At 67.1% G+C, this 57,671-nt stretch carries 46 protein-coding genes, 1 rRNA gene and 1 riboswitch; of the genes, 18 read left to right on the top strand and 29 right to left on the bottom strand.

All coding sequences use genetic code 11. The features are described from left to right. Positions 1-18: 18 nt before the first annotated feature. The 4 genes from cls to dnaQ all read right to left on the bottom strand — a co-directional run bounded on the left by cls (position 19) and on the right by dnaQ (position 2,806). The gene (cls, locus tag LC407_RS13110) at positions 19-1,437 is read right to left on the bottom strand and encodes a cardiolipin synthase (protein WP_223482969.1); all 1,419 of its coding nucleotides are present in this window, start codon (positions 1,435-1,437) and stop codon (positions 19-21) included. Positions 1,438-1,641: 204 nt separating this feature from the next. After that, complete coding sequence (rpmG, locus tag LC407_RS13105) at positions 1,642-1,809, bottom strand: 50S ribosomal protein L33 (protein ID WP_170272460.1); 168 nt, start codon at positions 1,807-1,809, stop codon at positions 1,642-1,644. A 10-nt stretch (positions 1,810-1,819) separates the two neighbouring features. Then, the gene (rpmB, locus tag LC407_RS13100) at positions 1,820-2,056 is read right to left on the bottom strand and encodes a 50S ribosomal protein L28 (protein ID WP_005411638.1); all 237 of its coding nucleotides are present in this window, start codon (positions 2,054-2,056) and stop codon (positions 1,820-1,822) included. A gap of 240 nt (positions 2,057-2,296) precedes the next feature. Then, positions 2,297-2,806: a DNA polymerase III subunit epsilon gene (gene dnaQ / locus LC407_RS13095; RefSeq protein WP_100437082.1), complete on the bottom strand. Its 510-nt coding sequence runs from the start codon at positions 2,804-2,806 to the stop codon at positions 2,297-2,299. A gap of 203 nt (positions 2,807-3,009) precedes the next feature. Here dnaQ and LC407_RS13090 point away from each other — a divergent pair, with 203 nt between their 5' ends. Beyond that, positions 3,010-4,242, top strand: a complete 1,233-nt coding sequence (locus LC407_RS13090) for a glycosyltransferase (protein WP_223482968.1) — start codon at positions 3,010-3,012, stop codon at positions 4,240-4,242. On the opposite strand, the gene LC407_RS13085 is transcribed toward LC407_RS13090, so the two are convergent. Next, positions 4,211-5,104 (bottom strand): LysR family transcriptional regulator, encoded by an 894-nt coding sequence (locus LC407_RS13085; protein ID WP_140228502.1) that lies wholly within the window; start codon positions 5,102-5,104, stop codon positions 4,211-4,213. The genes LC407_RS13090 and LC407_RS13085 overlap by 32 nt on opposite strands. Before the next feature lie 110 nt (positions 5,105-5,214). On the opposite strand from LC407_RS13085, the gene LC407_RS13080 reads away from it, so the two are divergent. The 5 genes from LC407_RS13080 (at position 5,215) to LC407_RS13060 (ending at position 11,925) form a co-directional block, all read left to right on the top strand. Further along, positions 5,215-5,613, top strand: a complete 399-nt coding sequence (locus LC407_RS13080) for a RidA family protein (RefSeq protein WP_032976782.1) — start codon at positions 5,215-5,217, stop codon at positions 5,611-5,613. Positions 5,614-5,855: 242 nt separating this feature from the next. Then, on the top strand, positions 5,856-6,200 hold the full coding sequence (locus tag LC407_RS13075; RefSeq protein ID WP_032976781.1) for a hypothetical protein: 345 nt from the start codon (positions 5,856-5,858) through the stop codon (positions 6,198-6,200). Positions 6,201-6,256: 56 nt separating this feature from the next. Then, positions 6,257-7,510: a TolC family protein gene (locus tag LC407_RS13070; protein ID WP_059065635.1), complete on the top strand. Its 1,254-nt coding sequence runs from the start codon at positions 6,257-6,259 to the stop codon at positions 7,508-7,510. After that, positions 7,507-8,706 carry an efflux RND transporter periplasmic adaptor subunit gene (locus LC407_RS13065; RefSeq protein ID WP_223482967.1) on the top strand — a complete coding sequence of 400 codons (1,200 nt, stop codon included), beginning with the start codon at positions 7,507-7,509 and terminating at the stop codon, positions 8,704-8,706. The genes LC407_RS13070 and LC407_RS13065 overlap by 4 nt, the downstream gene beginning before the upstream one ends. Positions 8,707-8,715: 9 nt before the next feature. Next, positions 8,716-11,925: a CusA/CzcA family heavy metal efflux RND transporter gene (locus LC407_RS13060; RefSeq protein WP_223482966.1), complete on the top strand. Its 3,210-nt coding sequence runs from the start codon at positions 8,716-8,718 to the stop codon at positions 11,923-11,925. 122 nt (positions 11,926-12,047) lie between these two features. Here the strand turns inward: LC407_RS13060 and LC407_RS13055 are convergent, their stop codons facing one another. From LC407_RS13055 to LC407_RS13015, 9 genes are all read right to left on the bottom strand, one after another. After that, positions 12,048-13,820, bottom strand: a complete 1,773-nt coding sequence (locus LC407_RS13055) for a DUF885 family protein (protein ID WP_223482965.1) — start codon at positions 13,818-13,820, stop codon at positions 12,048-12,050. A gap of 323 nt (positions 13,821-14,143) precedes the next feature. Continuing rightward, a complete protein-coding gene (locus tag LC407_RS13050) occupies positions 14,144-14,491 on the bottom strand; it encodes a lipid-A-disaccharide synthase N-terminal domain-containing protein (RefSeq protein ID WP_025878793.1) in 348 nt (115 codons plus the stop codon). Continuing rightward, positions 14,491-15,213 (bottom strand): glycosyltransferase family 2 protein, encoded by a 723-nt coding sequence (locus LC407_RS13045; protein ID WP_025878792.1) that lies wholly within the window; start codon positions 15,211-15,213, stop codon positions 14,491-14,493. Before LC407_RS13045 ends, LC407_RS13050 begins: the two co-directional genes overlap by 1 nt. A 91-nt stretch (positions 15,214-15,304) precedes the next feature. Beyond that, positions 15,305-16,270, bottom strand: coding sequence for an NAD-dependent epimerase/dehydratase family protein (locus LC407_RS13040; protein ID WP_025878791.1), 966 nt, complete (start codon positions 16,268-16,270; stop codon positions 15,305-15,307). Between the two features lie 64 nt (positions 16,271-16,334). Then, positions 16,335-17,060 carry a suppressor of fused domain protein gene (locus LC407_RS13035; protein ID WP_032976777.1) on the bottom strand — a complete coding sequence of 242 codons (726 nt, stop codon included), beginning with the start codon at positions 17,058-17,060 and terminating at the stop codon, positions 16,335-16,337. A 142-nt stretch (positions 17,061-17,202) separates the two neighbouring features. Then, positions 17,203-18,126 carry a ParB/RepB/Spo0J family partition protein gene (locus tag LC407_RS13030; RefSeq protein ID WP_223482964.1) on the bottom strand — a complete coding sequence of 308 codons (924 nt, stop codon included), beginning with the start codon at positions 18,124-18,126 and terminating at the stop codon, positions 17,203-17,205. Beyond that, the gene (locus LC407_RS13025; RefSeq protein WP_032976776.1) at positions 18,126-18,923 is read right to left on the bottom strand and encodes a ParA family protein; all 798 of its coding nucleotides are present in this window, start codon (positions 18,921-18,923) and stop codon (positions 18,126-18,128) included. Before LC407_RS13025 ends, LC407_RS13030 begins: the two co-directional genes overlap by 1 nt. Positions 18,924-19,035: 112 nt before the next feature. Next, on the bottom strand, positions 19,036-19,674 hold the full coding sequence (gene rsmG, locus LC407_RS13020) for a 16S rRNA (guanine(527)-N(7))-methyltransferase RsmG (protein WP_025878787.1): 639 nt from the start codon (positions 19,672-19,674) through the stop codon (positions 19,036-19,038). 39 nt (positions 19,675-19,713) lie between these two features. Continuing rightward, a complete protein-coding gene (locus tag LC407_RS13015; RefSeq protein ID WP_105164877.1) occupies positions 19,714-20,313 on the bottom strand; it encodes a 4'-phosphopantetheinyl transferase superfamily protein in 600 nt (199 codons plus the stop codon). Between the two features lie 84 nt (positions 20,314-20,397). Between LC407_RS13015 and LC407_RS13010 the strand changes: the two genes are divergently transcribed. Continuing rightward, positions 20,398-20,649 carry a GlsB/YeaQ/YmgE family stress response membrane protein gene (locus tag LC407_RS13010; RefSeq protein ID WP_025878785.1) on the top strand — a complete coding sequence of 84 codons (252 nt, stop codon included), beginning with the start codon at positions 20,398-20,400 and terminating at the stop codon, positions 20,647-20,649. Between the two features lie 72 nt (positions 20,650-20,721). On the opposite strand, the gene xth is transcribed toward LC407_RS13010, so the two are convergent. From xth to LC407_RS12990, 4 genes are all read right to left on the bottom strand, one after another. Then, positions 20,722-21,489, bottom strand: coding sequence for an exodeoxyribonuclease III (gene xth, locus LC407_RS13005; RefSeq protein WP_223482963.1), 768 nt, complete (start codon positions 21,487-21,489; stop codon positions 20,722-20,724). Between the two features lie 267 nt (positions 21,490-21,756). Further along, positions 21,757-23,166 (bottom strand): coniferyl aldehyde dehydrogenase, encoded by a 1,410-nt coding sequence (locus LC407_RS13000; RefSeq protein ID WP_223482962.1) that lies wholly within the window; start codon positions 23,164-23,166, stop codon positions 21,757-21,759. A gap of 199 nt (positions 23,167-23,365) precedes the next feature. Then, positions 23,366-25,021, bottom strand: coding sequence for an MFS transporter (locus LC407_RS12995; protein WP_025878778.1), 1,656 nt, complete (start codon positions 25,019-25,021; stop codon positions 23,366-23,368). A 111-nt stretch (positions 25,022-25,132) separates the two neighbouring features. Further along, positions 25,133-26,554 (bottom strand): DcaP family trimeric outer membrane transporter, encoded by a 1,422-nt coding sequence (locus LC407_RS12990; protein WP_025878777.1) that lies wholly within the window; start codon positions 26,552-26,554, stop codon positions 25,133-25,135. 245 nt (positions 26,555-26,799) lie between these two features. On the opposite strand from LC407_RS12990, the gene acs reads away from it, so the two are divergent. The 3 genes from acs to LC407_RS12975 all read left to right on the top strand — a co-directional run bounded on the left by acs (position 26,800) and on the right by LC407_RS12975 (position 30,533). Next, on the top strand, positions 26,800-28,743 hold the full coding sequence (gene acs / locus LC407_RS12985) for an acetate--CoA ligase (RefSeq protein WP_025878776.1): 1,944 nt from the start codon (positions 26,800-26,802) through the stop codon (positions 28,741-28,743). Between the two features lie 81 nt (positions 28,744-28,824). Further along, positions 28,825-29,490: a response regulator transcription factor gene (locus LC407_RS12980; RefSeq protein WP_006477308.1), complete on the top strand. Its 666-nt coding sequence runs from the start codon at positions 28,825-28,827 to the stop codon at positions 29,488-29,490. Between the two features lie 288 nt (positions 29,491-29,778). Further along, positions 29,779-29,946: riboswitch (yybP-ykoY riboswitch) on the top strand. An 11-nt stretch (positions 29,947-29,957) separates the two neighbouring features. Continuing rightward, complete coding sequence (locus LC407_RS12975; protein ID WP_032976929.1) at positions 29,958-30,533, top strand: manganese efflux pump MntP family protein; 576 nt, start codon at positions 29,958-29,960, stop codon at positions 30,531-30,533. A gap of 39 nt (positions 30,534-30,572) precedes the next feature. On the opposite strand, the gene LC407_RS12970 is transcribed toward LC407_RS12975, so the two are convergent. Together LC407_RS12970 and LC407_RS12965 are read right to left on the bottom strand one after the other, a co-directional pair. After that, a complete protein-coding gene (locus LC407_RS12970; protein WP_032976772.1) occupies positions 30,573-34,016 on the bottom strand; it encodes a PAS domain-containing hybrid sensor histidine kinase/response regulator in 3,444 nt (1,147 codons plus the stop codon). A 258-nt stretch (positions 34,017-34,274) separates the two neighbouring features. Beyond that, the gene (locus LC407_RS12965) at positions 34,275-36,422 is read right to left on the bottom strand and encodes a S46 family peptidase (RefSeq protein ID WP_223482961.1); all 2,148 of its coding nucleotides are present in this window, start codon (positions 36,420-36,422) and stop codon (positions 34,275-34,277) included. Between the two features lie 264 nt (positions 36,423-36,686). Here LC407_RS12965 and LC407_RS12960 point away from each other — a divergent pair, with 264 nt between their 5' ends. Then, entirely contained in the window at positions 36,687-37,442 is a 756-nt protein-coding gene (locus LC407_RS12960) for a hypothetical protein (RefSeq protein WP_223482960.1), read from the top strand. 245 nt (positions 37,443-37,687) lie between these two features. On the opposite strand, the gene LC407_RS12955 is transcribed toward LC407_RS12960, so the two are convergent. The 4 genes from LC407_RS12955 to glyQ form a co-directional block, all read right to left on the bottom strand. Next, the gene (locus LC407_RS12955; protein WP_223482959.1) at positions 37,688-41,554 is read right to left on the bottom strand and encodes a translocation/assembly module TamB domain-containing protein; all 3,867 of its coding nucleotides are present in this window, start codon (positions 41,552-41,554) and stop codon (positions 37,688-37,690) included. After that, positions 41,551-43,347 carry an autotransporter assembly complex family protein gene (locus LC407_RS12950; RefSeq protein ID WP_223483087.1) on the bottom strand — a complete coding sequence of 599 codons (1,797 nt, stop codon included), beginning with the start codon at positions 43,345-43,347 and terminating at the stop codon, positions 41,551-41,553. The genes LC407_RS12955 and LC407_RS12950 overlap by 4 nt, the downstream gene beginning before the upstream one ends. Positions 43,348-43,600: 253 nt before the next feature. Next, a complete protein-coding gene (gene glyS / locus LC407_RS12945; RefSeq protein WP_223482958.1) occupies positions 43,601-45,676 on the bottom strand; it encodes a glycine--tRNA ligase subunit beta in 2,076 nt (691 codons plus the stop codon). A gap of 88 nt (positions 45,677-45,764) precedes the next feature. Next, positions 45,765-46,676, bottom strand: a complete 912-nt coding sequence (glyQ, locus tag LC407_RS12940; protein WP_025878768.1) for a glycine--tRNA ligase subunit alpha — start codon at positions 46,674-46,676, stop codon at positions 45,765-45,767. Between the two features lie 83 nt (positions 46,677-46,759). Between glyQ and LC407_RS12935 the strand changes: the two genes are divergently transcribed. Genes LC407_RS12935 through LC407_RS12925 form a run of 3 tightly spaced genes read left to right on the top strand, consistent with a single transcriptional unit; the run spans position 46,760 to position 50,276 of the window. Further along, complete coding sequence (locus LC407_RS12935) at positions 46,760-48,595, top strand: GspE/PulE family protein (RefSeq protein WP_032976767.1); 1,836 nt, start codon at positions 46,760-46,762, stop codon at positions 48,593-48,595. Beyond that, on the top strand, positions 48,567-49,313 hold the full coding sequence (locus LC407_RS12930) for a glutamine amidotransferase (protein WP_025878766.1): 747 nt from the start codon (positions 48,567-48,569) through the stop codon (positions 49,311-49,313). Before LC407_RS12935 ends, LC407_RS12930 begins: the two co-directional genes overlap by 29 nt. A 51-nt stretch (positions 49,314-49,364) precedes the next feature. Beyond that, the gene (locus tag LC407_RS12925; protein WP_025878765.1) at positions 49,365-50,276 is read left to right on the top strand and encodes a BPSS1780 family membrane protein; all 912 of its coding nucleotides are present in this window, start codon (positions 49,365-49,367) and stop codon (positions 50,274-50,276) included. Between the two features lie 90 nt (positions 50,277-50,366). On the opposite strand, the gene tatC is transcribed toward LC407_RS12925, so the two are convergent. The 4 genes from tatC to LC407_RS12905 form a co-directional block, all read right to left on the bottom strand. After that, positions 50,367-51,116, bottom strand: coding sequence for a twin-arginine translocase subunit TatC (gene tatC, locus LC407_RS12920; RefSeq protein ID WP_025878764.1), 750 nt, complete (start codon positions 51,114-51,116; stop codon positions 50,367-50,369). After that, positions 51,113-51,586, bottom strand: coding sequence for a Sec-independent protein translocase protein TatB (tatB, locus tag LC407_RS12915; protein ID WP_223482957.1), 474 nt, complete (start codon positions 51,584-51,586; stop codon positions 51,113-51,115). The genes tatC and tatB overlap by 4 nt, the downstream gene beginning before the upstream one ends. Before the next feature lie 15 nt (positions 51,587-51,601). Next, positions 51,602-51,829 (bottom strand): Sec-independent protein translocase subunit TatA, encoded by a 228-nt coding sequence (tatA, locus tag LC407_RS12910; protein ID WP_025878762.1) that lies wholly within the window; start codon positions 51,827-51,829, stop codon positions 51,602-51,604. 74 nt (positions 51,830-51,903) lie between these two features. Beyond that, a complete protein-coding gene (locus LC407_RS12905) occupies positions 51,904-52,794 on the bottom strand; it encodes a YSC84-related protein (RefSeq protein WP_025878761.1) in 891 nt (296 codons plus the stop codon). A 166-nt stretch (positions 52,795-52,960) separates the two neighbouring features. Between LC407_RS12905 and hemH the strand changes: the two genes are divergently transcribed. From hemH to LC407_RS12885, 4 genes are all read left to right on the top strand, one after another. Next, positions 52,961-53,923 (top strand): ferrochelatase, encoded by a 963-nt coding sequence (gene hemH / locus LC407_RS12900; protein ID WP_080149541.1) that lies wholly within the window; start codon positions 52,961-52,963, stop codon positions 53,921-53,923. Continuing rightward, positions 53,920-54,777 carry an alpha/beta hydrolase gene (locus tag LC407_RS12895; protein WP_080149540.1) on the top strand — a complete coding sequence of 286 codons (858 nt, stop codon included), beginning with the start codon at positions 53,920-53,922 and terminating at the stop codon, positions 54,775-54,777. Before hemH ends, LC407_RS12895 begins: the two co-directional genes overlap by 4 nt. Positions 54,778-54,903: 126 nt before the next feature. After that, on the top strand, positions 54,904-55,053 hold the full coding sequence (locus LC407_RS12890; protein WP_154231535.1) for a hypothetical protein: 150 nt from the start codon (positions 54,904-54,906) through the stop codon (positions 55,051-55,053). 14 nt (positions 55,054-55,067) lie between these two features. Continuing rightward, positions 55,068-57,164 carry a methyl-accepting chemotaxis protein gene (locus LC407_RS12885; RefSeq protein WP_223482956.1) on the top strand — a complete coding sequence of 699 codons (2,097 nt, stop codon included), beginning with the start codon at positions 55,068-55,070 and terminating at the stop codon, positions 57,162-57,164. 389 nt (positions 57,165-57,553) lie between these two features. Here LC407_RS12885 and rrf read toward each other — a convergent pair. Continuing rightward, positions 57,554-57,668, bottom strand: a 5S ribosomal RNA gene (gene rrf, locus LC407_RS12880). Positions 57,669-57,671 lie beyond the last annotated feature (3 nt).

Raw genomic sequence — 57,671 nt, 5'->3', positions numbered from 1 at the left:
TGCCCGGCTGGCGCTGGCCTACATCAAGGCATCGGCCAGGCGCGCGATGCCCTCGCGGCTGCGCAGCCACGCGGGACGCTTGCGCCACTGCTCCAGGTCCAGCAGGCGCGACTGGCGCAGATAGTCGTCCTCGATGGCACACAACTGCGTGACCAGTTGGCGGTCGTAGCAGATCAGGCCGATTTCGGCATTCAGCGCGAACGAGCGGATATCCATGTTGATCGACCCGAGCACGGCGATGTCCTCATCCACGCTCATGTGCTTGGCATGCAGGAACTGCGGCTCGTACAGCGCGATCTGCACCCCGCAGCGCAGCAGCTCATCGTAGTAGGCCTCCTGCGCCCACGAGGTCAGCCGCTGGTTGTTGCTGGCCGACAGGATCAGCTGCACCTGCACGCCGGACAGCGCGGCGATGCGCAGTGCACTCAGCGTTGCTTCGTCGGGCACGAAGTAGGGCGTGACCATCACCAGCCGGCGCCGGGCAAGATGGATCAGCGCGGCCACCGCATCGCGCGCGTTGCTGTACGGGTAGGCCGGGCCACTGGGCAGCAGCTGGGTGGCGATGTCCTCGCTGCACACCGGCACGTCGGCGATGACCTCCAGGCGCTGCCCGCTTTCGATGTACCAGTCGCTGGCGAACACCGCTTCAAGGTGCGCCACCGCAGGCCCGCGCACGCGCGCCACCAGCTCGCGGTTGGGGTGGCCGGCAACGAATTCAGGGCGCGCCAGGTTCTGCGAACCGACATAGCCCACTTCGTTGTCGATCACTGCGATCTTGCGATGGTTGCGCAGGTCCATGCGCCCGCTGCGGCGCCAGCGCAGGCCGCCGGGCAGCATCGCGCGCACTTCGATGTCACGTGACCGCAGCCGCTTGCTGTATGCGCGCAGGCCCCGCTTCGCGCCCACTGCATCCAGCAGCACGCGGCACTGCACGCCGCGCGCTGCGGCACGCTGCAGGGCTTCGACGATGGCCTCGCCCACGGTGTCATCGAACATCAGGTAGTACAGCAGGTGCACCCGGTCCTGGGCCTGGTCGATGTCGGCGATCAGGTTGTGCAGTGATTCGTCATAGTCGGTCAGCAGGTCGATCGCGTTGCCGTGCACCGGCATGAAATCGCCTTGGCGCTGCACCAGCGGCACCACTTCGGCGCTGGCCGAATCGGGCTGCGGCGTCCAGCGCAGGCGGCGCTGCAGCGCCTGCTCCTCGCGGATCACCTGCGAGGCCTCGGCCTGCCGGCGGATGCGCTCGCGCGACAGCCACGGGTGCCCGAACAACAGGTACAGCGGCAGGCCCAGCAGCGGCACGAAGCCGACCAGCAGCAGCCAGCTGCGCGCCGCGCCCGGCGTGGTGCGGGTGGGGATCCAGCACAGCGCCACCAGCCGGATCAGCCAGTCGATCAACAGCAGGTACGAGCCCAGCAGCCACTCGAACAGCATCGCGTCGCCCGTTGGGAGGTGTGGGCCATTCTGCCCAGCGGGGTGGGTAGAGTCGAGCGGCGCTGGGCACAGCGTGCCAACCAACGGTCGGCACCCACGGGGTCGGAACGTGTCGACCAAGGTCGACACCTACCGGGGGCGGGGGCACAAAAAAACCCGCCACGAGGGCGGGTTTTTTCGGAAGCGACCCGCAATCCTTGCGGATTACTTGATCTTGCCTTCCTTGTACGGGACGTGCTTGCGCACGACCGGATCGTACTTGGAGAATTCCATCTTCCCCGGGGTGTTCTTCTTGTTCTTGTCGGTCGTGTAGAAGTGACCGGTACCAGCGGTCGAAATCATACGGACCTTATCGCGCTTGCCTGCCATGATCGTCTACTCCTCAGACCTTTTCGCCGCGCGCACGCAGCTCAGCCAGAACGGAATCGATACCGTTCTTGTCGATGGTGCGCAGTGCATGCGCGGAAACACGAAGCTTCACCCAGCGGTTCTCGCTGGCAACCCAGAAGCGGCGCTCGTGCAGATTCGGCAGGAAACGACGACGGGTCTTGTTGTTGGCGTGCGAGACGTTGTTACCCGTCTGCACTCGCTTGCCGGAAACCTGGCATACGCGGGACATGGCGCACCTCGATAGTAAGTTGTGTCTCCCCGTAGCCCGGGGGACGGCGGCCTCGGTGGTTGCCCACCACACGTCAAGAGAATCAAAGGGTTACGCTGACGTTGGGCGGCCGGGGACGTGCTCCCGGGGGCGCCGCCCGGCACGAAACCGGACACAGCGAGCCGCGCATTATGCACGCAATCAAGACCTTGCGCAACTTACCCACAGGCCACGCCTGAACGTGATGGCGGCGCCCTGCCCTCAGCGCAGGTGCGGCACCACCTGGGCCAGCAGGTGGGCATCCTTCAGTGCGCCATGCAGGCCGCGGGTGCCGGGAATACGCAGGCGCTGCAGCACATCGTCGAGCTTGTTGGGCATGCCCGGCCAACGGCTGCGGGCCAGCTTCAGGCTGCAGGTCACGCGGCAGTGCTGTGCCAGCCCTTCGGCGATGCCGGCCAGGCGCAGCTCGTTGTCGAGGAAGCCGACATCGAAGGTGGCGTTGTGCGCGACCATCTCGCTGCCACGCAGGAACTCCAGCAGTTCGGCGGCCTTGCTCGCAAACAGCGGCTTGCCCACCAGCATTGCATCGCTGATGCCGTGCACGCGCTGCGCGCCCCAGTCCACCTTCCGCTGCGGCTGCAGGTAGGTGTGGAACTGGCGGCCGCTGAGTTGTCCATCGACCAGTTCCACCGCCCCGATTTCAATCACCCGATGGCCCAGGCGATGCGAGATACCGGTGGTTTCGGTGTCCAGTGCGACGACGCGGCTCACGGCGCACGCCGGTATGCAGCGGCCGGCATGCGGCAGACAAGGGACGGTAGAGATGGCAGTGCGGTCATGCGGTGCTGGATCCTGTTGCGCGCGCCCCGTGCGGCGGGGGCAGATGAGGCGGGATTGTCCCACGCGGTGCGTCGGCAGGAGCGCGGACGAACACAGCGATGTCGGCATACTGGTGATTCACTGCGGAGGCTCCAATGCGACTGCTGGCCCTCACCTACGGCACCGAAGGCGATACGCGCCCGCTGGTCATGCTCTGCCATGGGCTGATCGCGGCCGGTCACGAGGTCATGCTGCTGGCCGACGGCGGCACCCTCGACAGCGCGAAGGCCTTGGGCGTCCCGCACGCCGCGCTGGAAGGCGACATCCACGACGAAGTGGTGGCGCTGGTCTCACGCGGCAATGGCGTTGCCGCCGCCAGCACCGGGCTGGCACGGATGGCGCTGCAACACGTCGCCGGTTGGATGCGCCAGGCCGATGCTGCAGCCGACGGCTGCGATGCGATCCTGACTGGTGGCCTGGCTGCGTTCGTCGGCATGAGCGTCGGCGAGCGTCGCGGCCTTCCGGTGATCGGCGCCGGCATGATCCCGCTGACGCCGACGCGCGCGTTCCGCTCGCCCTTCCTGCCGCCCGGACGCTCGCCGGGCTGGTTGAACCGGGCCAGCTATGGCCTGGTCAACGGCCTGATCTGGCGACAGTTCCGCGGCCCGATCAACACGGCCCGCCAGCACGCCGGGCAGCCGCCACGACGCTCGCTCTGGACCGGCTTGCCAATGCTGTACGGCATCTCGCCGCAGCTGCTGCCACCGCCTTCGGACTGGCCGGCCGACCACCTCGTGTGCGGCCAATGGTCGGCCCCTGCTGCGCCGTGGCATCCGTCGTGCGAACTGCAGGCTTTCCTCGATGCAGGACCGCCGCCGGTCTATCTGGGCTTCGGCAGCATGACCGGCTTCGAGCGCGAACGTGTGCTGCCGGCGCTGTTGTCGGCGCTGGCGCCGCGCCGCGTGCTGCTGTTTCCCGGTTGGGTCGGCGTGCCCGACATGACGCTGCCCGACTCGGTACGGGTGATCGGCCCGACCCCGCATGAAGCGTTGTTGCCGCGCTGCGCACTGGCGATCCACCACGGCGGCAGCGGCACCACGCATTCGGCATGCCGCGCCGGCATACCGTCGATGGTGATGCCGTTCGCCGCCGACCAGTTCTTCTGGGCCGATCGACTGCAGCACCTGGGCGTGGCACCGGCGCCACTGTCACCCAAGCGGTTGCAGCCGAACGTGTTGGCGGATGCACTGGCGTTCGCCGAGCATGCCGATACACGCGCACGGGCGGCCGCGCTGGGCGCTGCAATGGCGAACGAGGATGGAGTGGCATGCGGCGTGGCCGCACTCGAGCGGTGGCTCAGCCCAACGTCTCCACCACCCAATCAATGAACACCCGCAGCCGCTGGCTCATGTGCCGGTTCGGCGGGAACATCACGTGCATCGGCATCGGCGGCAGCTGCCAATCGTGCAGCACGGGCAGCAGCTCGCCGCGCGCCACATGCGGTTCGGCCATGTAGCTGGGCAGCGCGACCACGCCGAGGCCGGCCAGGCCAGCGGCCAGATAGGCGTTGCCATCGTCGAAGCCGATTGAATAGCGCCCCTGCACCTCGACGCGCTCGGCGCCACGCTGCGCGGTGAACACGCGGGCGCGGCCACTGCGTGGGCTGAGAAAACCGACCGTGTGGTGGTCCGGCCCTTCCAGCGCGCGCGGGTGTTCCGGCACACCGAACCGCTGCACATAGCCCGGGCTGGCATGGAAGCCGATCGGCAGGCGCGCCAGCGGTCGTGCCACCAGCGCGGGATCGGCAGGCGCGCCACCACGGATCACGCAATCGACGTTGTCGGCGATGACATCGACCTCGCGGTCGCTGACGCCGATGTCCAGCTGGATCTCCGGATAGCGCGCCTGGAAATCCGGCAATGCCGGCACCAGCCGCAGGCGCGCATACGGCCCCGGCACGTCGACGCGCAGGCGCCCGCGCGGTTGTGCGGCGGCCTCGCCCAGCCCCCCTTCGACCTCTTCCAGCTCGGCCAGCAGGCGAGCGATGCGCGGGTAATACGCCGCGCCATCGGCAGTGACGCTGACCCGGCGCGTGGTGCGGTTGAGCAGCCGCAACCGCAGATGCGCCTCCAGCTGCTGCACCAGCTGGGTGACCGTGGTGCGGCTGAGCTGCAGGGTGTGCGCGGCGCGGGTGAAGCTGCCGGTCTCCACCACCCGGGCGAACGCGCGCATCGCTTCGAAACGGTCCATGGCCGTGGCTGTGATTGTTTGGAATTTGCAATTAATCTAGACCGATCATCACGGTTTATCCAGACAGCGACAGCGGGGAGGATGGTCCGCTCCCGTCTGGAATCCGTCCCATGTCCCACCGTGATGTTGTCTTTCCCGCTGGCCGGCAGGCGCTGTACGAGCGAAACCGCTATTCACCGGCGATTCGATCGAATGGCTTCCTGTTCGTTTCCGGCCAGGTCGGCAGCCGCGAGGATGGCTCGCCCGAACCGGACTTCGAAGCGCAGGTACGCCGCGCTTTCGACAATCTCAACGCGGTGCTGGCCGCGGCCGGCTGCACGTTCGATGACGTGATCGACGTCACCGTGTTCCTGGTCGACCCGGAAACCAACTTCGAAAAGGCCTGGGCGATCGTGCCCGAGTACTGGGGCCAAGCGCCGCACCCGACCCTGACCGGCATCGGCGTGACCTGGCTGTATGGGTTCCAGTTCGAGATCAAGGTGATCGCCAAGCTGCCTGCGGACAGGTAGTGCCGGCCGCTGGCCGGCAACGGCGGGCGATTGCCTGCGCTCATGAGGTTGCCGGCCAGCGGCCGGCACTACCTGGGATCGCAGGCTGGGCGTCGAAAGGCATGCCGACCAAGCTCGGCACCTACCAGAGCGGAAGGCGGCATCCAGTGGCGTACCCCGCACCTGAACGGGAGGTTCCGACGAATTCCCGAGGTGGTCATTGATATTGTATCCACCGAAAACCGCTTGCTAGCCTCCCCTCCATGCGCCGGATCGCCCGCCACCTTCGTTCGACCCTGCTGATGCTGCTGATGGCGGCATTCGTGGTCGTGCCGGTGGCTGATGTGCTGGCGTGTGCGGTGGAACCGCACGACAGCACCGTGGTGCATGTGGAAGCCGGTGCCGAAGATGCCGACGGTGACACTGACAACGACGGCAAGCACGCCGCTGCCTGCAGCCACAACCACTGCCACCACTCCAACCTGAGCCTGCCGGCGAGCACCTTCGCCGCCTTTGGCACGCCGCAACCGGCGCGCTGGACGAATGCAGGCGATGCGGCGACCTATGCGGTCGCCCAGGACGAACTGGCACGTCCTCCCCGGGCGTGAGTTGAGCGCGTCCCGCAATCGCGGGCTCCCGTTTCACTCACAACCGGAATCCCCCTATGTCGATCCTGACACGTCGGTCGCCGCGCGCGGCCGGGCTGGTCGTCGCCGTGCTGCTGGGCCTGATCCCCGCCGCACAGGTCGCCGCACAAGCCGCACCTTCGTACGACACCCTGCTTGAACGCCTGGACCAGCTGCCCGGCGCCCGCGTCGGCGCGGCATTGGCCGAGGCGGCCGACGCCCGCGCCGACCAGGCCCGGGCGCTGCCCAATCCATCCCTTTCCTGGTCCGCCGAAAACGCTTGGGGCACAGGCTCCTACGGCGGCATGGGCCGGGCCGACACCGTGCTTACCCTGTCCCAGCCTCTGGAGGTCTGGGGCCAGCGCGGCGCGCGCGTCCGCGCCGCCCGCGCCGAGGCACAGGCCGCTGCCCTGCGGGGTTCGCAGAGCCGCAGCGATGTCGCCAGCCAGTTGGCGGCGATCTACGCACAGGCGGAAAGCGCCCTGCGTCGCTACACGCTGGCCGAAGAAGCGCTGAGCCTCACCCGCGACGATGCGGCGGCGGTCACCGCCATGGTCAAGCATGGCCGCGAGCCACAGTTGCGTGCCGTGCAGGCACAGAGTGAAGTGGCCAATGCCAGCGCCGCGCTGGATGAGGCGCAGGCCTTCCGCGACGCCGCGCTGGCCCGCCTGGCCGGTGCGGCCCTGCTGGATGCACCGGTGCAGACCATCGACAACAGTCTGCTCGATCGCGCACCGCCAGCACCGCGTGGCGCCACCGATGTGGCTCTGGCCGTGCGTGTGGCCGAAGCCGAAGTTGATGCGGCCGGTCGTCTGGTCGACGTCGAGCGCAAGCGCGCCCTGCCCGACCTCAGCGTTACCGCCGCGCAGACGCGTTTCCGCGAGGACCGCGAACAGGCCTACACGCTCGGCGTCAGTCTCTCGATCCCGTTGTTCGACCGCAATCGTGGTGGCATCCGCGCCGCCAGTGCCGAACAGCGCGCGGCCGAAGCGCGCTTGGACCAGCAGCGGCGCGACAGCGAAGCCGAACGCTTGTCGGCGGTGGCGGGCCTGAAGGCCGCCGGCAGCCGCACCCGCGCCGCCGACGAAAGTGTGGTCGCCGCCGAGGAAGCCTATCGGCTGGCGCGCATCGGCTTCGACGCCGGGCGCATCTCGCAGCTGGAACTGCGCAGCACCCGCAGTGCCCTCATCGCCGCCCGCGGCACCGCTGTGGACGCGCGCCTGTCGCGCGTTGGCGCGGAAATCGATCTCGCCCGCCTCGAAGGGCGCGCACCCTTTGTGGAGGCCCGATGAACCTGTCCCGTTCTTTCCCGCTGGTTGGCGGCTTGTTGCTGACTGCATTGCTGGCCGGTTGTTCTGGTAACACACAGGCCCCGGCAGTCTCGGAGCCCGCCGGCAAGGCAACGGCCGACGATGGCCATGGCCACGCCGCCGACAGCACCGACGCCAAGGCCGAAACCGGCAACGCAGCAGATGCCGATGAAGGCGTGGTGCAGCTGACGCCAGAGCAGATCGAGGCATCCGGCATCGACGTGGTGGCCGTCGGCCGCGGCGGCGGTGGTTCGACGCGGCTGTCCGGCCGGGTGGAACCGTCGATCGGTGCACGTGCCTCGGTCGCTTCCACCGTGACCGGTCGCGTGGAGCGCGTGCTGGTCGCACCGGGCACGGCAGTGAAGCAGAACCAGACGCTGGCGATCGTGGTCAGTGGCGAGGCGGCGGTGTTCCGCGCCAATGCGGTTGCCGCCGCCGCGGAGGCCGAGGCGGCGCGCTTGGCCCACGGCCGCGACAAGGCACTGGTCGAACAGGGCGTGGTCGCTCGCCAGGAACTGGAAACCTCACGCGCGCGCTCGCTGGCGGCGCAGGCGCAGGCCGCTGCCGCGCAGGCACAGGCCGCCGCCAGCGGTTCGCCCGACAGCAGCGGCCGCGTGCGCGTCACCAGCCCGGTGGCCGGCATCGTCGGCAACGTGCAGGTCACGCCCGGCGGCGTGGTGGCGGCCGGCAGCCCGGTGGCCGACGTCGCCGATCCGTCGATGAACGAGCTGGTGTTCACCGCGCCACCGGCGCTGGCCGCGCAGGTCACGCCGGGCATGACGCTGGAAGTGACCGTGCCGGGCGGCAGCTTCAGTGCCACCGTCACCGGTTCGGCCGCCGATGTGCGCCAGCAGGGTGGCGTGGCGGTGATCCGTGCCATGCCGGTGGATGCCGCATTGCCACCGGCCGGTTCGCCGGTGTCGGCGGTGGTGGTCACCGACGGCAAGGACGGCGCGTTGAGCGTGCCGGCTGATGCAGTACAGAACGTCGGCGGCAGCAGCGCGGTATTCGTCGCCGTCCAGGGCGGCTTCAAGGTGCAGCCGGTACTGGCCGGCCGACGTGCCGGTGACCGCATCGAGATTCTCGGCGGCTTGAACGGCGACGAACGCATCGTCGGCGCCAACGCGTTCCTGCTCAAGGCCGAACTGGCCAAGGGCGAAGCCGAGCACGGGCACTGAGGACCTTCCATGTTCAAGCTCATCATTGAAACCGCGGTACGCCACCGCTGGCTGGTCGTGGCCCTGGCTGCACTCGTTGCCGCCGTGGGCCTGTTCCAGCTCGGCAAGCTGCCGATCGATGCGGTACCGGACATCACCAACCGCCAGGTGCAGATCAATACGGTGGCACCGGCACTGACGCCCGAGCAGATCGAGCGGCAGGTGACCTATCCGCTGGAAACCGCGCTGGCCGGCATCCCCGGCCTGACCACCACCCGTTCGCTGTCGCGCAATGGCTTCTCGCAGGTCACCGCGATCTTCACCGATGCCACCGATATCTACTTCGCCCGCCAGCAGGTGGCCGAACGCATGCGCGAGGCCGCCGAAGCGCTGCCCGAGGGTGCCTCGCCGATTCTGTCGCCGGTCACCACCGGCCTCGGCGAGGTGTTGATGTGGACGGTGGACTTCACCGCGTTCGACCCTGCGAAGCTGGCCAAGCCCGGTGAAGCTGGCTGGCAGGCCGGCGAGGTCTACCGCACGCCGGAAGGCAACCTGCTGCGCACGCCGGAAGAACGCGCCACCTACCTGCGCACCGTGCAGGACTGGATCATCGCGCCGCAGATGCGCTCCAGCCCCGGGCTGGCGGGCGTGGACACCGTCGGTGGCTACGTGAAGGAATACGGCGTGCATCCGGACGGCGCGCGGTTGGCCGCGCATGGCCTGGGCCTGGCTGATCTGGTGACGGCCCTGCAGCGCTCCAACGTGCAGGCCGGTGCCGGCTTCGTGCAGCGCGCCGGCGAAGGCCTGGTGGTGCGTGCCGACGGTCTGGCACTGACCACCGACGATCTGGCACAGGCGCCGGTAGCCACCCGCAACGGCGTGGTGGTGCGGGTGGCCGATGTGGCCGATGTCGGCCTAAGCCGCGCACCGCGCCTGGGAGCGGCCAGCCGCAACGGCCATGAAGCCGTGCTCGGTACCGCGCTGATGATCGCCGGCGGCAACAGCCGCACCGTGGCCCAGGCGGCCGCCACACGGCTGCAGCAGGTGAATGCTTCGCTGCCGGCGGACATCGTGGCCGCGCCGGTGCTGGACCGCAGCGTGCTGGTCAATTCCACCATCAAGACCGTGGCCAGGAACCTCACCGAGGGCGCGCTGCTGGTGGTGGTGGTGCTGTTCCTGCTGCTCGGCAACCTGCGCGCGGCGACGATCACCGCACTGGTGATCCCGCTGTCGTTCCTGTTCGCGGTGATCGGCATGAACCGCTTCGGCATCAGTGGCAACCTGATGAGCCTGGGTGCGCTGGACTTCGGCATCCTGGTGGACGGCGCGGTGATCGTGATCGAGTCGACGCTGCTGATGCTGGGCCAGCGTCGTGCCGAACTGGGCCGTGCGTTGACCGCGATGGAACGCCTGCGCGTAGCGGCCGATTCGGCGCGAAAGATGGCGCGCCCGGCAGCGTTCGGCCAGCTGATCATCCTGCTGGTGTTCGCACCGATCCTCACCCTGGAAGGGGTGGAGGGCAAGACGTTCCACCCGATGGCCGCCACGTTCATGCTGGCCCTGGTGGGTGCCTTCATCTTCTCCTTCACCTTCGTGCCGGCAATGGCCGCGCTGATGGTGCGCGAGCCCAAGCCGAAGGAAGGCGAGGCACACAGTGATGATGGCCAGCACGAAACGAAGCTGATCCGCGTGCTGCGTGCACGCATCGAGCCGATCATCCGCCAGGCCGTCGCGCGGCCGCGCGCAGTGATCGCCGGTGCAGCGTTGATGCTGCTGGTGGGCATTGGTTCGTTCGGCCTGCTCGGCCGCGAATTCATGCCTACCCTGGATGAAGGCAACGTGGCGATGCAGGCACTGCGCGTCCCGTCTACTTCGCTGGAGCAGTCGCTGGCGATGCAGCTGGCACTGGAGAAGGCCATCGCCCAGCAACCGGAAGTGGAAACGGTGTTCTCGCGTACCGGCACCGCCGAAGCGGCAATCGACCCGATGCCGACCAACATCTCCGACAGCGTGATCGTGCTCAAGCCACGTGCGGACTGGCCCGATCCGACGCTGGGCAAGGAGGCGCTGGTGGCCCGCTTCGAAGAACTGGCCGGCCAGCAGCTGGGCAACAGCTTCGAGTTCAGCCAGCCGATCGAGCTGCGTTTCAACGAGCTGATTTCCGGCGTACGCACCGACCTGGCAGTGATGATCTTCGGCGATGACTTCAGCCAGCTGCAGAAGGTGGCCGACCAGGTGGCGCTGAAGCTGCGCGCGGTGGAGGGCGCGGCCGATGTGCGGGTGGAGCAGATTTCCGGCCTGCCCACGCTCAACGTCAAGATCGACCATGTAGCGGCAGCGCAGTACGGGCTGACCGCCGCCGACGTCAGCGATGCGCTGTCCACCGGCATCGGCGGCACGGCAGCCGGCAAGATCTTCGAGGGCGACCGTCGCTTCGATGTGGTGGTGCGTCTGGATGACAGCGCACGCAACGACCCGGATCAGCTGGCCTCGCTGCCGATCGCCACGCCGGCCGGCGTGGTGATTCCGCTGTCCTCGGTGGCACGCATCAGCGTCAGCGAAGGGCCGAACCAGATCAGCCGCAACAACGGCAGCCGCCGGGTGGTGGTGCAGGCCAACGTGCGCGGCCGCGACCTCGGCGGATTCGTTGGCCAAGCACAGGCCGCCGTGGCCGACGTGGCACTGCCGCCCGGTGCGTACCTGACCTGGGGTGGCCAGTTCGAGAATCTGCAGCGCGCGGAAAAGCGCCTGGCCACGGTGGTGCCAGTGGTATTCCTGCTGATCGGCAGCCTGCTGTTCATGGCCCTGCGCAGCGGCAAGGAAGCGGTGCTGGTGTTCAGCTGCGTACCGCTGGCGCTGGTCGGCGGCATCCTCGCCCTGCTGCTGCGCGGCATGCCGTTCTCGGTGTCGGCCGCGGTGGGCTTCATCGCCGTGTCCGGCGTGGCCACGCTCAACGGCCTGGTGCTGATGCAGGCGATCCGCGAGCGCCTGGATGCCGGTGACGTGCCGATGATGGCCGCAATCAACGGTGCATCCAGCCGTATCCGCGCGGTGCTGACCACCGCACTGGTGGCCATCGTCGGCTTCATTCCGATGGCGATCGCCAGTGGTTCCGGTGCGGAAGTGCAGAAGCCGCTGGCGACGGTGGTGATCGGTGGCCTGATCACCGCCACGGTGCTGACCCTGCTGGTGCTGCCGACCTTCGCCGCGCGCGTGGCGAAGGTGCGGACGGCGGGCTGAAAGATCACGGGGTCGGATCATGTGATTCGTCCCCGTCTACCGCGCTTCGCGCTCGCCGGGCATGGCCCGGCGCTACCACCGCACGTTCCGGTAGCGCCGGGCCCTGCCCGGTGGCGCGGCGATCAGGCCTTCTTGCGCTCGGCAATGTACGCCTGGATCTGCTGCTCCAGCACCGGCAACGGCACCGAACCCTGCTTCAGCAGCGTGTCGTGGAAACCCTTGACGTCGAACTTGTCGCCCAGTTCCTTCTCGGCCTGCGCACGCAGGCGCACGATGGCGATCTCGCCGAGCTTGTAGCTCAACGCCTGCCCCGGCCAGGAAATGTAGCGATCCACTTCGGTGGTCACTTCGTGCTCACTCAGCGCCGTGTGGTCACGCAGGTAGGCCAGCGCCTGCTCGCGGCTCCAGCCCTTGCTGTGCACGCCAGTGTCGATCACCAGGCGCGTGGCGCGCCACATCTCGTAGGTCAGGCGACCGAAATCCTCGTACGGGGTTTCGTAGATGCCCATTTCCACGCCCAGCTTCTCGCAGTACAGCGCCCAACCTTCGCCATAGGCGGAGATGTAGGCATTGCGGCGGAACTCCGGCAGGTTCTTCTGCTCGGCAGCGATGGCACCCTGCAGTGCATGGCCCGGGTCGGATTCGTGCAGGGTCAACGCCGGCAGGTTGTACAGCGGGCGCGACGGCAGGTTGTAGGTGTTGAGCCAGTAGGTGCCCATGCCACCACGGCCGGCGGTCCAGAACGGCGCGATGTCCGGCGGCACCGGCACGATGGTGAAGCGCGCGCGCGGCAATGTCATGTACTTGCCGAGCTGGCCATCGGCGCGCTTGGAGATCCATGCGGCGCGCGACAGCAGTTCTTCCGGCGTCTTGGCATAGAACTGCGGGTCGGTACGCAGGAAGGTCAGGAACTCGGCAAAGCTGCCCTTGAACTTCACCTGCTTGATGATGTCGTTCATTTCCTTCTGGATGCGTGCCACTTCATCCAGCCCGATGCGGTGGATCTCGTCCGGCGACAGATCCAGCGTGGTGTATTCGTGGATCTGCTGCTTGTAGTACGCCTTGCCGTCAGGCATCGCTTCGGCGGCCAGGGTGGTACGCGCCTGTGGCACGTATTCGTTGACGAAGAAAGTGCGCAGTTGCTGGAACGCCGGCACCACCTTGCCGCTGATCGCCGCGCGGGCCTGTGCCTGCAGCTTGGCCTGCTCGGCAGCCGGGACGGTGTTGGGCAGCTTCTTGAACGGCGCGTACAACGGCGATTCGGTCGGGTCCTTCAGTTCGGCGACAGTGGCGATGGACACCTCGCGGCCATCGAGCACCGCACGCGGCACGCTGAAGCCGCGCTTCAGGCCGGCACGCATGTTCCCGGTCTGCTGGTCGAAGTAGCGCGGCACATCATTCAGGCGCGCGATGTAGTTCTGGTAGTCCTGCACGGTCTTCATTTCGCGCCGGGCCATGAAGGACAGGTTGGACCAGAACGAGGAATCGGCGTTGAACGGCATCTCGTAGCCGCGCAGGCGCACTTCTTCGGCCAGGTTGAACACCTGGTCGCGGTAGATCGCGTAGTTGACCTGGTTGTCGGGCGAAAGGGTCTTCGGGTCGATCTTCTTCAGCGCGGCCAGGGTCTCGTCCCATACCTCCAGGCGTGCCTGCTGCGCGGCCGGGCCGACGTCGGGCATGCGGGTGGCATTGGCCGGCGCGTCTTCGTCCTCGCTGGCCTCGCCGCCGCCTTGCTGGCGCCACTTCCATTCCTTCTCGTACAGCGCGCGGAAGGCGGCATCCGCGGGCGACTCGGTAGCCACGCTGGCCGGCGCGACGGCGGTGGGTGCTGCGGCCAGGGCCACGGCAGGGGCAGACAGGGCGATCAGCAGGGCTACGGCAAGACGGGTTTTCACAAGCACAGGTTCCCGGGAAGGCAGACCCCGATCATGGCACCCCGCACCGCGCATGGCATGGGACGAAGGTCCTGCCTGGGCCTAGCCCTCGTAGCTGCCAACCTTGGTTGGCAGGCGGGGAGACCCAGCGCCGAAGGCGCACGGTAGCGCGGGGCCATGCCCCGCGAGCGCGCAACGCGGCCGATGTTGGCCGCCATCCCACAGCCGCCGGGCATGGCCCGGCGCTACCACAGCGGTGCCTGCGTGGCCGCTCTGGTAGCTGCCAACCTTGGTTGGCACCCGGAGAAAACCAGCGCCGACCAAGGTCGGCGTCTACCGGGGCGTCAGTGACTGGCCTTGTCCCGCTTCCAGCCGCGATGCTTGATGTCCAGCTGCAGGCTGTACAACGCGGTGAACGCCGGGAACAGGTTCTGCAGCACGCCCACCGAGTCCTGCTTGGCCGAGAACAGGAAGTAGCTCAGCGTCATCAGGCTGCCGACCACGCTCATGTACCAGAACAGCCGCGGGATCACCGGCTTGCCGGCGCGCTTGGAGGCGACGAACTGGACCAGCCAACGGCCACCGAACATCAACGCGCCGGTGTAGCCGATCAGCTTCCAACCGGTCACATGCAGGCCGGTCCAGTACAACCAGGTCAGCGGCTGGTCCAGCCAGTGCAGCTCCAGATCCATCAACGCTCCTCCACCGCGGTGCGCTTGCTGCGGGTGATCAGCCAGGCCACGCCGCGCAGATCACGGATGCCGACCAGCGCGCGGCCCAGGTTGTTGTACTTGGACACGCCGGCCGTACGGTGGCGATGGTTGACCGGCACGCTGGTGGTCTTCCAGCCGGCACGCTGCATCAGCGCCGGCAGGTAGCGATGCATGTGGTCGAAGTACGGCAGATCGAGGAAGGCGTTGCGCTCGAACAGCTTGATGCCGCAGCCGGTATCGGGGGTGTCATCGCGCAGCATGCGCGCGCGGATGGCATTGGCCCACTTGCTGGCCCAGCGCTTGCTGCCGCTGTCCTGGCGGTTGACGCGCCAGCCGGCGAACAGCTTCACCTGGGCATCGGCCGCATCACGGGCGTCCAGCAGCTTGGGGATGTCGGCCGGATCGTTCTGGCCATCACCGTCGAGGGTGGCGATCCACGGCGCACGCGCGTGCTTGACGCCGGTACGTACCGCGGTGCTCTGCCCGCTCTGCGAGACGTGGTGCAGCACGCGCAGCTCCGGCGTGGTGGCCTTCAGGCCCTGCAGCACGGCCAAGGTGTCATCGCGCGAATGATCGTCGATGTAGACGATCTCGAACGGCAGCCGTCCGCGCAGTGCAGCGGTGATTTCGGCCACCAGGGGCGCGACGTTGTCGCGCTCGTTGAATACGGGGACAACGACGGACAGCTCGGGTTGGCTCATGGGGGGGACTCGGCCAAGGAGGGACAAAGACCGCGCATTTTCCGAAGCCGAGGTTATCCGAAGATGAATCCGGCGGCGTGAGGATCGGTTTTCAGGCGCGATCAGCAAAATACTCGCGACACCACTGCACCACCGGCGGCAGGCCCTGTTCGATCGGCATGACCGGTTCGTAGCCAAATGCGTCATGTGCGCGCCGGGTATCGGCCATCGTGCGCACCATGTCACCCGGCTGCATCGGCTTGTAGACCTTCTGCGCGGGGCGACCGGCGGCCTGCTCGATCACGCCGATGAAGCGCTCCAGCTCGACCGGCGTGTGGTTGCCGAGGTTGAACACCCGGTGCGGCACCGGACCATCAGCCGGATGCGCGAGGGCGCCGAGAATACCGGCCACGATGTCGGAGACATGTGTGAAATCGCGCTGCATGCGGCCTTCGTTGAACACATCGATCGAACGACCGGCCAGCACCGCGCGCGAGAACAGCAGCGGCGCCATGTCCGGCCGGCCCCACGGGCCATACACGGTGAAGAAGCGCAGGCCCGTGGCACGCAGGCCATACAGCTGTGCGTAGGTGTAGGCCATCAGTTCATTGGCGGCCTTGGTGGCGGCGTACAGCGAGCGCGGCTGGTCCACGCGCTGGTCTTCGGAAAACGGCGGCGTGGCCGAATCGCCGTACACCGAACTGCTGGACGCATACACCAGATGCTGCACGCCACGGTGGCGGCACAGCTCGAGCATGTTGACGAAGCCGACCAGGTTGCTGTCGACGTAGGCGTGCGGGTTTTCCAGCGAATAGCGCACGCCGGCCTGCGCAGCCAGGTGGATCACCGCGGTCGGCTGTACTTCCTCGAACAGCGCGGCCAGGCCGTCGCGGTCGGTCAGGTCCAGCGTGCGCAGATCCAGCGTCGGGCACAGCGCGGCCACACGGTCGCGCTTGATCTGTGGGTCGTAGTAATCGTTGAAGTTGTCCAGGCCGACCACCGACTGGCCCGCATCAAGCAGGGCACGGGCGGTGTAGGCACCGATGAAGCCGGCTGCGCCGGTGAGCAGGATGGTCATTGCGGTGGGCCTGGAATTCAACGGTCAATTCAGTAGTGATGGCGTCTGATGGTACGCGCAGGGCCTAGAACAGGCCGAAACGCTTCTTGGCCACATTGGTGCGCCCCGGCTGGATGACATCCTGGATGTTCTTCGCATCGAAGCGATCCAGCAGGGTTTCCGAGTCCTTTTTCAGCTTCAGGTCCATCTCTTCCGGGTACAGCGGCACGATCGCCATGAACTCGATGGTGGTGCCGTCTTCCAGTGCCAGCGTGCCGAAGTCGTCCGGGGTCGTGACCGGCGGCAGCACGATGGCGCCATCGAACCCCACGCCCGGTGCATAGGGCTCGGACGGATGGCCGTTGGGAATGGTGTGGCCGAAGCCCAGCCAGGTGTCGTACTCGTGCGGCAGCCGCGCCAGGGTCTTCAGCAGGCGCACCGGCCAGTAGTTGCGCTCATCCTCGAAGGCATCCTGGGTGATCGGCCAATCCGCCGGCAGGGTCACCATCAGTTCCATGTGCCGGGGGGCGTCCACCTCGTCGGGCACGGCCATCGGCAGATCGCTCATGCCCGAGGTCACCAGCCGCAGGTACGGGCACTCGTCGGTGGCGGGCACCACATGCACGTCGATGTGCACGATATCGGAGATGATTTCGTGGAAGACGCCGGAGATCGGGCCAAGATGGCGCTCGATGTGCGCGCTGATCTCCTCGATGTGCGACTCCCCCTGGGCCGGGGTGAAGTCCTTCTCGCGGCTGTGCACGAGGATCGGGCTGCCGCCCGGGCTGACGTCGTCTACTTCAATGGTCATGTCCTGCTCCCTGGATGAGCCACGGGGCGGAGCGGCCCACCTGCGGTGGACGACGCGGCCTCCGGCACGCGCGGCGGTGCGTTCCCTGCAATCGACGGCATACGGCAGGAACGGGCCGTGCGCCCATGAAGATGCGCCGGGGTCAGCCCTGGCGCGTGCGCAGCCGCTCCAGCACGCCATCGAGCGTGTCCAGGTTGGCGTAATGGATGATCAGCTTGCCCTTGCCGCCGCGGCCATGATTGATGGCAACCGAGGTACCCAGCACTTCGGACAGCTCGGTCTCCAGCGAGGCGATGTCGGCCTGCTGCACCTTGGCCACCGGCTGGGGACGGTTGCTCGGCACCTTGCCGGCGGCAAACGCCTGCGCGCGGCGCTCGACCTCGCGCACCGACCAGCCTTCGTCGGCCGCTTCCTGGGCCAGCTTGCTGGCCAGTTCCGGGGCCAGCGTCAGCAGCGCGCGGGCGTGCCCCATCTCCAGCCGGCGCGTTTCCAGCAGCAGGCGGATGGCGATCGGCAACTCCAGCAGGCGCAGCAGGTTGGACACCGCCGCGCGCGAGCGACCGACGGCCTCGGCGGCCTCGGCATGGGTCAGGGTGAATTCGCTGATGAGGCGCTGCAGCGCTTCGGCTTCTTCCAGCGGGTTGAGGTCTTCGCGCTGGATGTTCTCGATCAGCGCCATCGCGATGACGGTGCGGTCTTCCAGCTCGCGCACCACCACCGGCACTTCGTCCAGGCCGGCCAGCTGCGAGGCGCGCCAGCGACGTTCACCGGCGACGATCTCGAAGTTGCCTGCCGGCAGCTGGCGCACCAGGATCGGCTGGATCACGCCCTGCGACCTGATCGAGTCGGCCAGTTCGGACAGCTTGCCCTGGTCCATCTCGCGACGCGGCTGGTACTTGCCCGGCTGCAGCTGGCCTACCGGCAGCTTGCGCAGCACTTCACCGGGCAGCGGCTCGATCACCGCCGTACTGGCCTGCACCTGGCTGACCGCGCCCTTCGGACCGAGCAGTGCGTCCAGGCCGCGGCCGAGGCCTCGCTTCTTGGCTGCAGGCTTGCTGCTGGTCATCAGACAGTCTCCACGGCCTTGCTGGCCTTGTTGCGTTCGTTGTTGCGACGGATGATCTCGCCGGCCAGGCCGAGGTAGGCCACGCCGCCGCGCGAAGCACGATCGTAGCCGACGATGCTCTGCCCATGGCTGGGCGCCTCGGCCAGGCGCACGTTGCGCGGCACGATGGTGCGGAACACCCGGTCGCCGAAGTGCTCGGTGAGCTCGGCCGACACGGCATTGGCCAGGTTGTTGCGCACGTCGAACATGGTGCGCAGCACGCCTTCGATCTCCAGCGCCGGGTTGAGGTTGGCACGCAGCGCTTCGATGGTTTCCACCAGCGCGCTCAGGCCTTCCAGTGCGTAGTACTCGCACTGCATCGGCACGATCACCGAATCGGCGGCGGCCAGTGCGTTGAGGGTCAGCAGCGAGAGCGCCGGCGGGCAGTCGATCAGGATGTAGTCGTACTCATCGCGGATCGGTGCCAGCGCGCGCTTCAGGCGCTGCTCGCGCTCGCTCTGCGCCATCAGCTGGATCTCGGCCGCGGTCAGGTCGATGTTGCCCGGCAGCAGGTCGTAGCCTTCGGCGGTCTGCACGCGCACGTCGGCGGCGCTGGACTCGCCCAGCAGCAGGTCGTAGGTGGAGGAGACCAGCTCGCGCTTGTCCACGCCACTGCCCATGGTCGCGTTGCCTTGGGAATCCAGGTCGACCAACAGCACGCGCTTGGGTGCGTTGGCCAGGGAAGCGGCCAGGTTGACGGCGGTCGTGGTCTTGCCGACGCCACCCTTCTGGTTGGCGATGGCGATGATGCGGGCCATGCGGGTGTGCCTCGTCGACGTGTGCTGGGACCGGTCATTATGCGTACAACCGGGCCCGTGCGGAAATCGTGGATCGCCAACCGCTTGTTCCACAAGGGGCGGGCGGCGGGGTTCAGGGACCTGTGACGGTGACCAGATGGCGTTCACCGGCCAGGCCGGGCACGCTCAGCGGGACCACCTCGCGCACCTGCCAACCGGCCGGCAGCGCTGCGATCTCCTCATGCGGGTAGACGCCTTTCATGGCCAGCAACACGCCACCGGGGCGCAGCAGGTGGCCACCGACGCGGACGATGCCGGCCAGGGTGTCCATCGCGCGCGCGGTCAGCTGGTCGTAGCTGCCCGGCTCGGCCAGCGCTTCGGCGCGCGATTCGGCCACGCGGGCATTGCCCAGGCCCAGCTGGCGCACGGCCTCGCGCATGAAGCGGGCCTTCTTGCCGTTGCTTTCCACCAGGGTGACCTGCAGGCCCGGGCAGGCGATCGCCAGCGGGATGCCCGGCAACCCGGGGCCGGTACCGAGGTCGGCCAGGCTGCCATCGGCCACGAACGGCTGCATCGCCAGCGAATCGAGCAGATGGCGGGTGACCATTTCCTGCGGATCGCGGATGGCGGTGAGGTTGTAGGTGCCGTTCCAGCGGTGCAGCAGCGCCAGGTAGCGCAGCAGCGGCGGGGCCAGCTCGGCGGCCAGGCCCATGCTGGCCAGGCCCTGCTGCAGCGTGTTCGCTACGCCGGCGGGAAGATCGTGTTCGCTCATGCCGGCATTATCGCCGGTTTTCGCCGTTGATTCGCCGATTCACTGCGGATACCAGGCCAATGCGGCGCGGAATTGTCCGCTGGCCTGCCATTCGTGCAGGTGCCAGCGCGCGGCCTCGCCCAGCTCCGGGTCACACCAGCGCAGGTGCAGGGCGCCATCGTCGGCCGGGGCCAGCTGCAGGCGGTGCAGGCCGAAGGAAATGCCCTGCCCGTGCGCCTTCAGCATCGCTTCCTTGGCACACCAGACGCGGAAGAACCAATGTTCGCGGTCGGCCTCGTCCAGGCCCTGCAGCCAGGCCACTTCGTCGGGATGGAAGAAGCGCTGGATGATTTCCAGCATGCGCGGGCGCGGCCGCAGCAGTTCCAGGTCCACGCCCAGCCGCACGCCCTCGCCCAGCGCTACCAGCAGCACCTCGCCGCTGTGGCTCCAGCCGGTGCCGTAGTGGGCGAGCGCGCCGCTCAGTTCCGGCCGGCCCTTGTCGTCGCGCACCAGCGGCAGCGCATCCGGATCGCCCCCCAGGGCCTGTGCCAGCACCTGCCGGGCCTGCGGCTCACCGCGCTGGCCGGGGACGTGCGGGCAGCGCCAGACGGTAACCGGACCAAACCGCCAGGGGCCCTCAAGGGTGGCTGGCAGGCTCATCCGCACGCGCCCATCACAGGATTGCACAGCGGGTTCACGGCATTGCGCGTCAACTGGACGCGGTTATCCACCGGAGAGTCGATCATGGGCATCATCATCTGGCTGATCGTCGGCGGCATCGTCGGCTGGCTGGCAAGCATCATCATGAAGCGCGATGGCCAGCAGGGCATCATCCTCAACATCGTGGTGGGCATCGTCGGCGCACTGATTTCCGGCTGGCTGTTCGGCGGCGGCATCAATGAAGCGATCACCCTGCGCACGTTCCTGTTCTCGCTGATCGGCGCGGTGATTCTTCTGGCCATCGTCAACCTGTTCACCCGCAAGAGCATACGCTGACGCGGCGGTAGTGCCGGCCGCTGGCCGGCAGATGCATCGCAACGGGCCCGGCAATCGCCGGGCCCCGTTCGTTCAACCCAATTCCACCCACGCCGGCGCATGATCGCTGGGACGTTCCCAGGTGCGCGGCTCGCGGTCGATGCCCGAGGCCACCGCAGTGCCCTTCAGCGCGTCGGAGACCAGGGTGAGGTCGATGCGCAGGCCGAGGTTGCGGCGGAAACCCGCTGCGCGGTAGTCCCACCAGCTGAAGGTGCCGGCCTCCTCGTTGTGCAGGCGGAAGCCATCGTGCAGGCCCAGCTGCAGCAGCTTGTTCAGTGCGCCGCGCTCGGCAGTGGAGGTCAGGATGTGGTTGTCGTTCCACACCTCCGGGTCATGCACATCGCGCGCATCGGGGGCAATGTTGAAGTCGCCCATCACGATCAGCTTCGGATGCCGCTGCAGTTCTTCGGCGATCCACGCGTGCACCGCCTCCAGCCAGCGCAGCTTGTACTCGTACTTGTCGGTGCCCACGTCCTGGCCGTTGACCACGTACAGGTTGATCACCCGCAGGTCGCCGAAGGTGCCGGCGATGACCCGCTTCTGCTCGTCCTCGAAGCCGGGAATGCCGATCTGCACGTCCTGCGCCGGCTCGCGCGACACCAGCGCCACGCCGTTGTAGGTCTTCTGCCCGGCGAACACGCTGCGGTAACCGGCGGCGACCAGCGCCGAGTCCGGGAACTTGTGGTCCTCCAGCTTGGTTTCCTGGATGCCGACGATGTCCGGGCCGAAGTCCTTGAGCCACTGCTCGAGGTGCGGCAGGCGGACATTGAGCGAATTGACGTTCCACGAGGCGATTTTCATGCGGGCATTCTACCCGGGTGGGCTTTGGTAGAGGCCGACCTTGGTCGGCGCCATGCTTCCCGCTGTTGCCTTGATAGAGGCCGACCTTGGTCGGCGCTTGGGGTTCAAGCGCGCCAACCAACGTTGGCCCCTACCGGAAACGGCCGCGCGGGTTGGCCCCTACCGGTAGTGCCGGCCGCTGGCCGGCAGGTGCAGGTCCCCGCCGAAGGGTCATGAGGTTGCCGGCCAGCGGCCGGCACTACCACTGGATTCACGCCCTGCCTGGATTCACCGCAGCAGCAGTTTCAACAATCCCGCAATCTTCGAATACGGTGGCCGCAGCCGATCACTGGCCGCCCAGCGCGACTGCCACAGCACCGGCAACAGCTTGCTCATCGCATCAAACCCGGCCCGCCCGTGGTACGCCCCCATGCCACTGGCGCCCACCCCACCAAACGGCAAGCCATCGGCGGCGAAGTGCAGCAGCGTGTCGTTGACCGTGACCCCGCCGGCCAGCACCTGGCCGAGAATGCGCTCCACCGTGGCCGTGTCGTGGCTGAAGGGATACAGCGCCAGCGGCCGGTCGCGGGCCACGATGTCGGCCAGCGCCGTATCCAGGTCCGGATAGGCGCGCACCGGCAGGATCGGGCCGAAGATCTCATCGCGCATCAGGTCCAGGTCATCCGGCGGGTCCAGCACCACGGTCGGCACCAGCAGCCGCTCGCGATCGGCGCGCGCGTCATCCACCTGCGCCAGCGGAATCACCGGCACGCCGCGTTCGCGGGCCTGCACCAGATAGCCCTGCAGGCGCCGGTACTGGCCCTCGTTGATGATTCGCGTGTAATCGTCGGCATCGCTGAAATCACCATAGCGCTCGCGCACCTGCTGCTGCAGCGCCTGCACGAACTCACGCTGGCGCACGCTGTCGATCAGCACGTAATCCGGCGCAATGCAGGTCTGGCCGGCGTTGAACCACTTGCCGGTGGCCAACCGCGCGGCGGCTTTGTCCAACGGGAAATCGCGGCAGACGATCGCCGGCGACTTGCCGCCCAGTTCCAGCGTCAGCGGCACCAGATGCTCGGCCGCCGCCGCCATCACCTTGCGGCCGACCGCGGTGGAACCGGTGAACACGAGGTGGTCCAGCGGTAGCGAAGACACCGCCGCAGCCACGTCCGCGTCACCCTGCACCACCGACACACGATCGGGCGGGAACACGCTGGCCAGCAGATCGGCCAGGAACGCGCTGGTGCGCGGGGTGTGCTCCGAAGGCTTCAACAGCACATGGTTGCCAGCGGCAATCGCGGTGGCCAGCGGCACCAACGCCAGCGTGACCGGATAATTCCACGGCGAGATCACCCCGACCACGCCCAGCGGCATCGGCCGCAGCTGCGCGCGCGCCGGCCATAGTCGCCAGCCGGCGCCCACCCGCTGCGGCTTCGACCAGCGCCGCAGGTGGCGACGCAGGTGGTCGATGGCCGACAGCACGCTCATGCCGTCGGCCAGCTTTGATTCCACGTGGGCACGATGGCCGAAGTCCTCGGCGATGGCCGCAGCCATTTCGTCCAGGCGGTCCTTCAACGCCGCGCGCAGGCGACGCAGGTCGGCTTCGCGCTGGTCGAGCGAGGGACGCTGGGTCTGCCAGGCAGTACGCAGGGTATGCAGAACGGCGGGGAGGTCGGCTGGGGCGGTGGTGGTCATGGGCCGACTATACGGCGTGCTGTGCAATGTAATGGTAGTGCCGGCCGCTGGCCGGCAGCCTCATGGATCTCCGGCAGACATCGTGCAGTTGCCGGCCAGCGGCCGGCACTACCAGGGTGCGGGCCGGATAAGCGCCCCCACAAACAGAAAGGCCGCGGTCTGCACCGCGGCCTTTCCTTCATGCAATGAAAACCACGTGTTACTTGGTGATGTCCACGTTCTTCGTCTCGCGCAGGAACAGGCCGCCAATCACCACCGACATCAGCGCGATGATGATCGGATACCACAACCCGTAGTACAGGTTGCCGGTACCGGCCACCAGCGCGAACGAGATCGCCGGCAGGAAGCCACCGAACCAGCCGTTGCCGATGTGGTACGGCAGCGACATCGAGGTGTAGCGGATGCGGGTCGGGAACAGTTCGACCAGATAGGCGGCGATCGGGCCGTAGACCATGGTCACGTACAGCACCAGCAGCCACAGCATCAGGATCGTGCCTGCGTAGTTGATGCGCGAACCATCAGCCTTGGCGGGATAACCAGCGCCGGTCAATGCTGTCTTCAGCTCGGCACCGAACGCGTCGGCCTTGGCCTTGCCTTCTTCCTTGGTCAGGCCAGCGGCCTCGTACGAGGTGACGCTGGCGCTGCCCACGTTGACCATCGCCAGCGAACCGGCAGCGGCCGGCTGCACGTCATACGGCACACCGGCCTTGGTCAGCGCGGCGGTGGCGACGTCGCAGGAGCTGGTGAACTTGCGCAGGCCCACCGGATCGAACTGGAAGGAGCAGGTGGTCGGGTCGGCCACGACCAGGGCCGGCGAACTGCTGCGGGCTTCTTCGATGGCCGGGTTGGCGAAGTGGGTCAGGCCCTTGAAGATCGGGATGTAGGTGATTGCGGCCAACAGGCAGCCGGCCAGGATGATCTTCTTGCGGCCGATACGGTCGGACAGCCAGCCGAAGAAGATGAAGAACGGCACGCCCAGCGCCAGCGCGGCGGCGATCAGCAAGTAGGAGGTGGTGGCATCGACCTTCAGCATGCTGCTGAGGAAGAACAGCGCGTAGAACTGGCCGCCATACCAGACCACCGCCTGGCCCGCTGCGGCGCCGAGCAGCACCAGCAGCATCAGCTTCAGGTTGCCGCCCTTCAGGCTGTCACGGAACGGCGTCTTGGAACCCTTGCCCTCCGACTTCATCTGCTGGAACAGCGGCGACTCGCTCAGCTGCAGGCGGATCCACACCGACACACCCAGCAGCACGATCGAGACCAGGAACGGAATGCGCCAGCCCCAGGCTTCGAACGCTTCGTTGCCGAGGAAGTAGCGGCAGGCCAGGATGATCAGCAGCGACATGAACAGGCCGAGGGTGGCCGTGCACTGGATGAAGCTGGTGTACAGGCCACGCTTGTCGTCCGGCGCGTGTTCGGCCACGTAGGTCGCCGCACCACCGTACTCGCCGCCCATGGCCAGGCCCTGGGCCAGGCGCAGGATGATCAGGATCACCGGCGCGGCGAAGCCGATCGAGGCGTAGTTGGGCAGCACACCGACCAGGAAGGTCGAGATGCCCATGATCAGGATGGTGACCAGGAAGGTGTACTTGCGGCCGATGCGATCGCCGAGGCTGCCGAAGAAGGCCGCACCGAACGGGCGCACGAAGAAGCCGGCCGCGAAGGCCAGCAGGGCGAAGATCATGCCCGTGGTTTCATTGACGCCACTGAAGAACTGCTTGGCGATGATCGCCGCAAGCGAGCCATACAGGAAGAAGTCATACCACTCGAAAACGGTGCCCAGGCTGGACGCGAAGATGACCTTCTTGTGTCCCTGGGTTAGTTGGGCTTTCGCCGGTGCAGGTGTTGTGGACATGGGAAGCTTTCCCTCTGTAGGTGCCGACCTCGGTCGGCACGCAGTCTAGGTAGGTGCCGACCGTTGGTCGGCACTCGATCTCTGTAGGTGCCGACCTTGGTCGGCACTCCTTTAGAAGCTGTACTTCGTAGTGAACTGCAGACGGGTGATATCGCCCTTGTTGCCGTTCTCGATCTCGCGCTTGCCGTACATCAGCTCGGCACCGACATCGACCTTGGGCAGCGGCGAGTAGAAGATGTTGCCGCGGATGCTCTGCACGCTCTTGGTCACCAGCGGGCCGAGGATGCTGTCGTTGTCGTAGTCGCTGCGCGCGTAGATCAGGTTGGTGCGCAGCTTCGGCGAGAACGCATGGCGCCAACCGACATAGCCGGCGATCACACCGGTCGGGTTGAGCTCGTCACGGGCCACGTCATAGGCCGAATCGGCGGTGATGCCCAGGCCGATGTAACGGGCGATGCCCTCGCCACCGGTGAACTGGTAGTGCAGCGAATCGCTGTCACCCATCACCCACTTGCCGCCCAGGGTCAGGCCACCGGCCACCTTGTCGGCCTTTGCGCCGGTGGCCTGGTTGTCGACCTTCAGCTGACGGACGATACCGCCAACACCGAACGTGCCCCAGTCACCCTTCCAGCCATAACGCAGGGTCAGGTCCGGCAGGCTGCCGCGATCGGAATTGGCGCTGGCATTGGTCCAGGCGCCGGTGACCGGATTGCGCGTACCGGTGAGGGTGGTCGTTTCCGGATTCTCCAGCGCGACGCTGAAGCCACCCTGGGTGTAACGCACCTGCGCCTGGCGCACGAAGATCACACCATCGGTGGGACCGACGAAGTCGACCGCTTCCGGCAACGACGCCGCATCCATGAAGTTCGACCAGGTCTGGCCGGCCATCCAGTTGTTCCAGTACATGTACGCATGGCGCAGGGTCACGCCATAGGTGTTGGTGGCGGTCTGGTTGCCCAGCGAGTTGCCGAAGAAATCCATCTCGAAGAACGCGCCGGCCTTGTTGCCCGACTCGCTGACGTTGTCGATGCCCAGGTTGAAGCGCGAGAACTTGGCGTGGGCGTTGTAGTCCACGTCCGAGCGCTTGCCGCTGCCGCCGGCGCCTTCCACCGGAGTCTGCCCGGGCAGGTACAGCGAGCGGCCGGTGGCGTCGTCGGCCAGCTGGCCATCGCTGGTCTGGGTGGCCAGGAAATCGGCCTTGATGAAACCGCCGATCTTGACCGTGGTGCCCGGCGCCGCGCCGGGGGTGATGGTGGTGACCTGGATCGGCTGCTTGCCCGCAGGCACCGCCGGCTTCTGTTCGGCCTGCAGCGTGCGGACGTCGGTGACCGCCTGCTGGGTCTGCACGATCTGGGTCTGTTGCTGCTGCTGCGACGCCAGCAGCGCCTGCACCTGCCGCTCCAGTTCGGCGACGCGTGACTCCAGTGCCTTCTCTTTGGCGGTCTCGGCGAACGCCATGCCCGGTGCGACCAGGGCGACCAACAGGCAGGCCGCCAAAGGTGTGCGCACGGCTTTCAACGTACGGTGGCTCATGTTGCCCTCTCTCCCAAGTGGCAAGGTGATGCCGCGCGTGGGGCACGGTCGAGCCGAGACTGCGGGGCGTTTGCACGCACCGGCTATTGGCCATTGGTCGAACCCGGGCCTGCAGGGGCCCGACTTTCGACCAAGGTCTAACCGAAGTGGTGACGCGACCGGGGGTGGATGGGGCAAACTGAGGGGGAACGGCCGCTGCAATGCTGCGGCTGCACACACAAAGTCAACGTGCAAGTGAGGGTGCCATGGCTGATCTCTACCCTGTCGATCCGCAGTTCGCCGCCAAGGCGCGTATCGACAAGAACACCTATGAACAGCAGTACCAGGCCTCGGTGTCCGATCCGGATGCGTTCTGGGGCAAGGCCGCCGAGCGGCTGGACTGGTCGCGCAAGCCGACGAAGATCAAGAACGTCAGCTACGACCTGTCCGACTTCCACATCAAGTGGTTCGAAGATGGCGAGCTCAACGCCAGCGTGAACTGCCTGGACCGCCAGCTGGAAAAGCGCGGCGACAAGACGGCCCTGCTGTTCGAGCCGGACAGCCCGGACGCGCCGGCCCAGCACGTCACCTATCGCGAGCTGTACGAGCGCACCTGCCGTCTCGGCAACGCGCTGCGCAACCTGGGCGTCAAGAAGGGCGACCGGGTCACCATCTACCTGCCGATGATCGTCGACGCTGCCGTGGCCATGCTGGCCTGCGCGCGCATCGGTGCGATCCACTCGGTGGTGTTCGGTGGCTTCGCCCCGAATTCGATCGCCGACCGTGTCAGCGACTGCCAGAGCAAGCTGATCATCACCGCCGACGAAGGCCTGCGCGGTGGCCGGAAGATTCCGCTGAAGGCCAACGTCGATGCGGCGCTGAAGCTGCCCGGCACCAATACCGTGGAAACCGTGCTGGTGGTGCGCCACACCGGCGGTGCGGTGGACATGCAGGCCCCGCGCGACCGCTGGTTCCATGATGTGGTCGACAGCCAGCCGGCCAGCTGCGAGCCGGAACCGATGAACGCCGAGGATCCGCTGTTCATCCTCTACACCTCCGGTTCCACCGGCAAGCCGAAGGGCGTGCTGCACACCACCGCCGGCTACCTGCTGTACGCGGCGTACACCCATGAAGCGGTGTTCGACCTGCGCGAGGACGACATCTACTGGTGCACCGCCGACGTCGGCTGGGTCACCGGCCACAGCTACATCGTGTACGGCCCGCTGGCCAACGGCGCGACCTCGCTGATGTTCGAAGGCGTGCCGAACTACCCGGACACCTCGCGCTTCTGGAACGTGATCGACAAGCACAAGGTGTCGATCTTCTACACCGCTCCCACCGCCATCCGCGCGCTGATGCGCGAAGGCGAGGAGCCGGTGAAGAAGACCTCGCGCGCCTCGCTGCGCCTGCTTGGCAGCGTCGGCGAACCGATCAATCCGGAAGCCTGGCGCTGGTACTACGAAGTGGTCGGCGACAGCCGTTGCCCCATCGTCGACACCTGGTGGCAGACCGAGACCGGCGGCATCCTGATCTCGCCGCTGGCCGGTGCGATGGATCTGAAACCAGGTTCGGCCACCCTGCCCTTCTTCGGCGTGCAGCCGGCCCTGGTCAATGCCGATGGCGAGATCAAGGACGGCCCGACCGAAGGCAACCTGATCATCCGTGACTCCTGGCCGGGCCAGATGCGCACGGTGTACGGCGACCACCAGCGCTTCATCGACACCTACTTCCGCACCTACCCGGGCAGCTACTTCACCGGTGACGGCTGCCGCCGCGACGAAGACGGCTACTACTGGATCACTGGCCGCGTGGACGATGTGATCAACGTGTCCGGCCACCGCATCGGCACCGCCGAAGTGGAAAGCGCGCTGGTCTCGCACCCGAAGGTGGCCGAAGCCGCCGTGGTCGGCTTCCCGCACGACGTGAAGGGCCAGGGTATCTATGCCTACGTCACCCTGGTGGCCGAAGAAGCGCCCAGCGACGAGCTGCAGAAGGAGCTGGTCGCCTGGGTGCGCAAGGAGATCGGGCCGATCGCCACGCCCGATCACCTGCAGTGGGCGCCGGGCCTGCCGAAGACCCGTTCGGGCAAGATCATGCGCCGCATCCTGCGCAAGATCGCCGAGAACGCACCGGACCAGCTCGGCGACACCTCGACCCTGGCCGATCCGTCGGTCGTGGCGTCGCTGGTGGACGAACGCAAGGTGCGTTGATGTGCTACCCGGGGTCGGATCCCTTTCCACAAGGAAAGGGCTCTGACCCCATCTGCTTTCCCCCCACGGTTCCCCCCGACCATGACCACCCTCCTGATTGCCGATGACCATCCGTTGTTCCGCGAAGCCCTGCGGGGTGCCGTGCAGCGGGTCATTCCGGGCGTTCAACTGTTCGAGGCCGACAGCGTGGAGGCGCTGTATGCGCTGGCCGACCAGCACAACGACGCCGACCTGGTCCTGATGGATCTCAACATGCCCGGCGCACAGGGCTTCAACGCACTGGTACACATGCGCTCGCTGCATCCGCACCTGCCGGTGGTGGTGGTGTCCGCACGCGAAGAAGCCACGGTGATGCGCCGTGCACTCGACCATGGCGCGCTGGGCTTCATTCCGAAATCCGCTGATTCGGACACCATCGGCCATGCACTCGGCACCATCCTCGATGGCGAGACCTGGGCGCCGCCGGAAGCACACAACGTGCCGCCGACCGGCAGCGAAGAACGCGAAGTCGGCCAGCGCCTGCGCGAGCTGACCCCGCAGCAGTTCCGCGTGCTGCAGATGTTGGGTGCGGGCCGCTTGAACAAGCAGATCGCCTACGACCTCAACGTCTCCGAAGCGACGATCAAGGCTCACGTGACCGCGATCCTGCGCAAGCTGGGCGTGACCAACCGCACCCAAGCGGTGCTGATGGCCGGCAAGCTGGCGATCGACGACGACGCCATCGTGCTGCCGCCGGAAGAAGACTGAGGTTTCGTGCCGGCCGCTGGCCGGCAATCGCCTGTACCTGTATCACCGCTGCGCTCGCCGGGCATGGCCCGGCGCTACCGGAAACTGCTTTGGTGGGTGCCACGCTTGCTTGGCACGCTCTCGCCGTTGCGCGTGCCGGCCAGCGGCCGGCACTACCCGCTACGCTCGCCGGGCATGGCCCGGCGCTACCGTATCGCCCGTGATATAGCCATCGCTATACAAACCAGCCGTGCCTGCGCGTTTCGCGGGAAATGCGCCACGCGCGGATCGCGGTGCTAAGCTTCGCGTCCCCTTGGGGAGTAGCCGGATTCCTACGCAGGAATCGTCCACGTCAACATACTCGGCCAGTGCGCCGTGGCGTGGACAACCATGATGGTTGGCGAGACCAGCGGCCCGCGCGCGCAACGTCAGGTTGGGCGCGAGCGCGAGCCGTGCGTCCGTCCTTGCCCGACCTTCTGCTGCCGCCCATGTCTCCTGTTTCGATCCTGCTGATCGGCTTTGCCATGTCCACCGATGCCTTCGCTGCCGCGATCGGCAAGGGTGCCGCCATGCGCAGGCCGGTGTTCCGTGATGCGCTGCGCGCCGGCATCATCTTCGGCGTCATCGAGGCGATCACGCCCATCATCGGCTGGCTGCTTGGTCGTGCCGCCCTGCAGTACGTCGAAGCCTTCGACCACTGGATTGCCTTCGGCCTGCTCGGCGCACTGGGCATCCACATGATCTACAACGGCCTGCGCCCTGACAGCGGCGAGGACGATGAGGATCCGTCGCAGCATCATGGCTTCTGGAAGCTGGCACTGACTGGCTTCGCCACCAGCATCGACGCGATGGCGGTGGGCATCGGCCTGGCCTTCATGGACGTGCATATCGGCGTGATGGCGGCGGTCATCGGCCTGTGCACGCTGACCATGGTCACCGCCGGCATCATGCTTGGCCGCGCACTCGGCAGCATGGTCGGCAAGCGCGCCGAAATCATCGGTGGCGTGATCCTGGTGATCATCGGTGCGACGATCCTGTACGAACATCTGCACGGCGTGGCGTAACCTGCCGGCGATTGCGAGGTTGCCGGCCAGCGGCCGGCGCTACCGGGCGTCGCGCAACGCGCCCAGGAATGCCCGCAGCGACGCCGGCTTGATCGGCTTGGTCAACAGGCGATAGCCGCGCTCGCGTGCCATCCGCTTCAGTTCATCGCGGCCATCGGCGGTAAGCAGCGCGCCGGGCAATGGATAGCCCGCCGCTTCGCGCAGTGCCACCAGTGCATCCAGGCCATCCATGCGATCGTGCAGGTGGTAGTCCACCAGCATCACCTGCGGACGCTCGGCGATCTTCTGCAACGCCTGGTCCACCGTCGATGCGGTGATCACCTGCACCTGCCAGCGCCCCAGCAGCGCGCGCATGCCATCAAGGATCTCCTCGTCGTTGTCCACGCACAACACGCGCAGGCCGGCCAGCGAATCGCTGCGGATCGGCGGTGCGGCCTGCGCCACGGTGAGCGCTTCGGTATATCCCGGCAACGGCGCTACCCGCGGCAGGATGATCGAGAACATCGATCCACTGCCAACCCGGCTGCGGGCATTCAAGCGATGGTCAAGCAGGCGCGAGATGCGCTGGCAGATCGACAGGCCCAGCCCCAGGCCCTGCTCGCCCCAGTCGAACGGCTGCTGGTAGCGGTGGAACTCATCGAAGATCTGTCGCATGTGGTGTTCGGGAATGCCGGGGCCGGTATCCCACACCTGCAGCTCCACTTCGTCGCCGCGCTGGCGTACGGCCAGCACGATGCGCCCCTGCCGCGTGTAGCGCAGCGCATTGGCCAGGAAGTTCTGCAGCACGCGGCGCAGCAGGCGGCGATCACTGCGCACCCAGGTGGTCCGCGCGAACAGATCCAGCCGCAGCCCACGCCCGGCCGCAACCGGCGTGTACTGCGCGGCCAGCTCACGCATCAACGCGCTGACATCGAATTCACCGATCACCGGATGCAGGCCACCAGCATCCAGCCGCGACACATCCAGCAGCCCATCCAGCAGCTCTTCGGCCGCACGCAGCGACGCATCCACGCGTTCGGCCAGGTGCCGCTGCTCATCACTGACATGGTCGCTGTCGCGCAGCGCCGAAGCGAACAGCCGCGCCGCATTCAACGGCTGCAGCACGTCATGGCTGATCGCCGCCAGGAAGCGGGTCTTCGATTGCTGTGCGACTTCCGCAACATGCGAGCGCTCGGCCACACGCTGTTCCAGTGTTTCGTTGGCTTCCAGCAGCGCCCGTTCGGCGTGCTTGTAGTCGGTGATGTCGTTGTAGCTGGTGACGTAGCCGCCGCCGGGCAGTGCCTGGCCACGCATTTCGATCACCTTGCCATCGCTGCGGGTGCGCTCGAACACGTGCGGCGAACCGGCGCGCATATAGCCGATGCGGCGGTTGATCTGCACTTCGATGTCGCCCTCGCCCAGCTCGCCACGCTCGGCGTTGTAGCGGATCAGATCCGCCACCGGGCGGCCCACGTAGAGCATGCCGTCGGGGTAGCCGAACATGTCCTGGTAGCGCCGGTTCCACGCGGTCAGGCGCATGTCCGGGTCGACCACGCTGACGCCGGCGCTGATGTTTTCCAGGGTGGTCGACAGAATCTCGCGGTTGAAGCGCAGTTCCTGCCCGGCTTCGTCCAGCACCGCCACCACTTCGCCCAGGTCCATGCCGGAGCCACGCAGCAGGCTGGTCAGCAGCAGGCGCGCGGACGCCGCACCGATCGATGCGGCCAGCAGGCGCTCGGTGAACTGCACCCACGGCCGGTCCGCCGGTGCCGAGGACTGCAGCTCGCGCCCCAGCGACTGCGCCTGTTCGAAGAACGAGCGCCGCGCATGGCGCTCGCCGACCACGCGCGAGGCCAGTGCCAGCAGGTCGCCCACGTGCACGTGGCCCGGCCAACCACCGGCCACTGAAGGCCGCTCGGCATAGGGATCGAGGAAGGGCGCAGCGCGCAGACGCTCATCCACGCCCGGACGCCAACGCGCCGATACCAGCATCATCGTCGCCGCGTTGACCAGCAGCGACCAGAACGTGCCATGGGTCAGCGGGTCCCAGCCGGTCATGCCGAACAGCTGTTGCGGCCGCAGCCAATCGATGCCGAACGGACCATGCTGCACCCAGCCTGCATCCATCCAGCCGGCCATGGTCATCGCCGGCAGCAGCAGGGTGTACAGCCAGGTGGCGAAGCCGAGCAGCATGCCGGTCTCGACGCCACGACGGCTGGCGCCGCGCCAGTACAGGCCACCGATCAGGCCCGGCGCGAACTGCGCCACCGCGGCGAACGCCATCAGTCCGTAAGAGGCCAGCGTGCTGTCGTTGCTGCTGCTGCGGTAGTAGCTGTAGGCCATCAGTGCCAGCAGCAGGATCGCCAGCCGGCGGATCCACAGCACCCGCGAGGCGACATCGGCCGCTTCCTGGTGGTCGCCACTGCGACGCAGCAGCACCGGCATCACCAGATCGTTGCTGACCATCGTCGCCAACGCGATCGAGGACACGATGACCATGCCGGTGGCGGCAGAGAACCCGCCGATATAGGCGATCAGTGCCAGCGCGTTGCGGCCCTCGGCCAGCGGCAACGCCAGCACCATCGAGTCGTCGGCCACGCCGCTTCCGGTCCCGAACAGGCTGATGCCGGCCGTGGCGATCGGCAGCACCATCGCCGAGATCAGGACCAGGTAGCCGCCGAACATCCAGCGCGCGCGGCGCACGTCGCGCACATCGCCGCACTCCACCACCGCCACATGGAACTGGCGCGGCAGGCAGATGATGGCCAGGAAACTGAGCAGCGTCTGCGAAATGAATCCCACCGGCGGAAGCCCGGTGAACAGCGTATGCACCGACTCCACCACCGCCTCGTTGCGGTCGCTGAGCCAGACATAGGCGAACACGCCCACCGCCACCATCGCCACCAGCTTGATCACCGACTCCAGCGCGATGGCCAGCATCATGCCGTGGTGGTGTTCGGTGGCGTCCACCTGGCGGGTACCGAACAGGGTGGCGAACAGCGCCATCAGCAACGCCACGTACAGGGCCGGATCGCTGAAGAAACCGGTCGGGCCGGTGTTGCCGGTCAGCACCTGCAGGCTCATCGCCACCGCTTTGTACTGCAGGGCGAGGTAGGGAATGATGCCGATCAGGGCGATGATCGCCACCAGCGCCGCCAGCCGCCGCGAGCGGCCGAAGCGCGAGGAAATGAAGTCAGCGATGGAGACCACGTTCTGGCTGCGCGCGATCAGCGCCAGGCGCTCGATGATGCGCCAGCCGAACAGCAGCAGCAGCAACGGACCGATGTAGATCGGCAGGTAGCCCACGCCATTGCGCACGGCGGTACCGACTGCGCCGTAGAAGGTCCACGACGAGCAGTACACCGCCAGCGCCAAGCTGTAGACGACCGGCCGCAGCCACGGCCGGTCCGGGTACATCGGCCGACGGTCGCCCCACCACGCCACGCCGAACAGCAGCGCAGCGTAGGCAACCGAGACCAGCAGCAGGATCCAGCTGGAGACCAAGCGCGTGTTTCCGTCGGAGGAGGGGCCAGTAGATCACGACCGTTGATCGTGATGGTAGGTCACGACGGGGGTCGCAAAGGTGGGTCACGACCGTTGGTCGTGGCAGAGGCGTCCGTGCCCACCAACGGTGGGCACCCACCAGAGGGAAAGGTGGGCACCCACCAGGAAACGGTGGGGACCTACCGGAAGACGGTGGGGACCTACCGGAAGACGGTGGGCACCTGCCGGGAGATCGTGGGCGCCCACCGGGAACCGGCGTTATTCCGCCGGAACGCCCATTTCCTTCAGCAGTTCAGGTGCCGGGTAGACCTTGGCCAGCAGCCAGCGCAGGTAGCGCATGTCCACGTGCACGGCGCGCTTGTAGCGGGGGTCGAACCACCAGCTGGCACTGACCGACTCCCAGTTGCTGTCGAAGTTCAGGCCGATCAGTTCGCCCTTGGCGTTGAGCACCGGCGAGCCGGAGTTGCCGCCGGTGGTGTCCAGGTTGGTCAGGAAGTTGACCGTCTGGGTCTTCAGCGCGGGGTCGGCGGTGCTGCCGAAGTCACCCTCGGCAATCGCGGCCAGCAGCGGCTTGGGGGCATCGAACGGATAGGCGTTGGTGTTCTTTTCGACGATGCCGGCCACGGTGGTCACCGGCGAATAGGTCACGCCATCACGCGGGTGCAGCGCTTCCACCTTGCCGTAGCTGATGCGCAGGGTGCGGTTGGCATCCGGGTACACCGCACGGCCCTGCTTGGCACGCCAGGCGAACAAAGCCTGCATGTAGGCCGGGCGCAGGCGCAGCTGTTCGCCTTCGCGGGTCTTGCTCTCGTTTTCGATGCGCAGCTGCGCGGCCACCAGCGGGCCGGCCACGGCAATCAGCGGATCGGCGGCCAGCGCCTTGCCTTCGCGGGCAGCGGCGAAGCGGGACAGGCGCTGCGCTTCGTCACCCAGCTGGGTGCCGGCATACAGCGTGTCCAGCGCCTGCGCCAGCTGTGCCGGGGTACGGCCGAAGGCCGTGTCGAACTCGGCCACGCGCTGCGCATCCGGCAGCTGCTGGTAGCGCGTCAACAGGGTGGTCAGCAGCGCCTTCTCGACCTCGGGTGCATAGCGGCGCTGCACCTGCTTCAGCACGCCCTCGATCATCGCCTGGTCGCGCTGCTGGTAGCCGGTCTCGCGCTGCGCATCCGGCTTGGCCGATTCAATGCGCAGGCGTTCCAGCAGCAGCGCCGAGCGCAGCAGCTGGCTCTGGCCGGCCATCTGCTCCAGCAGCAGGTCGCGCTCGCCCACCGCCGCGCCCTGCGACAGGTTGGCCAGCAGCGCCTTGATGTCGCCCTGGTACTTGCGGTCGGTGGCGGCCAGCATCGCCTGCTCGTCGGCCGCACGCTGGGCCTTGGCATCGCTGCGCAGCAGCCCTTCCAGCTCACCGGCGGCGCGCTTGCGGTTGTTCTTCAGCGACTGCAACTGCGAGGCATAACGGGTACGTGCCTGCGCATCCTTGGCACTGGACGCTTCGATGGTGTCGATCATCTGCTGGAACACCGACACCCGGCGCGGCAGCACGGTATCGATCTGGCCAGCGAATTCGGCGGCGGTGCGATGGCGGTAGGTGATGCCCGGGTAACCGGCCAGCATCGCGTAGTCGCCCTCCTTCGGGCCTTCCACCGACATCTGCAGGTGCGCCGGTGCCTGGTAGGGCACGTTGTCCTTGCTGTAGGCGGCCGGCTTTCCGTCCTTGCCCACGTAGGCACGCAGCAGGGTGAAGTCGCCGGTGTGGCGCGGCCACATGAAGTTGTCGATCTCATCGCCGTAGTTGCCGATCGCGCGCGGCGGCGCATAGACCAGGCGCACGTCGCTCAGCTCAAGCTGGGCGATGCGGTAGAAGTCGGTGCCGTAATACATGTTGGCCACCGAGCAGCGCACGCTGCCGTCCTTCTCGCAGTCGGCCACGATCTGCTTGCTGGCTGCATCCACCGCGTCGAAGTACGCGCGGCCGGTCTTGCCCTTGGCCTGTGCCAGCACCTGGTCGGTCACCTTGTCGAAGCCGACGGTCACCAGCACTCGGAAGTCCGGATTGGCCGGACGCTCGTCGGCGCGACCCTTGGCGATGAAGCCATCGTTGATGAAGTTGTGCTCGGGCGAGCTGTTGTACTGGATCACGCCCATCGCCACGTGGTGGTTGGTCAGCAGCAGGCCATCGGCCGACACGAACGAGCCGGTGCCACCGCCGGCACGCACGACCGCACTCAGCGGCGGCGCGGTCACGTTGGCCAGATCGGCCGGGTTGCCCTTGAAGCCGGCCGCCTGCAGCGGCTTGGCCAGCTCCGGCAGCTGGGTCGGCATCCACATGCCTTCATCGGCGTGGGCGCCAGCGGCGAGGGTCAGGCCCAAGGCCAGGGCGGTGGGGAGGGCTTTGCGTGGCGACATGAGGCAATCCGGTACGACAGAACAGCCCGGGACCATAGCTGCTGGGGCCGGATGGGGCAACGGCCGATGGTTGGGGGCACCGATGCTGGCTAGAATCAGGCACGGATACCAGGGAAGGACCGATGATCGCAGGAATCGATCTGGGCACCATGCATTCGCTGATCGGCGTGAAACGCGCCAATGGGGCAGTTCTGTGAACAGGCCCGCTACGCACAGCTCGGCAGCGGAAATCCTGCGTGGCACGCCGCAAGGAAATCACGACGCATGAATGATGAAGCCGCAGTGACGGGGTCATCTGCCGCCGAAGCGCTTGCCGACCGCATCGTCCGCCACGGGCAGCAGCACGATCCGGCAGATTTCGCAGCCTGGCTGCAGCAGTCCCCGGAACTGCAGGCACCCGCGGATGTCAGCGCAGTGAAGCTGGCAACCTGGCAACGGCTGATGAATGGCACCACGCCGTTTCCGCAGGCGAACTTCGAGCAGCTGGCCGACCGCTTCCAGTGGTATGACCGGGGCAATATCCGCGAGTGCTACGACATGGCCGCCCTTGGCCACAGCATGCACGTGCGCTGGTTGCTGTTGCGAGGTAACGAGGTTGCTCTTGCGCGCTACATGCATCGCGATGATGCACCGGTTTCCGTAGCACAGGCCCGCGTGCGCGTGGCTCGGTTGAGTGGGCGCTGGCGACCACTACGTGCACGGTGGCAGGCGCGGTCAGCGCACACGCGACGCGAGATGCGCGACACTCTGCACTACCTGGTCGGCGAGCCGATCATGTGGTTCGTGGTTCCGCCGCCGCCGTTGCAGCGCAAGCAAGTCCTGTTCTGGGCGGCAGCGGCCGGTAATCGGCTGCATTCAGCGCCGCGCCGCCGACTGCCCCTGTGGCAGCGTGTTGTCGTGGCGCTGCTGTTGGCGTGCACCCTGCTGGGCGCCTTGGCGATAGCCCACAGGGCTTCTATCGCCAGCCCCAGCGATACAAGGGGAGATCGCTTGGTATTGCAGGCACCCGCCAGTACGTGAGCGATTGATCGACAGCGGCACTGTACTCGGCATCATCCACCAGTGCTTCTTGCAACGCTTCGCTCCGATGAGGCAGGGCGCACCAAGACCGGGGCTGGTGGACGCAGTCGCTATGATCGCGCAGGCACTGGTGCAGGCCTGCTGGATGAAAAGCCTGCATGTCCAGTGCGGCCGTCCGCGCTGGCCCAACCGTGGATTACGGCAGCGCCGGGCTCGGCGCCACCGCAGCCACGCATGGCGTGGCTCTACTTCTCCCGCCGCCAGTTCAACGAGCCACGGTTTTCCACCGTGCTCGATTCCACTTCCACGTCGAAGCCGCGGCGCAGCAGGTACTTCAGGGTGATCACCGAACCGGCGCCCACCAGCGACACGCCGTAGCCCACGTAGAGCTTGGGCGAGATGTACTTGCCCACACCAATCACCGAGCCGCCCAGCGCGCGCGACTGGCTGACGCCGGCATCGTCCAGGCCCAGCTTGGCACCCAGCTGCGAAGCCAGCAGGCCACTGCCCGCCGACAGCGCGGCCGATGCGGCGTTCACCTGCTGGGTCTGGTCGCTGCTGGCACCGGTCAGGCTGCGCCCCAGCACCAGGTAACCCAGTGCTTCGGACTGCGACATCGCCGGATCGGACCAGACATCGGCGCGCGGTTGCTGCGCGCGCCCGGTCACGTCGATGCCGGCGGTGACATCACCGATCCGGCGTTCGGCGCGGATGTTGATGCGCGGGTCGGACACCGCGTTGTAGTTCCAGTTGAGGTTGCCGCGCGTGATGGTCAGGTCCTGGCCATAGGCCTTGTAGCGGCCACTGACTTCCAGGCCGCCGTTGGCGGTCATCTCGCGGCCGGGCTTGGCCCAGACCTGCATCTTGCCGGTCAGCGCGCCCTTCAGGCCGAAGCCGGTCATCTTGACCTTGTCACCCAGGCTGACGGCCAGCTCCATGTCCAGCGGCGAGGTGCGCGACTCTTCCGGATCGGCCGGGTCCAGCACCACCACGTCCTCGGACACCGAGGTGCCACGGTCCAGGCGCTCCAGATCGATGTCGGCCTCGGGCACGTGCACCGTTCCGCGCAGTTCCATCGCGGCCTTGGCCAGGGTGAAGTCCAGGTTGGGATTGGCGATGATGCGCAGCTCGCTGGTGTTGGACAGCAGCACATTCTCGCCGTGGATCTTCAGCTGCAGCGGCTGTGCATCGCCGAACCAGGACAGGCCGCCGTCGACATACAGCGTGCCCTTGCCCGAATTGGCCTGTGCGGTGATCTTGGCCGACCCATCGGGCTGGGCGACGAAACTGCCCTTGCCCTGGTCGAAGGTCAGGCCCAGCGCCGGGAACTCGCCCTTGAAGTTGCTCAGCTGTGCATCACCGCCCAGCGACGGTTGGCCGCGCGTGCCACGCAGGCTCACGTGGCCTTCAATCAGCCCGGTCGGGCGCACCACATCCGGCGAGAACAGTTCCAGCCAGTACAGGCGCGACATGTTGAGGTAGAGCTCGCCGTTGAGCGGCGCACTCGGTTCCCAACCAGTCTGCATCTTCGCATCAACGAAGCCGTTGCCCTGGAAGCCCATGCCCAGGTAGCCCTTGATGCTGGCCGGGGTCATGTCCAGCTTCAGCGAGAACTGGTCATAACGCACCAGCTCGCCACGGTTGGCATCGCCCACGCCGGTGTTGCGGTTCTCGCCCAGGCGTACGCCACCTTCGGCCGAGCGCACTTCCACATGCCCTTCCCATGCGTTGCCACGCGGACGGATCTGCGCGTCCAGGTTGAGTTCGCCACGCAGGTAGATGCGCCGGCCGGACTGTGGCGGCAACCACGGCTGCACCAGCGCCAACGGCAACGCATCGCCGCGCACCACCAAGCCTTCGCGCGGCCAGTTGGCATGCGCGCACAGGGCGCCACCGGTCGCAGCACCCAGACAGGTTTCGCCCAGTGTGTAGTTGCTGCCGTTGATGGCGAATGCCGCAGGCGCACGCAGTGCCCACGCATCGCCCTTCACCGGTGCGATGCGCAGCGCGGCCAGTTCGCCACGCCATTGCTCGCCCTGCTGGCGCACGCTGCCCTGCAGCTCGATCGCGCCCAGTTCGTTGCGTGTCTGTGCGGCCAGGCGCAGGTTGGAGACACTGCCCTGCGCATCGATGTTCAAGCGTTCCAGCAGCATGCCGGCATTGACCTGCTGGCCCTGTATCGCCAGCGTGCCACTGTCGCCACGCCACGGCAGGCGACCCTTGATGCTCAGGCTTTCAGCGCCATAGCCGTCCCAGTTGAGATTGTTGCCGACCAGATCTGCAGTGATGTCTGGTGCATCGCGCGGACCTTTCACCTGCACCTGGCCACGCAGGCCACCATCGGCGCCGGGCAGCAGATCGCTCAGCTGCAACGGCTCGAAGCGCGCATCGATGTCCAGGCGGTCGCCGACCTTGCCCGAGGCGGTCACCCGGCTGCTGCCGACGGCCAGTTTCAATTCACCCTGGCCCTGTTCACCCTGCAGGGCGAACTTGCCTTGGGCATCCACATTGCGCTGGCGCAGGATGCCCTTCAGCGACGGCAGGTCCACCGTGGCCTCCAGCGTGCCCGCAGTGCCCGGCGGCGCGTTGGCCGGCGGCGGCAACTGACGTCCCTTGGACGCGAGATTGCCGGACAGACGGCCATCCCAACCCGGTGCGAAGTAACCCGGGTCGAAATCCTTCAGCGTGGCCTTGGCATCCCAGTCCAGCTGCGGTGCCCAGGCCACCTTGCCTTCCACCTGCAGCTGGCCACCCGGGGTCTGCGCCTGCAGTTCGCGGATCTCCGCAGCCTGATCGTTGCCACGCACATCGAAGCGCAGCTGCGCCTTCTGCTTTTCGCGCTCGACATCGGCACGGCCGATCGCCGCCCACGCCTTCAACGTACCGGCCAGACCGAAGCGCGCTTCCTTCAGCGTCACCGGCACCGGCGAACTGCCGGCGGTGTTCGGGTCCGGTGCAGGCACCCAGGTCAGGTCCTGCGCGATCACCGAGAAGTTCAGCTTCTGCTGGTCTTCCTGGCTGAAATCGGCGGTACCTTCCAGGCGTGCTTCGCCGCCCAGGCCCTTGACCACCAGCGGCGAGACCTTCAGCACCTGGTCCTGCAGCGAAACCACCGAGGGCGCCAGCTCCAGTTCCTGCTCACCCTGCTTCACCCGGCCATGCAGGTTGGCGTTGCCGCCCTTGCCGGAGGCGGTGAAGTCCAATGCCAGCGGCGCGATGGCCGAGCTGGCCAATGCCGGCGACAACAGCGCCAGATCCAGCTCGTCGCTGCGTACAGTCGCGTTCCAGGTCGGATCGGTGCGGCCATCGAACACCAGCATCGCGTGCAGCGGCTTCGGCGCGCGGCCGGCCAGCGCCACTTCCATATGCGCCAGGTCACCGCGCGCGACCAGGCCGACCGTGGCCGCGGTACGCCCGCGCGGTGCCGGCAGCACCGCGGTGACGGTGACGTCGGTGTCGTAGTCCTTGGCCGGGATGTAGCGGCCCTGGGCAGTGAAATTGCCCATGTCGCTGTCCACCACCAGCTTGCGCGCCTGGAACTCGCCATTGGCGATCTCGATGCCACCGCGCACGCGGCTGATGTCGATCACCGGCTCGTTGGCCTGGCTGATGCGGAAACTGTCGATGGCGATCACATCAGCCTGGATCGCCAGCGGCATTTCGATCTGCGGCAGCGAATCGGGCCACGACGGCAGCTTGAACGGCTCATCGCTCTTGGCCAGATTGAGCGTAGCGTTGGTCAGCTCCAGCTTGTCCAGCAGCAGCTTGCGGCCCAGCAGCGGGCGCAGGTCCGGCTCCAGGTGCGCGCGCTCGGCGTGGAAATGGATGTCGTCGTAGCGGAAGTCGACGTTGTACAGGGTCAGCGGTCCGGCCACCGGGCCATCGACCTTGTCCCAGGTGAAACTGGCACCGACCGGCAGGCGCGCCACCACCTGCGCCAGCAGCACGTCGCGGCCGGCCACCGTCTGCAGCAGCCAGTACACGGCCAGCAGGGCGACCAGCACCAGGCCGACCACGCCCGCGCCGGACCATGCCCAGAAGCGGCGACGGCGGTAGAAGCGCACGCGCCGTGGCGGCGTGTTCGGCGACGGAGTCGGTGCGGACGTGCTCACAGGTCCGCTCCGATGTTGAGGTACAGCTGGAACTGCGAATCAGGGTTGTTCAGACCGTGAGCGATATCGACCCGCACCGGGCCCACCGGCGATTTCCAGCGCACGCCGAAGCCGACGCCGGTGTGCAGGTCGATGTCGGTATCGAAGGCGCTGCCGGTGTCGACGAACACCGCTGCACCCCACGGACCGCCATTGAAGTAATGCTCGTACTCGGCCGAGCCGACCACCAGGTGCTTGGCACCAAGCGCGTACTTGTCCGGCTTCGGCGTGCGCGGGCCGACCTCACGGTAGGCATAGCCGCGGATGCTGCGGTCGCCACCGGCGAAGTAGCGCAGGCTGGGCGGCATCGCCACCAGGTCGCTGGTCCAGGTGGTGCCGCCTTCGCCGCGCAGGATCAGGCGATTGGTCGGCCCCACCGGGATGTACCAGCGCAGCACGGCATTGGCCTGCACGAAGCTGGTGTCCGAACCGGCGCCTTCGACGCCGGCACGCACCGTCGCGGTGCCACTGATGCCGCTGCGCGGGAACAGCTCGTCATCCACCTTCACGTAGTCGGCCACGATCTGCGGGTAGACCAGCGTGGACGTGTTGTAGACCGCATCGGTGAATTCGGTGCCCGAGGCATAGCGCCAGCGCTCGCGCAGCGCGTTGATCGAGGCGATGGCGGTCCAGTTCTCGTTGATCTCGCCGCTGCGGCTGGCGATCAGCTTGAAGTTGCGCAGATCGATGTAGTCGGTCTGCTCGTCATAGGCACTGGCGGCGAAGGTGTACCAGCCATCCAGCCAGTTGAATGCGGGAATGCGGTAGCTGGTGATCAGGCTCTTGCGCTTCTGCGCATAGTCCAGCTGGGTGTTCATCTTGTGGCCGCGGCTGTTCAGGTAGCGCCGTTCAAGGCCACCACGCACACCGGCGCCACTTTCGCTGCCGTAGCTCAGGCCGTAGGAATAGATGCTGCGCTTGGCCCGCGTCAGCTTCACATCGACCGGCACCTCGCCGTTTTCATCGGCCTGGTCCGGGCGCGGCTGGATGTCGATCACGCTGAAGTAATCGAGCTTGGTCAGCGACTCGCGCAGGCGGTCCAGCTTGCCTTCGTGGAAGTAGCTGCCCTGGTCCCAGTAAACCAGCGGGTCGAACAGCTTGTCGTCGAAGTAGTTCTGCTCGAAGGTCACCGGGCCCATGTTGTAGCGGCGGCCGCTGTCCCAGGTCAGGTCGATGTCGGCAGCGTTGTCCGCGCGGGTGATCTGCACCTGGCGCTGGGTGTAGTCGGCGTCGAAGTAGCCGCGCTCGGCCAGGCGCCGGGTCACGGTGATCTTGCTGGCTTCGTACTGGGTGTGTTCGAAGCGCTGGCCCTTGCGCGGCTTGAACGCGGCCAGGTCGTCCTGCAGGTACTGGTCGTACATCGCCGGACCGGTGATGTCGATATGCTCGCGGCGCACCAGCACCGGCTGGCCCTTGTCGACATGGATCAGCACGGTGACGTGCTCGTCCTGGCGTGGCGCCTCGACCTTGATCACCGGGTTGTAGTACCCGAACGGTTCCAGCGCCTGGCGGGTCTGCCGCTCGGCCTGTGACAGCAGGTATTCCAGGCGCGACTCGCCCTGCTCCTTGCCGATCGTGTCGAACAACGACAGCGATTCCTGGATGTTCTCGATGATCGCGGCGTCGTCGCCCTTGTCCAATCCCTTGATGTCCACCTTGTCGATGGTGCCGCGCGCATGGGCCACGGAAGTGGCGCAAAGCGAGAGGACCATCAGCGGCAGGGCGTATTTCGTTGGCTGCATGCGGCACAGCATACCGACCGGAGGTGACGATGCGAAATGCATCACGTCAATCCGGATCGGTTGTTAAGTGGCGGTCAAAATACGCGCCTTTGTGGCGATCATCGCGGCCGCATGCGGAAATATCGGCATCGCGTCGCTGCCGGCCAGCGGCCGGCTACCCAGTAGATCCACGCCATGCGTGGATACGGTCTGATTCATGGCGAGCGCGCAACGCGGCCTGCAGAAAAACCGCCGGGCATGGCCCGGCGCTACCCATCGCGGGCGATCAGCTGGACAGGTGCTCGATCGCCGCGACCTTGCCCAGGCGCTCGCCCAGCATCGTCAGCAGCGCCAGGCGGTTGCCGCGCAGTGCCGGATCCTCGGCATTGACCATCACCCCGTCGAAGAACGCATCGACCTGTGGACGCAGGCGGGCCAGGCGCGCCAACACGGCCACATAGTCCTTCTGGTGCAGGCTGGCGCCGGTATCGTCGATGGCGGCAGTCACAGCTTCGGCCAGCGCGCGCTCGGCATCTTCCTGCAGCAGGGCCGCATCGATCTGGCCCGGAATATCGCCTTCGGCCTTGCGCAGGATGTTGCGGATGCGCTTGTTGGCCGCTGCCAGCGCCTCGGCTTCCGGCAGCGCCGCGAAGATCCCGATCGCGTCCAGGCGGCGGTCGAAGTCGTACAGCGAGGCCGGCTTCAGCTCGGCCACCGCGTTGAAGTGGCTGGCCGGCACGCCCTTGTCGCTGTAATAGCCCTTCAGGCGGTCGAGGATGAAGTCGTACAGCTCGGCCACGTCGGCCTGCACGTTGCGCGCGGCCAGCCCGGCGTTGGCGCTGGCCAGCAGCGCGCGCAGGTCCAGCTCGAAGCCGCTTTCGATGATCGTGCGGGCCAGGCCCAGCGCGTTGCGGCGCAGGGCGAACGGGTCCTTGTTGCCAGTCGGCTTCAGGCCTGCGGCGAAACCGGCGGCCAGGGTATCCACGCGCTCGGCGATCGCCAGCACCTTGCCCAGCGGCGACAGCGCGATGTCATCACCACCGAAGCGCGGCTGGTAGGCCTCGTCGATGGCCAGCGCCACCTCCGGCGATTCGCCACCGGCCACCGCGTAGTGGCGGCCGGCGATGCCCTGCAGTTCCGGGAACTCGTTGACCATGCGCGACTGCAGGTCATTCTTGGCCAGCTGCGCGGCACGCTTGGCCAGCAGCGGATCGGCGCCGACCTGCGGCGCAATCACTTCGGCCAGCGCCACCACGCGCGCGACCTTGTCGGCCACGCTGCCCAGCTTGGCCTGGTAGGTCACCGTCTTCAGGCCCTCGCCCATCGCCTGCAGGCCCTGCTTCAGGTCTTCGTCGAAGAAGAACTTGGCATCGGCGAAGCGCGGGCGGATCACCCGCTCGTAGCCCTTGGCCACTTCGGCCACGTCCTTGGACTCGATGTTGGCGATGCCGATGAACTTCTCGGTCAGCTTGCCGCCGTCATCCAGCACCGGGAAGAACTTCTGGTTGATCTCCATCGTCTCGATCAGCGCTTCCTGCGGCACCGCCAGGAACGCGCGCTCGAAGCTGCACAGCACCGCCGACGGCCACTCGACCAGGTTCACCACCTGCTCCAGGTTGTCCTCGGTGATGCGTGCGCTGCCACCGGCGGTGGCTGCAGCGGCTTCCACCTCGGCGACGATGCGCTGGCGGCGCTCTGCCGGGTCAACCAGCACGAAGGCGGCGCGCAGCGATTCCACATAGTCCTGCGGCTGGGTCAGCCACACGGTCTTGTCGTGCAGGAAGCGGTGGCCGCGGCTCATGCGGTCGGCCTTCAGGCCGAACAGTTCGGCCTCGACCACGTCACCGCCGTGCAGCAGCACCAGCCAGTGCACCGGGCGCGCGAAGCCCCAGCTGTGGTCGCCCCAGCGCATCGGCTTGGGAATGGGCATGCCGGCGATGGCCTCGCGCAGGATCTCCGGCAGCAGCGCAGCAGTGCGCGCGCCCGGGGTCACCGCACGGTGCACGAAGCGCTCACCCTTGTTGTCGGTGGTCTTTTCCAGCGCGGTCCAGTCGATCCCGGCCTTGGCCGCGAACCCCTGCAGCGCCTTGGTCGGCTGGCCTTCGGCGTCCAGCGCGATGTTCAGGTACGGGCCCAGCACTTCGCTGTGCTGTTCCGGCTGCTCCAGGCCAACGCCCGGCAGCAGCACGGCCAGGCGGCGCGGGGTCGACAGCGGGCGTGCATCGCCCAGCTCCAGTTCCACGCCGCGCTTGCGCAGGCCGTCGACAACACCGTCGAAGAAGGCCTGGGCCAGGCCCGGCAGTGCCTTGACCGGCAGCTCTTCGGTGCCCAGTTCAATCAGCAGGGGAGACAAGTGGCTCATCGGTTCGATCCTGTGGGGGGGGCGCAGCGCGCGACGCGGCCGGCGCCCCTGGGGTAGTAGGTGAAACGCGTGATGGGAGAACGGGCCGTCAGGCCTTCTTCGCGCCCGGGAAGCCCAGCTTCTCGCGCTGCTCGTAGTAGGCCTTGGCCACCGCCTGGGCCAGCGCGCGCACGCGCAGGATGTAGCGCTGGCGTTCGGTCACGCTGATCGCACGGCGCGCATCGAGCAGGTTGAAGGTGTGGCTTGCCTTCATCACCTGTTCGTAGGCCGGCAGCGGCAGGTTCACTTCCACCAGCTTCTGCGCTTCGCGCTCGCAGGCATCGAAGCGGTGGAACATTTCTTCCACGTCGGCGTATTCGAAGTTGTAGGTGCTCTGCTCCACCTCGTTCTGGTGGTAGACGTCGCCGTAGGTCACCGGCTGCCCATCGGGGCCGTAGGTCCAGACCAGGTCGTAGACGTTGTCGCAGTTCTGCAGGTACATGCACAGGCGCTCGAGACCGTAGGTGATCTCGCCCAGCACCGGCCGGCACTCCAGGCCACCGGCCTGCTGGAAGTAGGTGAACTGGGTCACCTCCATGCCGTTGAGCCAGACTTCCCAGCCCAGGCCCCAGGCGCCCAGGGTCGGCGATTCCCAGTTGTCCTCGACAAAACGCAGGTCGTGCACCAGCGGATCGATGCCCACCGCCTTCAGCGAATCCAGGTACAGCTGCTGGATGTTGTCCGGTGCCGGCTTCATCGCCACCTGGTACTGGTAGTAGCGCTGCAGGCGGTTCGGGTTCTCGCCGTAGCGGCCATCGGTCGGGCGCCGCGACGGCTGCACGTAGGCCGCGTTCCAGGTTTCCGGACCGATCGCACGCAGGAAGGTGGCCGGGTGGAACGTACCGGCGCCCACCTCCAGGTCGAGCGGCTGGATGAGCACGCAGCCCTGCTGGGCCCAGAACTGGTTCAGGGTCTGGATCAGGCCCTGGAAGGTGATCGGAACGGTCGGGGTCGCGGACATGCGGACGAGTCTTGGCCGGCAAAGGGGTGCGCTAGTATAACGGCCGACCTGCGGGGCATTCCGTACCCGGAAGGAGCAGGTGGATGGAACATCGGCTGCCCACGGGCACGCCCGGCGAGCCTGGCGCGGCACCATTGCCGCCCGGTCGCCTGCAGTTCGAACAGGTTGCGGCGGCCCTGCTGGCCGACGGCGTGGTGGCTGCGCACGAGCGCGAGCGCATCCGTTTTTCCGCACAGGGCGCCCGCAATGCCAGTGAAGTGCATCCACTGGTGCTGCTGTCCAACCTCAAGCTGGCCGCCAGCGACGGCGGCGACCTCAATCTGGAACGCCTCACCGAGTGGCTGGCCCAGCGCACCGGCAGCCGCTACCTGCGCATCGATCCGACCCGGGTCGACGTCGCCTCGGTCACGGCCGTGGCATCGCACGCCTACGCGCGCCGCCATCGCTTCCTGCCGCTGGCGGTGGATGGCGAGCGCGTGCTGGTGGCCACCAGCGAGCCGCTGGCACAGGAATGGCTGCGCGACCTGCAGCACCTGACCCGCCTGCGCATCGAGCTGGCGGTGGTCAATCCGCTGGACCTGCACCGCTACACCATGGAGTTCTTCGGCGTCACCCGCTCGGTGCGCGGTGCCCGTGGCGACGTACGGGGTGAGGCCAACACCACCCTGCCCAGCTTCGAGCAGCTGGTGGAACTGGGCCGCACCGGCGACGTCAATGCCGACGACCAGCACATCGTGCACATCGTCGACTGGCTGCTGCAGTACGCCTACGAGCAGCGCGCCTCGGACATCCACCTGGAGCCCCGCCGCGAAATGGGCCGCATGCGCTTCCGCATCGACGGCGTGCTGCACAAGGTGTTCGAAGTGCCGCCGGCGGTGATGACCGCCGTGGTCAGCCGTATCAAGGTGCTCGGACGCATGGACCTGGCCGAGCGCCGGCGCCCGCAGGATGGTCGCATCAAGACCCGCTCGCCCGGCGGCCGTGAAGTGGAAATGCGCCTGTCGACCATGCCGACCGCCTTCGGCGAGAAATGCGTGATGCGCATCTTTGACCCGGAAGCGGCCTTCAAGAGCATCGACCAGCTCGGCTTCAGCCCGCAGGAAGCGGCCGGCTGGACCGCCCTGGTCGAGCGCCCGCACGGCATCGTGCTGGTCACCGGCCCGACCGGTTCGGGCAAGACCACCACCCTGTATTCCACCCTGAAGCGGCTGGCCACGCCGGACGTCAACGTATGCACGGTGGAAGACCCGATCGAGATGATCGCGCCGGAATTCAACCAGATGCAGGTGCAGACCAACATCGACCTGGATTTCGCCAGCGGTGTGCGCACCCTGCTGCGGCAGGACCCGGACATCATCATGATCGGCGAGATCCGCGACCTGGAAACCGCGCAGATGGCGGTGCAGGCCTCGCTGACCGGCCACCTGGTGCTGTCCACCCTGCACACCAACGACGCGCCCTCGGCCATCACCCGCCTGCTCGACCTGGGCGTACCGCATTACCTGCTGTCCTCCACCGTCAACGGCATCCTCGCCCAGCGCCTGGTGCGCACCCTGTGCCCGCACTGCAAGCAGCCGCACACCCTCGGCCGGGCCGATTGGGCAGTACTGGCTGATAGCGAAGCTGCATATCCAGATGCCGCCACGCCCTGTCGGCCGGTCGGTTGCCTGGAGTGCCGGCGCACCGGATTCCTCGGCCGCATCGGGCTGTATGAGCTGCTGCCATTGGGCTCGCGCCTGCGCGGGCTGATCCGTGCGGACATGGATCTGGCCGGTTTCAACCGTGCCGCGCGTGCTGAAGGAGTGCGAACCCTGCGCCAGGCCGGGCTTGAAAAGGTGGCACAGGGGCTGACTACAATCGAGGAAGTCCTGTCCGTACTACCTCCCCCGGATGAATCCAGCGCCCTTCCTGATCCTTGAAACCGGCCGCCCCGTGCCGTCGTTGCGCCGCTACGGGCGCTTTCCGCACTGGATCCGGGTCGCCGCCGGCCTGGAAGAACACGAGACCGTCGTGGTCGACGTCGAGCACGGCGCCGACCTGCCCGATCCACGCCAGTTCGCCGGCGTGCTGGTAACCGGCTCGGCCGCCTTCGTCACCGACCACGCCGAATGGAGCGAACGCAGTGCCGCCTGGCTGCGGCAGACCGCGCACGACGACGTGCCGGTGTTCGGCATCTGCTACGGCCACCAGCTGCTGGCCCACGCGCTGGGCGGCGAAGTGGCCTACAACCCCGCCGGGCGCGAATCGGGAACGATTGAGTTGGCACTGGACCCGCAAGCCGCGCAGGACCCGTTGTTCCAGGGCCTGCCGAGCCACTTCGCGGCCCACGCCACCCATCTGCAGACCGTGCTGCGCGTACCCGAAGGTGCCGCCGTGCTGGCGCGCTCGCCGCTGGATGGCTGCCATGCCTTCCGCTGGGGCCGCCAGGCCTGGGGCGTGCAGTTCCATCCGGAATTCGCCACTCACCACATGCGTGGCTACGTGCGCGCACGCGCCGACTGCATCGGCCGTCATGGCGGTTGCGCGCGCAGCATCGAGCGCGCGGTCAGCGCCGCGCCGCTGGCGCGCCAGCTGTTGCGGCGCTTTGTCCGCCAGGCCCGGCTGTCTTCAGCCCAGCCGGTGGCAAAACAGGGATAATCGGCGGCACGGGCACACCGCCCGGCCCCTCCTGTCCCTCCCCGGATGTCCATGAAAGAGATTCGCAAGCTGCCAGCCTCGGCGGGCGCCCAGTGGTTGCTGGATACGTTCTCGCTGTATCGGCGTGCGCCGCTGCAGCTGGCCCGGATCGGCCTGACCTGGCTGCTGGTGAACTGGGTGGTCACCCTGCTGGGAACGATGCTGCCCGGTACCGCCGGCCTGGCCCTGCAGATGATGACGCTGGTGATTTCACCGGTGATGTTCGGCGGCATGCTGTACGCCATGGGTGAGATCGACCAGGGTCGTCCCGGCCTGGCCACCCATCTGCTGCAGCCGATCCGCGACCGTCGTGTCAGCCACCTGCTGGTGCCGCTGGCGATCCAGGTGCTGGCCGTGCTGCTGCTGGGCGCGCTGCTGTACCTGATGATCGGCCGCGAGGGCTTCACCGCCTTCAGCGACACCATGACCAAGATGCAGGAACTCGGCCGCAGCGGGCAGCAGATCAGTCCGGAAACCGCCGCCGAACTGGTCGCCAACCTGCCCGCGCAGCGCATCGCGCTGTGGATGCTGCTGGTGTTCTGCACCGCCGTGGCGCTGACCCTGGCGATGTTCACCCAGCCGGCACTGGTGGTGTTCGACCGCCAGAGCGGCATGCACGCGCTGCGCCTGAGCCTGCAGGGCTGCATCGAGAACATCGGCGCCACCGCCGTGTTCACCGTGCTCGGCCTGATCGCCGCGTTCTGCGTCTATGTGCTGTTCGTGATCGTGGTCCAGCTCGGCATGCTGCTGGGCGGCCCGCTGGCGGCGGCCTTCATCGCGCAGCTGGTGTTCACCACGGTGCTGATGCCGCTGTATGTCGGCGCCGTCTATGCGGCCTGGAAGCAGATGTTCGTGCATCGCGGCAGCCGCGGCGCACCGCCGGTGCCGCAGTCGCCGCCTGCCAACGACGTCTTCCACGCTTGAGCGGCGCTCAACGGTAGCGCCGGGCCATGCCCGGCGGATGGATGTCACCTCACCCCACGAACGCCGGGCATGGCCCGGCGCTACCGGGGATCAGGCCGCAGGCTTCTTGACCACCGAAGACGGCACCAGCCAGCGCGCGGCGTGGATGCCCAGCTCGTACAGCAGGCACATCGGGATCGCCAGCATCAGCTGCGACACCACGTCCGGCGGGGTCAGGATCGCGGCGAGCACGAAGATGCCGACGATCGCGTAACCGCGTCCTTCCTTGAACTGCTGCGGCGTGATCCAGCCCAGCAGCACCAGGATCACCATCGCCACCGGCAGCTCGAAGCTGCCGCCGAAGGCGAAGAAGATCGCCAGCACGAAGTCCAGGTAGGCATTCGCATCCGGCGTGATCGCGATCACTTCCGGGCTGAAGGTGGTGAGGAAGTGGAAGACCGCCGGCAGCACCAGGAAATAGGCAAAGGCGCAGCCGGTGTAGAACAGCAGCACCGAGGAGACCAGCAACGGCATCGCCAGGCGCTTCTCACGTGCATACAGGCCCGGCGCGACGAAGGCCCACAGCTGGTACAGCAGCCATGGCACGGCCACGAACAGGGCCACGAAGAACGTCAGCTTCAACGGCGCGAAGAAGGCGCCGGCCGGGTTGGTGGCGATCATCGTCTGCCCATTGGGCAACTGCGAGATCAGCGGCTCGGCCAGTGCGTTGTAGAGCTTCTGGGTAAACGGCAGCAGGCCCAGCAGCACAACGCCCAGCCCCAGCAGCGCACGCACCAGGCGCGAGCGCAGTTCAACCAGGTGTTCCACCAGCGAACTTTCGCCGAAGTCGTGTTCGCTCATGACGGGCGCTCCGTGCGCGCGGGCGTTTCGGTCGCGGTATCAGCAACGGCATTGCCCGCAGCGTCAGCGGTGGCGGGCGTAATGGCTGCACCTTCAGTCGACGCCCCCCCCTGCTCGGGCGCATCCGCCAGATGTGGGGGCTGTTCGGCCGGGGCCGGTGCACGCACCTGCTGCGCCAGTGTGTCGCTGTGCTGTTGCATCTGCTCGGCTTCGCGGCGCATGGCTTCGCCGCTGGCACGCAGCTGGTTCTCGGTGTCCTGCATGCCCTGGCGCACGTCCTGCATCTGCCGCTTGATGTCTTCGGCCTGCAGTTCGCGTTCCAGTTCCTGCTTGACCGAATCCCATTGATTGCGCGCGCGGCGTACCCACAGCCCGGCGAAGCGGGCCGCCTTGGGCAGGCGCTCAGGTCCGAGCACCACCAAGGCGACAACCGCGATCACCAGCAGTTCGCTGAAGCCGATATCAAACACCGCAACCGCTCCGGATCAACGCGGCTTGCGGTCGTGCTCGTCCTGCGCGGTGCGCGAGGCGTCCTGGCTGCGCGACTCGTCGCCCAACTGCGCGTTCGGCTTGTCGTCGTCGTGCATGCCCTTCTTGAATTCCTTGACCGCCGAGCCGAGGTCCTTGGCACCACTGGTCAGGCGCTTGGTGCCGAACACCAGCAGGACGATGGCGAGCACGACCAACCAATGCCAGATGCTGAAACTGCCCATAAGTCGCTCGTTACGTTAGTGATCAGATTGCCGAGCATAGCGCACCGGCTGTTAGCCGGCGCGCGTGACGAAAGTCAGTTGTTGCCCAGTGTTTCAGTGCGGATTTCACCGTCGTTGACCGGCTGGAAACCCTGCTGGGCCGGCGGCGGGGTCTGCGGCACGGCCTGCAGCGGCGCCGTGGTCGCTTCAGCAGGTGCCGCCGGCGCTGCCTGAACAGGCTGCGGGGCAGGCGCTGCAGCGGCCGCCGGACGCGGTGCGTCATTGCCACCATTGCGGTTGTTGCGCGCCGCGTAGGTGGCCTCTTCCAGGCGATCACGGAAAGCGACCACATCCATTGAAGGCGAGCCAGCCGCGCGGCCCTCGAAGATCATCCGCGGGGTGGTGTTGCTGCCGTAGGCGTCAAGGTTGGCAGCATCGTCGATCTGCAGGATCGCACCATCCAGGGCCACGCCAGCGAACAGGCCGCGGGCGCGCGACCACGACCAGATCTCGGCCTTCAGCTGGCCATCGGTGGCGGCGGCGGCATTGCGGCCGACCGGACCGGCGGCCACACCGGCATCGGCGCCGAGGGTGAACTTGCCGTTGACGAGGTTGTCCAGGCTGCGGTCGTTGCGGAACACCAGCACAACGTCGGAGGACTGCACACCCGCCTGGAAGCCGATACTGCCGCCGGTGAGCTTGATGAATACCGGGTTGGACCACGCACCATTGGGCATGCGCACCGACATCAGGCCGTGGCCACGACGGCCGCCGATCACCAGACCGGCCTTGATCGTGTCGGGAATGACGATGACCGCGCGGCCTTCGTCGAGCAATTTGTCCGGAATGCCCTGTTCAGGGATTCCCTGGATTTCAGCCAGTACACGCACCGCGTTGCGGGCGCGCTGGTCTTCCTGCGGTCCGGCCATGGCCTGGCTGGACAGCAGGCTGGCGGCGATCAGCAGGGCTTGGATCGGGCGACGCATGGCAGGCTCCAGAAGTCAGTCCATAGGAAGATATAGCAAGTGACTGAAATTAGTAGTGTTGTGATGAATCCCCAATGAGCGTTGCCTGCTCATATTGGCCTTATCGATGACATCCATCCGAACCCTGCATGCCGACGTGACGATGGAATCGGCGACAATACCGCCCATGCTCGACGCACCCGATACCGCCGTACTGGCGGTCAACCTAGGCACGCCCGAGACGCCGACGGCTCCCGCCGTTCGTCGTTATCTGGCCGAATTCCTGTCCGACCGGCGCGTGGTCTCGCTGCCGGCACTGCTGTGGCAGCCCTTGCTGCGCGGTCTGATACTGCCGCTGCGCAGCAGCCGTTCAGCCGCCAAGTACGCCCAGGTGTGGCTGCCGGAAGGCTCGCCGCTGATGGTCCACACCCGCCAGTTGGCGCAGGCGATGCAAGCATTGCTGCCGACGCTGCGCGTACGCCACGCGATGCGCTACGGCGAACCCGCGCTCACCACCGAACTGGATCGGCTGGCCACCGAGGGCGTGCGCCGCATCGTGGTATTGCCGCTGTATCCGCAGTATTCGACCACCACCACGGCCTCGGTCGAGGATCGTGTGGATGCCTGGCAGCGCAGGAACCCACAGGTCACCGTCAGCCTGGTGCAGGACTATTCGATCGATCCGGACTGGGTCGCCGCCGTTGCCGGCTCGATCCAGCGCTACTGGCAGCAGCAGGGTCGCGGCCAGAAGCTGATGTTCTCCTTCCATGGCATTCCGCAGCGCCTTGCCGATGCCGGCGATCCCTATCCGCAGCGCTGCGAGGCCAGTGCGCGCGCGATCGCCGCAGCACTGGGCCTGGGCGCGGACGACTGGCAGATGGGTTACCAGTCGCGCTTCGGCCGCGAACGCTGGCTGCAGCCCTACGCCGAGCCCAGCCTGTGGGAGCTGGCCGAAACGGGGGTGAAGCAGATCGACGTGGTCTGCCCCGGGTTTGCCACCGACTGCCTGGAAACGCTGGAAGAAGTCGCCATGGGCTTCACCGAAACACTGGCAGAGCGCGGCGCACAGATGCGCTACATCCCCTGTCTCAACGCCGCACCGGAACACGCCCGCGCACTGGCTCGGCTGGCCGTGGCCTCGCTGGCATGAGCCTGCAGCCGTTTGAGCTGCAGGTCGCGGGCGTCCGCGTCGCCGGCCTGCGCCGGCCGGGTGAGGGTCCGCGGGTGCTGGCCCTGCACGGCTGGCTCGACAATGCGGCCAGCTTCGTTCCGCTGACGCCGCATCTGCCGCACCTGGACTTGGTGGCGATCGATCTGCCCGGGCACGGCCACAGCGCGCATCTGCCGATCGGGGCGGTGTACACCACGCCAGCAGCGATCACCCATGTCCTCGATGTCGCCGATGCACTGGGCTGGGACCGGTTCACCCTGATCGGCCATTCGATGGGTGCCGGCATCGCCAGCCTCGCCGCAGCGGTCAGTGATCGCATCGAACGGCTGGTCGCCATCGAGGCACTCGGCGGCCTGCGCGGGCCGGAGGAAGAAACTGCCAGCCGCCTGCGCGAGCACGTCGACGCCACCCGAGCACTGGCACGCAAGCAGCTGCGCGTGTTCCCGGATCTGGCTGCACCGATCCGGGCGCGGATGATGACCAACCAGCTCAGCGAAGGCTGCGCACGCCTGCTGGTCGAACGCGGTGTCGAGCCGGTCGAAGGCGGCTATCGCTGGTGCAGCGATCCGCGCCTGATGCTGCCCACCGCGATCCGCCTCAGCGAAGGCCAGATCGACAACCTGCTGCAGGCCATCACCTGTCCTACCCAGGTGATCTATGCCACGCCTGCACAGTCGTATTATCCCGAGCCGATGCGCAGCGAGCGCCTGCAGCATCTGCGTGATGGCCGCCTGGCGGTATTCCCCGGCAACCATCACCTGCACATGGAACACCCGGCGCGTATTGCCGCCGTCATCGATGCGTTCCTGAGCGAAAACGCCAACGCACGCTGACCATCGTCGGCCGCGCGCACTTCACTCTGCGCCAGTGCGGCCGATAGAACGGTGGTGGGCCCTGCGTCCACAGCACGCAGGTCCTTTGTGCCTGCGGCTCGTTCCTGGTTCTACAAGGAAGACCGCATGTCCCGTCTGCTGCACCGTCATCCACAGGATGTGGTCACGGTGTCCGTCCTCCGCGTCGCTGCCTGCGCCGCATTCCCCGAATTCCCCGACCGTGCCGTCGTTGCGCTCATCCGCGCAGCGCGTTGCATGGCCGCTGCCGTCCGTTGATCCAGGAGTTGCCGATGTCCATTGCGTCCTCCCGCCCGCCCGACCAGGGCCGTCTCCCTTATCTGCAACAGCTGGCCGAGCGAGGCGATCGTCGCCTGCTGCTGGGCAGCGTCGTACTGGCAGCGATCGGCCTTGTGCTTGCCGTGCGCGGCACGTCGCTGCCCGCTGCGAGCGCCGTTGCCGCCGCAGTGCTGCCAGCCGCCTGGCTGGGCTGGCGCCAGGCCGGCCATTCGCTCGCGCGCAACGGCCTGGCCGTAGTGCTTTCACTGCAGTTGAGCCTGCTCTGTCATATCAGCGGATTGAATGCCGCATTGCCCATCGCGCTGCTGCTGGGCGTGCTGCTCATCCAGCGTGACCGTATGCCGTTGTGGCTGGCCGGCGCCGTGGGTGTCAGTGCGTTGCTGGCGCCGTTGCTTGATGGGGCGGCCGTCCTGCCGCCGCTGTTGAATGCCATGGCCCTGGCGGTGCTGACGCTGGTGCTGGGCCAGACCGCCGCGCGCCTGCGCCAACAGAGCGAAGCGCTGGGTCACGGACCGCACCGCCTGGCGGCATTGGCACGTGACATCGCCACGGGCGCCGACCTCGGCGCACACAGCGATGCACGCAACTACGCACCCGGTTCCCTGGCCCACGCGCTGGCCGATACCGCACGCCATGTGCAGGCGCAGCGCGGCCGCGAGGCCGAAGCACATGCCGAGAACGCGCAGATCCGCCAGGCACTGGATGCCTCGCGCACGGCGATGATGATCGCCGACAACGATCACGTCATCCGCTACGTCAACCGCTCGGTGGTGGCGCTGCTGCGCAACCAGCAGGCCACGCTGCGCCAGGCCTTCCCCGATTTCGACGCCGAGCGGCTGGTCGGCAGCAGCATCCATCGCTTCCATGCCAACCCTGACCGCATCCGCGGCATCCTCAATGGGCTGCAGGCGACACACAACGGCAAGGTGCGGATCGGGCCGGTGCACTTCGCCCAGGTCGTCACCCCGGTGTTCGACGCACAGGGCGCGCGCTTGGGTTTTGCGGTGGAATGGCATGACCGTACCCACGAACTGACGCTGGAGAATGCCGTCGCCGGGATTGTCGATGCCGCCGCGCAGGGTGATCTGGAACAGCGCCTGCAGGCCAGCGAAGGCGCCAGCTTCCTCGACGGCCTGACCGGGGGCATCAACCAGCTGCTGGACACACTGGGCAGCACGGTCGACGAAGTGCGGCAGATGCTTTCGGCGATGGCCAACGGCGATCTCGACCGTCGCATGCAGGGCGAGTACCACGGCGCGTTCGCCGCCATCCAGCGCGATGCCAACGCCACCGCCGGCCAGCTGGCGCGCATGGTCGGCCACATCCAGCACTGCGCCACCACCATCAGCACGGCCGCCAGCGAAATCGCTGCCGGCAACGGCGCGCTGTCCGAGCGCAGCGAGCGACAGGCCGCTCATCTACAGGAAACGGCCGCCTCGATGGAGGAGCTGACCGCCACCGTGCGCCAGAACGCAGCGCATGCGCGCCAGGCCAGCGAGCTGGCCGCCTCCACCCAGGGCGCAGCAAGTGATGGCAACCACGCCATGCAGCGGGTGGTCGACACCATGCAGGCCATCGAGGGCGCGTCGAAGCGGATCGGTGACATTACCGGTGTAATCGACGGCATTGCCTTCCAGACCAACATCCTCGCGCTCAACGCAGCGGTTGAAGCGGCACGCGCCGGCGAACAGGGACGCGGGTTCGCGGTCGTCGCCAGCGAGGTCCGTGTGCTCGCACAGCGATCGGCGGCGGCGGCCCAGGAGATCAAGGTCCTCATCGACGAGGCAGGACGTCAGGTCGGCGAGGGCGCCCAGTTGGTGGCCGATGCCGGACAGCGCATGCAGGGCATCGTCGGCGGCGTTGAGAACGTAAGCCACCTGATGCGCGAGATCTCGGCGGCGTCACAGGAGCAGTCCTCCGGTATCGAGCAGATCAACCAGACGGTGGTGCAGATGGACCAGGCCACGCAGCAGAACGCGGCGCTGGTGGAAGAAGCCACTGCGGCGGCACGTGAACTGCAGTCGCAGGCCGGTGCACTGAACCAGGCGGTATCGGTGTTCCGCCGGCGCGAGGCCGCGTTGATCGACTGATCCAGGCCTGCGTCTGCTGCATGGAAGGCGGCGCCCGCAGGGCGCCGCCTTTTTGTTGGGCGCAGTTCCCGGCGGAGTTGTTTGACTCAACGGGTACGAAGGCGGTCCGTTTGAGGCTGCATGCGACACGATGATAAGTAAGAAGGCCAGAGCACCTGCCGCTGCGGCGGAGTATGTCCGCCAGCTGCTGTGCTCCAAAGAATGCGGCACCGCCTGGGCGCCGCATCTACGCGTGGGTATTGAGTTCCGGTAGTGCCGGCCGCTGGCCGGCAACCTCATGAACATCACGCGGCTGCACGTGGTTGCCGGCCAGCGGCCGGCACTACCCTTGGTTTCTCGCGCACAAAGAAAAACCCCGCTGCGTGAGCAGCGGGGTTTTTGGGTATAAACCCTGGCGATGACCTACTCTCGCATGGCTTAGGCCACACTACCATCGGCGCAGCTACGTTTCACTTCCGAGTTCGGGATGGGATCGGGTGGTTCCATAGCGCTAATTTCACCAGGGAG

It is taken from the genome of Stenotrophomonas sp. OVS01A (assembly GCF_019969775.1).
Taxonomy (GTDB): Bacteria; Pseudomonadota; Gammaproteobacteria; order Xanthomonadales; family Xanthomonadaceae; genus Stenotrophomonas; species Stenotrophomonas indicatrix.
The sequence above is the reverse complement of the archived record's forward strand: the minus strand, read 5'-3'. Positions and strand labels throughout refer to the sequence as shown.

What these genes read in the sequence shown, in the direction of transcription:
- cls (WP_223482969.1), bottom strand. Translation starts at nt 1,437, where the DNA reads ATGCTGTTCGAGTGGCTGCTGGGCTCGTACCTGCTGTTGATCGACTGG.
- rpmB (WP_005411638.1), bottom strand. Translation starts at nt 2,056, where the DNA reads ATGTCCCGCGTATGCCAGGTTTCCGGCAAGCGAGTGCAGACGGGTAAC.
- LC407_RS13090 (WP_223482968.1), top strand. Translation starts at nt 3,010, where the DNA reads ATGCGACTGCTGGCCCTCACCTACGGCACCGAAGGCGATACGCGCCCG.
- LC407_RS13085 (WP_140228502.1), bottom strand. Translation starts at nt 5,104, where the DNA reads ATGGACCGTTTCGAAGCGATGCGCGCGTTCGCCCGGGTGGTGGAGACC.
- LC407_RS13080 (WP_032976782.1), top strand. Translation starts at nt 5,215, where the DNA reads ATGTCCCACCGTGATGTTGTCTTTCCCGCTGGCCGGCAGGCGCTGTAC.
- LC407_RS13075 (WP_032976781.1), top strand. Translation starts at nt 5,856, where the DNA reads ATGCGCCGGATCGCCCGCCACCTTCGTTCGACCCTGCTGATGCTGCTG.
- LC407_RS13070 (WP_059065635.1), top strand. Translation starts at nt 6,257, where the DNA reads ATGTCGATCCTGACACGTCGGTCGCCGCGCGCGGCCGGGCTGGTCGTC.
- LC407_RS13065 (WP_223482967.1), top strand. Translation starts at nt 7,507, where the DNA reads ATGAACCTGTCCCGTTCTTTCCCGCTGGTTGGCGGCTTGTTGCTGACT.
- LC407_RS13060 (WP_223482966.1), top strand. Translation starts at nt 8,716, where the DNA reads ATGTTCAAGCTCATCATTGAAACCGCGGTACGCCACCGCTGGCTGGTC.
- LC407_RS13050 (WP_025878793.1), bottom strand. Translation starts at nt 14,491, where the DNA reads ATGGATCTGGAGCTGCACTGGCTGGACCAGCCGCTGACCTGGTTGTAC.
- LC407_RS13045 (WP_025878792.1), bottom strand. Translation starts at nt 15,213, where the DNA reads ATGAGCCAACCCGAGCTGTCCGTCGTTGTCCCCGTATTCAACGAGCGC.
- LC407_RS13040 (WP_025878791.1), bottom strand. Translation starts at nt 16,270, where the DNA reads ATGACCATCCTGCTCACCGGCGCAGCCGGCTTCATCGGTGCCTACACC.
- LC407_RS13035 (WP_032976777.1), bottom strand. Translation starts at nt 17,060, where the DNA reads ATGACCATTGAAGTAGACGACGTCAGCCCGGGCGGCAGCCCGATCCTC.
- LC407_RS13030 (WP_223482964.1), bottom strand. Translation starts at nt 18,126, where the DNA reads ATGACCAGCAGCAAGCCTGCAGCCAAGAAGCGAGGCCTCGGCCGCGGC.
- LC407_RS13025 (WP_032976776.1), bottom strand. Translation starts at nt 18,923, where the DNA reads ATGGCCCGCATCATCGCCATCGCCAACCAGAAGGGTGGCGTCGGCAAG.
- rsmG (WP_025878787.1), bottom strand. Translation starts at nt 19,674, where the DNA reads ATGAGCGAACACGATCTTCCCGCCGGCGTAGCGAACACGCTGCAGCAG.
- LC407_RS13015 (WP_105164877.1), bottom strand. Translation starts at nt 20,313, where the DNA reads ATGAGCCTGCCAGCCACCCTTGAGGGCCCCTGGCGGTTTGGTCCGGTT.
- LC407_RS13010 (WP_025878785.1), top strand. Translation starts at nt 20,398, where the DNA reads ATGGGCATCATCATCTGGCTGATCGTCGGCGGCATCGTCGGCTGGCTG.
- xth (WP_223482963.1), bottom strand. Translation starts at nt 21,489, where the DNA reads ATGAAAATCGCCTCGTGGAACGTCAATTCGCTCAATGTCCGCCTGCCG.
- LC407_RS13000 (WP_223482962.1), bottom strand. Translation starts at nt 23,166, where the DNA reads ATGACCACCACCGCCCCAGCCGACCTCCCCGCCGTTCTGCATACCCTG.
- LC407_RS12995 (WP_025878778.1), bottom strand. Translation starts at nt 25,021, where the DNA reads ATGTCCACAACACCTGCACCGGCGAAAGCCCAACTAACCCAGGGACAC.
- LC407_RS12990 (WP_025878777.1), bottom strand. Translation starts at nt 26,554, where the DNA reads ATGAGCCACCGTACGTTGAAAGCCGTGCGCACACCTTTGGCGGCCTGC.
- acs (WP_025878776.1), top strand. Translation starts at nt 26,800, where the DNA reads ATGGCTGATCTCTACCCTGTCGATCCGCAGTTCGCCGCCAAGGCGCGT.
- LC407_RS12980 (WP_006477308.1), top strand. Translation starts at nt 28,825, where the DNA reads ATGACCACCCTCCTGATTGCCGATGACCATCCGTTGTTCCGCGAAGCC.
- LC407_RS12975 (WP_032976929.1), top strand. Translation starts at nt 29,958, where the DNA reads ATGTCTCCTGTTTCGATCCTGCTGATCGGCTTTGCCATGTCCACCGAT.
- LC407_RS12965 (WP_223482961.1), bottom strand. Translation starts at nt 36,422, where the DNA reads ATGTCGCCACGCAAAGCCCTCCCCACCGCCCTGGCCTTGGGCCTGACC.
- LC407_RS12960 (WP_223482960.1), top strand. Translation starts at nt 36,687, where the DNA reads ATGAATGATGAAGCCGCAGTGACGGGGTCATCTGCCGCCGAAGCGCTT.
- LC407_RS12950 (WP_223483087.1), bottom strand. Translation starts at nt 43,347, where the DNA reads ATGCTGTGCCGCATGCAGCCAACGAAATACGCCCTGCCGCTGATGGTC.
- glyS (WP_223482958.1), bottom strand. Translation starts at nt 45,676, where the DNA reads ATGAGCCACTTGTCTCCCCTGCTGATTGAACTGGGCACCGAAGAGCTG.
- glyQ (WP_025878768.1), bottom strand. Translation starts at nt 46,676, where the DNA reads ATGTCCGCGACCCCGACCGTTCCGATCACCTTCCAGGGCCTGATCCAG.
- LC407_RS12935 (WP_032976767.1), top strand. Translation starts at nt 46,760, where the DNA reads ATGGAACATCGGCTGCCCACGGGCACGCCCGGCGAGCCTGGCGCGGCA.
- LC407_RS12930 (WP_025878766.1), top strand. Translation starts at nt 48,567, where the DNA reads ATGAATCCAGCGCCCTTCCTGATCCTTGAAACCGGCCGCCCCGTGCCG.
- LC407_RS12925 (WP_025878765.1), top strand. Translation starts at nt 49,365, where the DNA reads ATGAAAGAGATTCGCAAGCTGCCAGCCTCGGCGGGCGCCCAGTGGTTG.
- tatC (WP_025878764.1), bottom strand. Translation starts at nt 51,116, where the DNA reads ATGAGCGAACACGACTTCGGCGAAAGTTCGCTGGTGGAACACCTGGTT.
- tatA (WP_025878762.1), bottom strand. Translation starts at nt 51,829, where the DNA reads ATGGGCAGTTTCAGCATCTGGCATTGGTTGGTCGTGCTCGCCATCGTC.
- LC407_RS12905 (WP_025878761.1), bottom strand. Translation starts at nt 52,794, where the DNA reads ATGCGTCGCCCGATCCAAGCCCTGCTGATCGCCGCCAGCCTGCTGTCC.
- hemH (WP_080149541.1), top strand. Translation starts at nt 52,961, where the DNA reads ATGCTCGACGCACCCGATACCGCCGTACTGGCGGTCAACCTAGGCACG.
- LC407_RS12895 (WP_080149540.1), top strand. Translation starts at nt 53,920, where the DNA reads ATGAGCCTGCAGCCGTTTGAGCTGCAGGTCGCGGGCGTCCGCGTCGCC.
- LC407_RS12890 (WP_154231535.1), top strand. Translation starts at nt 54,904, where the DNA reads ATGTCCCGTCTGCTGCACCGTCATCCACAGGATGTGGTCACGGTGTCC.
- LC407_RS12885 (WP_223482956.1), top strand. Translation starts at nt 55,068, where the DNA reads ATGTCCATTGCGTCCTCCCGCCCGCCCGACCAGGGCCGTCTCCCTTAT.